This is a genomic window from Streptomyces sp. NPDC002446, assembly GCF_053595675.1.
In genome coordinates this window covers 114,890-156,484 of the sequence record NZ_JBSFYC010000009.1, presented here as the reverse complement: position 1 = coordinate 156,484, position 41,595 = coordinate 114,890, and the positions used below count along the sequence as shown (strand labels likewise).

Below are 41,595 nucleotides of genomic sequence, written 5' to 3'. Positions count from 1 at the left end.
ACTGCAGGGGGGACCCTGTGGGAGAGTAGGACGCCGCCGAACAAATTTTGAAAAAGCCCCGTGGGAGCCTGAGCTCCCACGGGGCTTTTGTGCGTTCCCGGGGATCTTGGGACCCGGGGCACGGCGTGGCCGGAGGGACAGGTAAGGTCAAGGGGCATCGTTGGAACATTTCCCCACAGGAGGCCCCCGCGGTGGAGGTCCAGGAGACGCGGGTCCAGACGGATCGCATCCTCACCATCCCGAATATCCTGAGCATGGCTCGCCTCGTCGGCGTACCGGTGTTCCTGTGGTTGATCCTCTGGCCGAAATTCGGTGGCCCGAATGCCGACGGCTGGGCGCTGCTGGTCCTCGCGCTGAGCGGCGTCAGCGACTATCTGGACGGCAAGCTCGCCCGGCGCTGGAACCAGATCAGCAGCCTGGGCCGGATCCTGGACCCGGCGGCCGACCGCCTGTACATCCTGTCCACCCTCGTCGGTCTGACCTGGCGCGAGATCCTTCCGCTCTGGCTCACCGCGGCCCTGCTGGCACGCGAAGTGATGCTGCTGATCGCGGTGGCATTCCTCGCCCGTCACGGATATGGCCCTCCCCAGGTGAACTTCCTGGGCAAGGCGGCTACGTTCAACTTGATGTACGCCTTCCCGTTGCTCCTGCTGAGCGACGGAGATGGCTGGCTTCACGCGCTCGCTGCTATTTTCGGATGGGCGTTCGCAGGATGGGGTACGGCACTGTACTGGTGGGCAGGGATCCTCTACGTGGTCCAGGTCCGCCGACTCATCAGGGCGGACACCACAGCCGACTGAGCTCTCCTCACCGGCAGATTGTGCAAGCGCCGGCGCCCGTACGCGAGCACAGAACAGTGGGCGATCTGGACAGGTGAAGTCGGCAAGACCGTCGTCTCTTAGAGGAGGACGCTTCCGACATGAAGGCCGTGGTGATGGCCGGTGGCGAAGGAACACGCCTTCGCCCCATGACGTCCAGTATGCCCAAGCCGCTGCTTCCGGTCGCCAACAGGCCGATCATGGAGCATGTGCTGAGGCTGCTGAAACGGCATGGCCTCAACGAGACCGTCGTGACCGTGCAATTCCTTGCCTCGCTCGTCAAGAACTATTTCGGGGACGGGGAAGAGCTCGGAATGGAGCTCACCTACGCCAATGAGGAAAAGCCACTCGGCACCGCCGGCAGTGTGAAGAACGCCGAGGAAGCCCTCAAGGACGATGCCTTCCTCGTCATCTCCGGTGACGCCCTCACCGACTTCGACCTCACCGATCTGATCCGGTTCCACAAGGAAAAGGGCGCCCTCGTCACCGTCTGTCTGACGAGGGTTCCCAATCCGCTCGAGTTCGGCATCACGATCGTCGACGAAGCCGGCAAGGTCGAGCGTTTCCTGGAAAAGCCCACCTGGGGCCAGGTCTTCTCGGACACCGTCAACACCGGTATCTACGTCATGGAGCCGGAGGTCTTCGACTACTTCGAGCCCGATGTGCCGGTCGACTGGTCCGGCGATGTCTTTCCGCAGCTCATGAAGGAAGGCAAGCCGATCTACGGCTATGTCGCCGAGGGCTACTGGGAGGATGTCGGCACCCACGAAAGCTATGTGAAGGCCCAGGCCGATGTCCTCGAAGGCAAGGTCGATGTCGAGATCGACGGCTTCGAGATCTCACCGGGCGTCTGGGTGGCCGAGGGTGCCGAGGTCCATACCGACGCCGTGCTGCGCGGGCCGCTGTACATCGGCGACTACGCCAAGGTCGAGGCGGGTGTGGAGATTCGCGAGCACACCGTCGTCGGCTCCAATGTCGTGGTGAAGAGCGGCGCGTTCCTGCACCGGGCCGTCGTACACGACAACGTCTATCTCGGTCAGCACAGCAATCTGCGCGGCTGTGTGATCGGCAAGAACACCGATGTCATGCGGGCCGCCCGGATCGAGGACGGTGCCGTGATCGGCGACGAATGCCTCATCGGCGAGGAGTCGATCGTCCAGGGAAATGTGCGGGTCTATCCGTTCAAGACCATCGAGGCCGGCGCATTCGTCAACACCTCGGTGATCTGGGAGTCCCGCGGCCAGGCGCATCTGTTCGGCGCCCGGGGCGTGTCCGGGATCCTCAATGTCGAGATCACCCCGGAACTCGCCGTACGGCTCGCGGGCGCATACGCCACCACGCTGAAGAAGGGCTCGACGGTCACCACCGCGCGCGACCACTCCCGTGGTGCCCGCGCCCTCAAACGTGCGGTGATCTCCGCACTGCAGGCCAGCGCCATCGACGTGCGCGACCTGGAGAACGTTCCGCTGCCGGTCGCCCGTCAGCAGACCGCCCGTGGCAGTGCCGGCGGCATCATGGTCCGCACGACGCCAGGCGTACCGGACTCCGTCGACATCATGTTCTTCGACGAGCGGGGCGCCGACCTCTCGCAGGCCGGGCAGCGCAAGCTCGACCGCGTCTACGCCCGTCAGGAGTACCGCCGCGCCTTCCCGGGCGAGATCGGTGACCTGATCTTCCCGGCGAGCGTCTTCGACTCCTACACCGGGTCGCTGCTGAGAGCCGTGGACACGACGGGCATCGCCGAGTCGGGCCTGAAGGTCGTCGTGGACGCGTCCAACGGCAGCGCGGGCCTGGTCCTGCCCAGCCTCCTGGGGCGGCTCGGCGTCGACTCCCTGACCATCAACCCCGGGCTCGACGAATCCCGGCCGACCGAGACCGCCGACGCCCGGCGCTCCGGGCTCGTCCGGCTCGGCGAGATGGTGTCCTCGGCGCGGGCCGCCTTCGGCGTGCGCTTCGACCCCGTGGGCGAACGGCTCTCTCTCGTGGACGAACGCGGCCGGATCATCGAGGACGACCGTGCGCTGCTGGTCATGCTGGATCTGGTCGCCGCCGAACGGCGCACCGGCCGGGTGGCGCTGCCGGTGACCACCACCAGGATCGCCGAGCAGGTGGCGGCGTACCACGGCACACAGGTGGAGTGGACGACGACCTCGCCGGACGACCTGACCCGGGTGGGGAGGGCGGACGGCACGGTCTTCGGCGGGGACGGCCTGGGAGGCTTCATCATCCCGGAGTTCAGCAGCGTCTTCGACGGCGCGGCGGCGTTCGTCCGGCTGATCGGCCTGGTGGCCCGCACCCAGCTCACGCTCAGCCAGATCGACGCCCGGATCCCGCGAGCCCATGTGCTGCGCCGGGATCTGGCCACCCCCTGGGCGGTCAAGGGCCTGGTGATGCGGCATGTCGTCGAGGCGGCCGGCGACCGGGACGTGGACACCACGGACGGCGTACGGGTCGTGGAGGCCGACGGCCGCTGGGTCCTTGTACTCCCGGACCCGGCCGAGGCCGTCACCCATCTGTGGGCGGAAGGGCCGGACGACGCCTCCGCCCAGCAGCTCCTAGACGAGTGGTCGGCCGTGGTGGACAGCGCCGGACGCTGACGGCGACCCCGCCGGCGGGCCGTTGACCGGCACGCCGGTGGGGCCGTTGGGAGAGTGCGCGGCCGACGTGGGACGATGTGCGGCATGTCGCAGCAGCGCCCCGATCGGAGCACCCCGAACACGCCGGCCGCGCGCCCCGACGCGTCCATGTCGCTGCTGACCAACGTGATGGATCACAGCCTCGACGACGGGTACGCCGAGGCCGCCGCGCGCAAGGCCGAGGCCGGTGTGCGCGGTCTGCCGCGTACTCTGCGGGCGAAGTTGGGCCTGGCGGCGGGTCTGGTGCTGGCCGCGCTCGTGGTGACCGTGGGGGCGGCGCAGGCGCGGATATCCGCACCGACGCTGGCCAAGGAGCGCGAAGAGCTGATCAACCGCATCCAGAAGGGCACCGGCGAGGCGGACAAACAGCAGCAGCGGGTCGACGCGCTGCGGGGCGACGTCAGCAGGATGCAGCGCGAGGCGCTGAAGCAGTACGGCGCCGGCAAGGCGGAACTGCTGGCCCTTTTGTCGGGTTCGACGCAGGTCAGCGGGCCCGGCGTACGACTCGTCGTGGACGATGCCAAGGGTGCGGCGTCCGGTAGCGGCGGGCCGCGCGAGAGCAGTGGTTTCTCGGACACCGGGCGGGTACGCGACAGGGACATGCAGCGCGTCGTCAACGGCCTGTGGGAGTCCGGTGCGGAGGCCATCTCCGTCAATGGGCAGCGGCTTACGTCACTCTCGGCGATCAGAGCCGCGGGAGACGCCATACTGGTCGACAACAAGCCACTGGTGCCGCCCTATACGGTGCTGGCGGTGGGGGACGGGCAGCGGCTGAGCACCGCGTTCCAGGACAGCGCCGATGGCCAGTACTTGCATGTGCTGCAGGAGAACTACGGCATCCGCACCAGGATTTCCGCGGAGAGTGAGGTCACGCTGCCGCCCGCGCCCAGTTTGATCGTACGTACCGCAAAGCCGCAGGCCGGTGCCGCCAGGTCGGGCGGTGCCGACACAGGGAAGGGCACATCGTGATCGCCGTACTGGGCCTCATCGTGGGAGTCGTGGTCGGACTTGTCGTCCGACCCGTGGTGCCGACGGTGGTCGAGCCCTACTTGCCGATCGCTGTCGTCGCGGCGCTGGATGCCGTCTTCGGCGGCCTGCGCGCCATGTTGGACGGCATCTTCGACGACAAGGTCTTTGTGGTCTCGTTCCTGTCGAACGTCGTCGTCGCCGCGCTGATCGTCTTCCTCGGCGACAAGTTGGGCGTCGGCGCCCAACTCTCCACCGGTGTCGTGGTGGTGCTGGGCATCCGGATCTTCTCCAACGCCGCCGCGATCCGCCGGCACGTCTTCAGGGCGTGAGGCGGATGGCGATGGACGAGACCCCTGAGCCGGACAAGAGGCCGGAACAGCCGGAGCACCGGCAGGAGGGCGGCCCGGCGGGCCGGCGGCCGATGCCGCCCGAGAACCGGAGCACCCCTGAGCGGGGCGGGTCCGCGGACGGGGCCGCAGCCCGAGAATCGGACAGTGCTGGACAGAAGTCGGGTAACGGGGCAGACTCCTCGGCCCCGGAAACGGTCGCCGGGGACGGGCAGGAAGAGCGCCCCAAGACCGGCCGGGAGCGGCTCGCCGCCAGTCTGTGGCCGCCGCGGCTGACCCGGGCTCAACTGATCGTTGCGTTGCTCCTGTTCATTCTCGGCCTCGGCCTGGCGATTCAGGTACGTTCCACAAGTGACAGCAGTGCGCTGCGAGGTGCGCGCCAGGAGGACTTGGTGCGCATTCTGGACGAGCTGGACAATCGCTCCCAGCGGTTGACGGACGAACAGCGGCGCCTGGAAGGGCAGAAGACAGAGCTGGAGAACAGTTCGGACCAGGCCGAGGAGGCCCGTAAGCAGACCGTGGAGAAGGAACAGCAGCTGGGTGTGCTGGCCGGGACCGTCGCGGCGCAGGGGCCCGGCATCAACCTGACCATCGACGACCCGACGCACTCCGTGGAGGCGGACAAGTTGCTGGACACCATCCAGGAGCTGCGGGCGGCCGGTGCCGAGGCCATCCAGGTCAACCAGGTCCGGGTGGTCGCGAACACCTATCTCTCGGACATCCGGGGCGGGGTGCAGATCGACGGCAAGCGTGTCACGCAGCCGTTCCGCTTCAAGGTCATCGGCAAGCCGGAGGACCTGGAACCGGCGCTGAACATCCCCGGCGGCGTGGTCCAGACACTGGAAAAGGAGCAGGCCAAGGTGTCTGTGACCCGTGAGGAGAAGATCATTGTGGATGCCTTGCGGGCGGCGAAGCGGCCTGACTACGCTCGGTCGTCATCGCAGTGAGGCGTGCAGGTATGTCGAGTGCCCGACAAGGGCATGAGGTAGCGGGGGGTCGACGCACCGTGCGTGTGGTGTGTGGTGGAAACTGTTTGGAGGCCACGGACGTTCAGTGGATGTCCGGATCGGCCGGTGTGTGCATCGAGGGTTCGTCCTGCCCCACGGGCGGGTCTATGTCGTTCAAGGGGAATCGCCCGTGAAGTTGTTTGGAAAGCTGTTCGGCAAGAGCGCACGCCAGGAGGGCGGCAGCGGCTCCGCGCGGCACCGCGCTCCGCGCCAGCCCGAGAGTGGTGAGGCGGAGCGTCCGCTCTTCCGTGACGAGGTCAGCGGTCCGTCCGGGGGGCACGGCGCGGGTTCTGTTGACCCTTCCGGCGCCGGCCGCATAGGTTCCCAGGAACCATCAGCCCCACGCACGGGTGGAGGGTCGGCCTTGCCGGTTTGTACGAGGTGTGGGCACCGGAACGCCGAGGCGAGCCGGTTCTGCTCCAACTGCGGCGCGCCGCTGCGCGCGGGCGGTCAGCCCGAGCGGGCGTCCGAGACGACCTCGACGATCTCCATTTCGGGGCTGGAGGCCTACGACTCGGAGGCGACGGGCCAGAACCTCTCCCCGTCGCTGTCCCCGGAGGCCCAGGCGGCCGTCGACGCCCTTCCGTTGGGCTCGGCGCTGCTGGTCGTCCGCCGGGGGCCGAATTCGGGCAGCCGCTTCCTTCTGGACGGTGAGCTGACGACGGCGGGCCGGCATCCGCAGGGCGACATCTTCCTCGACGATGTGACGGTCTCGCGCCGGCATGTGGAGTTCCGCCGGGGCTCGGACGGTCTCTTCACGGTCGCCGACGTGGGCAGCCTGAACGGCACCTACGTCAACCGGGAGCGGATCGACTCCGTCGTTCTCGCCAACGGTGACGAGGTCCAGATCGGCAAGTACCGCCTGGTCTTCTACGCGAGCCAGCGAGGCGCCGGGATCTGACCGTCAGGGAAGGCATATGCGCGATACACCGAAAGGCGGTGCCGATGGCCTCGGCACCGCCTCCTCGGGCGGCAAGCCGGTGAGCATCGGTACGGTGCTCAATGCGCTGCGCGAGGAGTTTCCCGAGGTCAGCATCTCCAAGATCCGTTTCCTGGAGGCCGAGGGGCTGGTCGAGCCGCAGCGCACGCCTTCCGGATACCGGAAATTCACGCCGGACGACGTCGAGCGGCTGGCGAGCGTCCTGCGGATGCAGCGGGACCACTATCTGCCGCTCAAGGTCATCCGGGAGCATCTGGACGCCCTGGAGCGCGGTGAGCAGGTGTCGCTGCCGGCTCCGGCCGCGCCCGCCCGGGACCTGGTCGAGGACGTGCCCGACCCCGGTGAGGACCGCCCGACGGCTGCCCGGATCGGCCGGGCCGAGCTGCTGGCCGCCGTCGAGGTGGACGAGGCGGCGCTCGCCGACTGGGAGTCGTACGGACTCATCGTCCCTCACGCGGACGGCGGATACGACATCGAGGCCGTCACCGTGGCCAAACTCGTCGCGGACCTGGGCCGTTTCGGTCTGGAGCCGCGGCATCTGCGCGCCGTGAAGGCGGCCGCCGAGCGCGAGGCGGGCCTGGTCGAACAGGTCGTCGCACCCCTTCGGCGGCACCGTAACCCGCAGACCAGGGCGCATGCCGAGGCCACTGCCAGGGAGCTGGCAGGGCTGTCCGTACGGCTGCATGCCGCGCTGGTGCAGAGCGCTCTGCGGGTCCGGTTGCCGTGAGCAAAAGAGTGCCCGACTACCCAAACCTGCCGGGCACGTCCTAGGGTTGCTGTGTGAACGAGCTCGACGTCGTGGGTGTCCGGGTGGAAATGCCTTCCAGCCAACCGATCGTGCTCCTGCGGGAGGTGGGAGGCGACCGATACCTGCCCATTTGGATCGGGCCAGGGGAGGCCACCGCCATCGCCTTCGCCCAGCAGGGCATGGTCCCTGCCAGGCCGCTGACGCACGACCTCTTCAAGGACGTGCTCGAAGCGGTGGGCCAGGAGCTGACCCAGGTCCGCATCACGGACCTGCGCGAGGGGGTTTTCTATGCCGAACTGGTCTTCGCCAGCGGGGTAGAGGTCAGTGCGCGTCCGTCCGACGCCATAGCGCTGGCGCTGCGCACCGGAACGCCGATCTTCGGTACGGACGGTGTGCTGGACGACGCGGGGATCGCCATCCCGGACGAGCAGGAGGACGAGGTGGAGAAGTTCCGCGAGTTCCTCGACCAGATCTCGCCCGAGGACTTCGGCACCAACAGCCAGTGACGCCGGCCGGATGAAGGGATTGATTCCGGCCAAACTATTTAGCCATTCCCCGCGCGAGGTCACGAGAAACCACTCGTAGGGTGATTATCACTCGGCGTGGCGAGCGCGGCGATCGTTGACGCACCCCGAGTGACTGCATACCGTCGATATGGCAGGTCCCGTCCGGGACGTGGAGGACGGAGGGCGGCGTGGCAATCACCGGCGACGGTATGGCGGCGGAAGGGGCGTTGCCGCTCCACTCGGGCTCGGCCGCGAACCATGCCCCGGCACCGGCCGCGGCGGTGTCGGGGGACTGCGAGGCGCGGAACATCGGCTATCGCGGCCCGACCGCATGTGCGGCGGCGGGTATCACCTACCGGCAGCTCGACTACTGGGCACGCACGGGCCTGGTGGAGCCGAGCATCCGGCCCGCGTACGGCTCCGGCACACAGCGGCTCTACAGCTTCCGGGACGTCGTCGTCCTGAAGATCGTCAAGCGGCTGCTGGACACCGGGGTGTCGCTGCAGAACATCCGCACCGCGGTGCAGCACCTGCGCTCGCGCGGGCTGGCGGATCTGACGCGGATGACGCTGATGAGCGACGGCGCGACCGTTTACGAGTGCACCTCGCCCGATCAGGTCGTCGATCTGCTCCAGGGCGGCCAGGGCGTCTTCGGTATCGCGGTCGGCGTGGTGTGGCGGGACGTGGAGGGTGCGCTGTCACAGCTCCACGGAGAGCGTGTGGACACCGGCGAGACGCTGATCGGGAAGAACCCGCACGACGAGCTGGCGCGGCGGCGCAACAGGGCCGGCTGAGGCCTCGCCACAGGCCCCGGCCCGGCGGCGGGTCGATTGTCAGTGCCATGCGGCAGCATCGGACATGTGAGACCCGCCCCGACGATTCTGCATCTGGACATGGATGCGTTCTACGCGGCCGCTGAGCAGGCGGCCAAGCCAAGCCTGCGCGGCAAGCCCGTGGTGGTCGGCGGGATCGGGCCGCGCGGGGTGGTCGCCACGGCGTCGTACGAAGCCCGGGTCTTCGGGGTCCGGTCCGCGATGCCCACGGCCCAGGCGCGGCGGCTGTGCCCCAATGCCGCCTATCTCAGCCCGCGTTTCACGCTGTACCGCCAAGTGAGTGAAACGGTGATGGGGCTGCTGCACGGGCTGTCCCCGCTGGTGGAGCCGCTGAGTCTGGACGAGGCGTTCGTGGATCTGGAAGCGGGCGGGGTGCCGACCGAGACGGCCGCCCTGCGGGCCGTGGGGGAGCAGCTGCGGCGCGACATCCGGGCGGCGACGGGGCTGACGGGTTCGGTGGGGCTCGCCGGCGCCAAGATGCTGGCGAAGATCGCGTCCGAGGCGGCGAAGCCGGACGGTCTGGTGGTGATCGAGCCCGGCACGGAGCGGGAGCTGCTGGGCCCCATGACGGTGCGGACCCTGCCCGGGGTGGGGCCCGCGACGGCCGAGACGCTGCGCCGGGCCGGGATCCACACCGTCGCGGAGACCGCGGAGGCCGGCGAGGCGGAGCTGGTGCGGCTCCTGGGCAAGGCGCACGGCACGGGGCTGTACGCGATGGCGCTGGGCCAGGACGACCGCCCCGTGGTGGCCGAGCGGGATGCCAAATCGATCTCGGTCGAGGACACCTTCGAGGTCGATCTGACCGACCGGACGCGGGTGCGGAACGAGGTGGTGCGGCTGGCGGACCGCTGTGTCCAGCGGCTGCGGGCGGCCGGCCGCTCCGGACGCACGGTGGTGATCAAGGTGCGGAACTACGACTTCTCGACGCTGACCCGCTCGGAGACGCTCCGCGGGCCCACGGACGACCCCTCGGTCGTACGGGAGGCGGCGGTGCGGCTGCTGGAGACGGTGGACACCACGGGCGGGGTGCGGCTGCTGGGCGTGGGGGTCAGCGGGCTGGCCGACTTCACCCAGGAGGATCTGTTCGCCCAGCTGGCGACGGAGCGGGAGGCCGAGGAGCTGGCCAAGGCGGGGCCCGAGCCGGTGGGGGAGGAGACCGGCGAGCGGGAGCCGGAGGAGGAGCGGCCGCGGCGCTGGCATCCGGGGCTGGATGTGGTGCACGACGAGTTCGGCGCCGGGTGGGTGCAGGGGAGTGGCGTGGGCAGGGTGACCGTACGCTTCGAGACGCCGTGGTCCGCACCGGGGAGGGTGCGGACCTTTGCCGTCGAGGACCCGGCGCTGCGGCCGGGTGAGCCCTTGCCGCTGGTGGGCGGCGGGTCGGGAGGGGGTCAGTCCTCCGAGCCCGCGATCTTGCCGAAGTCCTTGTCGCCGGAGCCGCCAGAGCCGCCCGCGCCGCCCGAGCCGCCGGATCCGCCGGTGGCGCCCGAGTCGCCGGGGGAGAGCGCGTCGGAGTCCGGGAGGGAGATATCCAGCCGGTAGTGGTGGTAGAGCTGGAGCTCCTGTTCAGGGGAGAGGTGGCGGCCCACGCCGAAGTCCGGGGCGTCCTTGATCAGCTTGCGGTCGTAGGGGATGTGCAGGCCGTCACCGATCATTTTGCTGGGCTCCAGGGGGACGAACGCGTCCCGGCTGAAGAGACCGGTGCGGACGGCCGCCCACTCCGGTTCCCCCGTCGCGTCGTCGAGGTAGACCTCGTCGATCGTGCCTATTTTCGCGCCGTTACGGTCGAACGCTTTGCGGCCGATCAGGCTCCGGGGATCGATATCGGTTTGCACGGCCCCTCCAATTGGTCGCAACTGCCCTGTGACAACTACCAAACGGCACATTTCATGCTGCGGCCACTCGAAGGATCCTTCGAGTGGTGCGCTGGTAGGCTGGCGAATGGCCGCAGACCCCATGCGGGAGAGTCCTTTGTCGTTCGCGACCAGGGCGCCGAAGGAGCAAATCCTCCCCGGAATCTCTCAGGCACACGTACCGCATGGACGAGGTCACTCTGGAAAGCAGGGCGGGCCACGGACAGGCACACTGCCGGAACCCCTCCTCACCGACGGTGAAAGCCGGGCCGCTCGCGCGGGCCGGTGAAGCTCTCAGGTTGAGATGACAGAGGGGGAGGCCGTCCGGGCACCCGCGCCGTGGTGCCCCTCGTAGGTCGCGCTGACCAGGAGGCCCCCGCAGATGACCACCAATCGCATCTCCTTGACCGAGCTCGAACAGGGCATTCCGTTCGAGCGCCGGCACATCGGTCCCGACCACGAGGCGCAGGCAAAGATGCTCGCGCACGTCGGCTTCGGGTCGCTGGACGAGCTCACCGCCGCCGCCGTCCCCGACGTGATCAAGAGCGCCGAGGCGCTCGGCCTGCCGCAGGGCCGTACGGAGGCCGAGGTCCTCCAGGAGCTGCGCGGCCTGGCGGAGCGCAACCAGGTGCTGTCCCCCATGATCGGCCTGGGGTACTACGGCACGTTCACCCCGCCGGTGATCCTCCGCAACGTCATGGAGAACCCTGCCTGGTACACGGCCTACACGCCCTACCAGCCGGAGATCTCGCAGGGCCGCCTTGAGGCGCTGCTGAACTTCCAGACGATGGTCGCCGAGCTGACCGGACTGCCCACCTCCGGCGCCTCGCTGCTGGACGAGGGCACCGCCGCCGCCGAGGCGATGGCGCTCTCCCGCCGTGTCGGCAAGGTCAAGCAGGGCGTCTTCCTGGTGGACGCCGACTGTCTGCCGCAGACCGTCGCCGTGATCCAGACCCGCGCAGAGCCGACCGGTGTCGAGGTCGTCGTCGCGGACCTGTCCGACGGCATCCCCGCCGAGATCGCCGAGCGCGGCGTCTTCGGTGTGCTGCTGCAGTACCCGGGCGCCTCCGGCGCGGTGCGCGACCCGCGTGCCGTCATCGAGCAGGCCCATGAGCTGGGCGCGGTCGTCACGGTGGCGGCCGATCTGCTCGCCCTGACGCTGCTGACCTCGCCCGGCGAGCTCGGCGCCGACATCGCGGTCGGCACCACCCAGCGCTTCGGCGTCCCGATGGGCTTCGGCGGACCGCACGCCGGCTTCATGGCCGTACGCGATCAGTTCGCCCGCAGCCTGCCCGGCCGCCTGGTGGGCGTCTCCGTCGACGCCGACGGCAACAAGGCCTACCGCCTCGCGCTGCAGACCCGTGAGCAGCACATCCGCCGTGAGAAGGCCACCAGCAACATCTGCACCGCGCAGGTGCTGCTCGCCGTCATGGCCGGGATGTACGCCGTCTACCACGGCCCCGAGGGCCTGCGGACCATCGCCCGGCGTACCCACCGCTACGCCGCCGTGCTCGCCGAGGGCCTGCGGGCGGGCGGTGTGGAGATCGTGCACGGCGCGTACTTCGACACCCTGACCGCGCGGGTGCCCGGCCGGGCCGCCGAGGTCGTCGCCGCCGCCCGCGAGGCCGGTATCAACCTCCGCCAGGTCGACGCGGACCTCGTCGGCATCGCCTGCGACGAGACCACCGGACGCGCGCAGCTGACCGGCGTCTGGGGCGCCTTCGGCGTGCAGGGCGACATCGAGCAGCTGGACCCGGTCGCTGCCGAAACGTTGCCGCAGTCGCTGCTGCGCACCGACGACTACCTCACCCACCCGGTCTTCCACCAGCACCGCTCCGAGACCGCGATGCTGCGCTACCTGCGCACCCTCGCCGACAAGGACTACGCGCTGGACCGCGGCATGATCCCGCTCGGCTCCTGCACGATGAAGCTGAACGCCACCACCGAGATGGAGCCGGTCACCTGGCCCGCGTTCGGCCAGCTGCACCCCTTCGCGCCGGCCGCCCAGGCCCAGGGCTACCTCACGCTGATCCAGGAGCTGGAGGAGCGGCTGGCCACGGTCACCGGCTATGACAAGGTCTCCATCCAGCCGAACGCCGGATCGCAGGGCGAGCTGGCCGGCCTGCTGGCGGTACGCGCCTACCACCGCGCCAACGGCGACGAGCAGCGCACCGTCTGCCTGATCCCGTCCTCGGCGCACGGCACCAACGCCGCCAGCGCCGTCATGGCCGGGATGAAGGTCGTCGTCGTCAAGACCGGTGCGGACGGCGAGGTCGACGCCGACGATCTGCACGCCAAGATCGAAAAGCACCGTGACGAGCTCGCGGTCCTGATGGTCACCTACCCCTCCACGCACGGCGTGTTCGAGGAGCACATCACCCAGATCTGCGCCGCGGTGCACGACGCCGGCGGCCAGGTCTACGTCGACGGCGCCAACCTCAACGCGCTGGTCGGGCTCGCCGAGCCCGGCAAGTTCGGCGGCGATGTCTCGCACCTCAACCTGCACAAGACGTTCTGCATCCCGCACGGCGGTGGCGGCCCCGGTGTCGGCCCCGTCGCCGTACGCGCCCACCTGGCGCCGTACCTGCCCAACCACCCGCTGCAGCCCACCGCGGGCCCCGAGACGGGCGTCGGGCCGATCTCCGCGGCCCCCTGGGGCTCGGCCGGCATCCTGCCGATCTCCTGGGCGTACGTCCGCCTCATGGGCGGCGAGGGCCTCAAGCGCGCCACCCAGGTCGCCGTCCTCAGCGCGAACTACATCGCCAAGCGCCTGGAGCCGCACTACCCGGTGCTCTACACGGGCCCCGGCAATCTGGTGGCGCACGAGTGCATCATCGACGTCCGGCCGCTGACCAAGGCGACCGGTGTGAGCATCGACGATGTCGCCAAGCGGCTGATCGACTACGGCTTCCACGCGCCGACGATGTCCTTCCCGGTGGCCGGCACGCTGATGATCGAGCCGACGGAGAGCGAGGACCTCGGCGAGCTGGACCGGTTCTGCGACGCGATGATCGCCATCCGCGCGGAGATCGAGAAGGTCGGCTCGGGGGAGTGGGACGAGGACGACAACCCGCTGCGCAACGCTCCGCACACCGCGGCCGCGCTCAGCGGCGACTGGACCCACGCGTACACCCGCGAGGAGGCCGTCTTCCCGGCGGGCGTCGCGGCGGCGGAGAAGTACTGGCCGCCGGTGCGCCGGATCGACGGTGCCTTCGGCGACCGTAACCTCGTCTGCTCCTGCCCCCCGCTGGACGAGTACGACAACTGATCAGCACTGGTCCACCCGGGCAACATCAAGGGCCCTCGGCAGATCTGCCGGGGGCCCTGTTGTACGTGCCGGGTGCTCGCGGGTCAGGCCGCTGCGGTGACCCGGGCCCGGTGCGGGGCGATGACCTGCCCGTCCGGCAGCAGCTCACCGGTGTCCTCGAAGAGCAGGACGCCGTTGCAGAGCAGGCTCCAGCCCTGCTCGGGGTGGTGCGCCACAAGGTGTGCGGCCTCCCGGTCGCTGGAGTCTGCTGACGGGCATGGCGGTTGGTGCTGACACATGGAAGTTGTCTTTCGCTGCGGTGTGGTGAACGTCGTGCGGCTCGATGCGGTGGTCATGGCCGCTCCCCCGTTTCCTCTGTCGGTTCCAGTGTTGCCCTACGGACGGGATTCCGCAGGGATTTCGCAGCAGCGGTACTCACTCGGTATCGACGCGTCACCCGTGCGGGCGGTTGCGTCCAATTGCACTCCTCGCCAAGGGGGTTGGGAGTGGTATGCACGGACTAGCCCGCGCGGGTGAGCGCGGCGGAGCGCCCCGCGGCCGGAGGGGGTCGCGGGGCGCGCTGTCGTGGGACGGCGTGGCGCCGGCCGCGGATGCGCGGCCGGAGCGCCGGGTCAGGCGGGTTCGCGCAGCAGCGGGGCGGGCGCGAGGCGCAGGGTGAGCCGGGGCAGCAGATCGGCGACGCGGTGCGGGCGGTGGGCGGCGATCCCCGGCGGGGCGGGCGCCAGCGGAATCAGCAGGTCACCCGGTGCGGGCAGGCCCTCGGAGCCGTCGGCGGCGAGATCGTGGTGCAGCCAGAGCGTGAGCATGTACAGCTCAGGGACGGACAGCAGCCGCGGCTGATAGGGCGCGCTCAGCGTATCCGCCTGGGCGAGCGCCTGCTCGGTGGAGGCGACATAGGGGCCGCCGCAGAAGCGCCCGAACGTCCAGCCGTCCGCGGTGAGCATCGCCTCGGCCGTCGCCACGGCCCGCTCCCCGCCCCGGACCAGGAAGCTCCAGCCGGCCAGACGGGTGCACGGTGTGCCGCCGGCCCGGCTGACGTCGTCCCACACGTGGAAGGGCAGCGGGTGATCGGGGCTGAGCGGGCCCTGATGGGCGCGCAGTGCGGGGACGGGGGCCTCGCGGACGGCGGTGGGCGAGCCGAGGGCGGTGAGGACGCTGCGCAGGGCGGGCGCGGGGGCGGGGGAAACATGCAGCGGCATGGTGGGTCGCCTCTCACTTCGGAGACACGGTGGAGCGTGGCAGGTGCAAACGGCGCTGTCTGCAGTGCGGGGACAGAGCATGGCCGGCGTCGGGGGCTGCGGCCGGACGTGGGGTAGGGCCTGCCCGGCGGGTCCGCGCGGGCTTGATCCGCAAAGAACCGCCGGGCAGGCCCTGGCCGCTGAGCCCCAGCACCGGCGAAATCACGGCGACACTGGTGCGCCAACTCTCTGCCTCGTAAGCGGAGTTTATACGACGTATGTTCTGAAAGTGTTTCGGCTACCCGTCTTGCGGATTTCTGGCAAGGCGTAATCCAGACCCTTGCGCGAGGTGATTTCTTCCGCTTTGTACGGCGGTTTTCCATGGCACCTCGTAATGTATCGCCGACGCGGTAGGCCGGATCTCGTCGGTGATTCTCACGAGCGAATTGCGGACGGCGATGGCCGCTGAGATATGCCGGAGGAAGATGCCGGGCGCTACACCACTTCGAGCCTATCGGTACCGGCACACCCCTGAGGCGTTATCGATCAGATTGCCGGGGCATCATCGACCGTAGCGCGAGCCCCGGCGTGTCGGGGACGGCCCCAAGCGGTCCGTGGCCGCGGGCCGTTCACTCGAGGAGGGACCCTTCGATGGGGGAGAAGGTCGCCGCGGACGGGATCGACCTGGCGGACCGGGAGCGTTATCGAAGAAAGCTTCACGAGTGTCTTGAGGGATTGCAGCGGCTGCTGACGGAGAAGCGGTTCGAACGGCCCAGGAATCTCATGGGCCTGGAGATCGAGCTCAATCTGGCCGGGCCGGACGGGCTGCCCCGCATGATGAACTCCCAGGTGCTGGAGCGCATCGCCAGCCGTGATTTCCAGACCGAACTCGCCCAGTGCAACCTGGAAGTCAACATCCTGCCGCACCGATTGTCCGGCCGCGTCCTGGACCAGCTCGCCGAGGAACTCCGTACGGGGCTGGCCTACGCCGAGCGGAAGGCCCGCGAGGTCGCCGCCAGGATCGTGATGATCGGCATTCTGCCGACCCTGGACGCCGACGACCTCACGGTCGCCAGCCTTTCCGAGAACGACCGGTATGTGCTGCTCAACGAGCAGATGCGGGCGGCCCGCGGCGAGGACTTCGCGCTCGACATCAGGGGCGTCGAGCACCTGGTCGCCCGCTCGCCCTCGATCGCACCGGAGGCCGCCTGTACGTCCGTGCAGCTGCATCTGCAGGTGACGCCCAACCGCTTCGCCGGCATCTGGAACGCGGCCCAGGCCATCGCCGCTGTACAGGTGGCGGTCGGCGCCAACTCGCCGTTCCTCTTCGGCCGTGAGCTGTGGCGCGAGTCGCGGCCGCCGGTCTTCCAGCAGGCCACCGACACCCGCGCGCCGGAGCTGACGGCCCAGGGCGTACGCCCCCGCACCTGGTTCGGCGAGCGCTGGATCGACTCCGCCTACGAGCTCTTCGAGGAGAATCTGCGCTACTTCCCGCCGCTGCTGCCGCTGTGCGGGCCGCAGGATCCACTGCGCGTCCTCGATGAGGGCGGGGTTCCGGACCTCGCCGAACTGGTGCTGCACAACGGCACGATCTACCGCTGGAACCGGCCCGTCTACGCGGTCACCGACGGCGTGGCCCACCTCAGGGTCGAGAACCGGGTGCTGCCGGCCGGTCCCACCGTCGCCGACGTCATCGCCAACACCGCCTTCTACTACGGCCTGGTGCGGGCGCTGGCCGAGGAGCCGCGCCCGATCTGGTCGCGCCTCCCGTTCGCCGCCGCGGCCCGCAACTTCGACACCGCCTGCCGGTACGGCATCGACGCCACCCTGCACTGGCCGCGTCCCGGGCGGACCGGCGCGCTCGCCGAGATCCCCGCCGTACGGCTCGTACGCAAGGAACTGCTGCCGCTGGCCGCCCGCGGGCTGGACGCGTGGGGGGTGGAACCCGCCGACCGCGACCACTATCTGGCGATCATCGAGGAGCGCTGCCGGCGCCGGGTGAACGGCGCCTCCTGGCAGGCCGCGGCCTTCCACCACGCCCGGCGGATGGGCCTGGACCGGGACGCCGCGCTCGCCGCGATGACCCGGCGCTACAGCGAGCTGATGCACACCGGCCAGCCGGTGCACACCTGGCCCGTGGCCTGGTCGGTCGGCGAGCGGCCGACCGTACCGGGACCGCGGCAGGCGGCGACCGACGGAGCGTAGGGGAGGCGCACCGCCAGCGGACGGGCCCGCTCAGCGCGGGCCCTTGCTGCCCGCCGCCATGATGGCCTTGAGGATCACCTCGTGGACCTGCGACGGGTTGCTGACGCGGTGCGCCGAGCCGCCGGTTGGTGCTGCGATGCGGTCCAGGGAGGAGGTGTCGGCCTCCGGGCCGATCGCGAGGGCGATCAGCGGTACCGGGCGGTCAGGGGTGGCGAGCTTCTCCAGCTCGGCGACCAAGGCGTCCAGGCCGATGCCGCCGGTGTCGTCGTCGGCGCCGTCGGTGACCACGACCAGCGCGTTGAACTTCCCGTTCGCATACGTCGCGCGGGCCTTGAGGTACGCGGCGAGCGTGGTGTCGTACAGGCCGGTGGCGCCGTGCGGCATCGGGGTCAGCGAGCCGAACGCGGTGGCGAGCGCATCGCGGTGGGTACCGCCGTCCGCGTCCCGGTCGCCGAGGCGGGTGGTGGGCGAGAGCTCGACATGGTCCTTGTCGCCGTCCAGGTAGGCGGCGAACTTCCACAGCCCGATCTCGTCCTCCGGCGTGAACGTGGCCAGCGCCTGGAGGAGGGAATCCCTGGCGAGGTCCATACGGGAGCGGCCGCCCCGGCCCGGCAGCGGCCTGCCCATCGACGCCGAGGCGTCCACGACGGTGGAGATCCGGGCGCTCTGCACCGTGAGCGTCCATCTGCCCAGCAGCGCCCGGAGCTCCTTGGCCGAGGGCAGATCGGCGGGACTTGCGGAGTACGGCTGGGGAGCGCGCCCGCCCGCCGCGTCCACCACCTTCGCGGCCGCCGCGCCGTTGCCGGGCCGGAAGCCGTGCTCGCGCAGCGTGCGCTGCCCGCCGGGCTCGCCCAGCAGCGTCAGGAAGCGGTTGGCGGCCCGGGTCTGCTCCGGGCTCAGCTCGCCCGCGTCGACCAGGGTGTACGGATAGGTGAGCTGGGCGGTGCCGTCCTTGGGGTAGAACAGCTCCAGCCCCGGGCCGCCGTCCGCACCGGTGTTGTGGGCGTGGGCGGCCTGCTCGGACAGCAGCAGCGCCTGGTTGCGGCGTGGATTGCCCTGCTCGGCACTGGAGTCGTCGCGCGGCAGCGTGGCCAGAACCTGACCGTCGCCGTCCGAGACCCGCTGGTGGAGGAGCTTTGCCGCGGTGGCGGTGCGGGAGGCGGTCTCGTCGTCGTCCCGGGCTTCCCTGGCGTTGGCGGCGTTGATACGGGCCAGGGCGAGCAGCCCGGTGGCGCTGCGCGCCGGGTCGGCCATCCCCAGGCGCAGCGCGTCGCCGGATGCCGCGGTCCGGCTCAGATCGGTCCAGGTGTAGGTCTTCTTCGGCCAGCCCATGGCCTTGGCGGTCCGGGGGACGGCACCCAGCGTGATCGGGGACGAGGCGATGGCGTCGGCGGCGGTGAGCGGGGTGCCGCTCTCCGCGCCGACCCGGTCCACCCACAGCTTCGAATCCGGTATCCATACCTGGAATTCGGGGTCCACCGGCCGCTGCCCGAAGGAGTCGGCGATCTCATGGGACGGGCGAGCGGTGATCTTGACGTCGAGGCATCTGCCGTCGGTGCGGGTCGCGTCCTCGCGGGCCGTTCTGGCCACCGACTTCAGCGCCGGGGCGATATCGGGGGAGGCGACCACGTCGAGCCGCACCGACGTGCCGTCGCACGGGTCGCCGAAGGGGAGCAGACCGCTGCGCAGCGCCACGAGCGAGCCGGCGGCGACGGCCAGGACCAGGCCGGTGGCGATGACGAGGGTGCGCCGACGTGCACCGGGGCGGGCCCCCGTGCGCCGCGGTGCGGAGCCGTCGGGCAAGCTGTGTCGTCCCATTGCGGTAGCGCCTCTCCTTCTCGGAGCTCGATCGGGATTCGATGAGAAGAGGGAAAACGCGCCACGTGGATGGCGCCCGTCCCCGGCCTGTCGCGCGCGATCTTCGTACCTGCTGTCGAGACCCTAGCGGGGCGATGGTGGCGAAGAGGCGGTAATACGGAAGTGGAGGAAGTGTGCAGTCGGATACAAGTCCCGTGGCCGATGGGGACGTTCCGGGGCGCGGGCCCGGTGCGGTGACCGGCGCGGGGACGGCCGAGGAGCCGTCCCGGAGCATCCTGCGGAGCGAGACGCTGATCGTCCTGGCGCTCTCGCTGGGCGCCAGCGCGCTGTCGGCGGTCATCAGCTTCATCGGGTCGGTGACCAAGCCCGGCGGCCTCAAGGACCAGGCGGCGACGCTCAACGCCTCCCATGCGCCCGGCCGGCCGTGGCTGGATCTCGCCTGGCAGCTGTTCGGGATCGCGACCGCACTGGTGCCGGTGGCGCTGGTGGCGCATCTGCTGGTGCGCGAACGGGCCGGCGGGCTGCGGGCGATCGGCTTCGACCGGCGGCGGCCCGGCTTCGACCTGAGCCGGGGTCTCGCGCTGGCGGCCGCCATCGGGGGCAGTGGTCTGCTGCTCTATCTGGGCGCGCGGGCGGCCGGATTCAATCTGACGGTGATCCCCGAGGCGCTGCCCGAGGTGTGGTGGAAGATCCCGGTGCTGATCGCCTCCGCGGTGCAGAACGCCGTCCTGGAGGAGGTCATCGTCGTCGGGTATCTGCTGCGCAGACTGGGGCAGTTGGGGTGGGCGCCGATGGCGGCGCTCGCGGCCAGTGCGGTGCTGCGCGGTTCGTACCACCTCTACCAGGGCATCGGCGGATTCTTCGGCAACATGGTGATGGGCGTGATCTTCGTCCTGCTGTACCGGCGGTGGGGCCGGGTCGGACCGCTGGTCGCCGCGCACGCCCTGATAGACATCGTGGCGTTCGTCGGGTACGCGCTGCTGGCGGGCAGGGTGGGGTGGCTGCCAACGGGGTGAGGTGAGGGCGAGGGCCGGGGCGAGAGCCGTGGTGGGGGCGAGGGCCGACGCCCCCCCACCACGGCTCTCGCCCCTTTTCCCTTCCCTCAGTCCTTGGCCGGCAGCTCTTCCCTCAGTCCTCGGTCAGAAGCTCTTCTCTCAGTCCTTGGCCAGCAGTTCGCCGTCGATCACCGTGACCGCCGAGCCGGTGAGCAGCGTACGGTCGCCGCGCAGCTCGGTGCGTACATAGCCGCTACGGGCCGCGCCCTGCAGCCCGATCAGCGAGTCGCGGCCGATACGGGCCGACCAGAAGGGGGCGAGCGCGGTGTGCGCGCTGCCCGTTACCGGGTCCTCGTCGATGCCCACCGCCGGGAAGAAGCAGCGCGAGACGAAGTCGTAGCCGCCGAGGGGGTCTTCGGCGCGCGCGGTGGCGATCACCCCTCGGCCGCCGTGCCCGGCCAGCGCCCTGAGGTCCGGCGACAGTGCCCGTACGGACTTCTCGTCGGCCAGCTCGACCAGGAGGTCGCCGACATCGGGCCCGGTGTCGTGGGCCGAGAGGATCTCGGTGCCCAGCGCGTCCGCGACGACCGGCGGCACCGCCACCGGCGTCAGCGGCGCGGTCGGGAAGTCCATGGCGATCGTGCCGTCGTCGCCGGCCGTCGTGGTCAGCACCCCGCTACGGGTGCGGAAGCGGACCGTGCCGGTGGCCGCCCCGGTGGTGTGCAGAACGTGCGCGGTGGCCAAAGTGGCGTGCCCGCACATGTTCACCTCGGCGGCCGGGGTGAGCCAGCGCAGCGCCCAGTCGGCGTCCCCGCCCTCGGGCAGCGGATGCGCGAAGGCGGTCTCGGAGAGGTTGACCTCGGTGGCGACCTGCTGGAGCCAGGCCGTATCGGGGAATGCGTCGGAGTCGAGGAGTACGACTCCCGCGGGGTTGCCGGCGAACGGACGCGCACTGAAGGCGTCGACGATACGAATCCTCATGGCCGCGAGCGTAGAGGTGCCACAGACCCGCAGGCCAAGGCCAATTCCAGGAAATTGGCTACGGATGGTGGATTGCCGGTCACCTGTGGAGATGGCTCGGAGCCTTGCTTCGACGAACAGTCCCGATATATCGTTGAGGCATCGCGATAGATTCGCGACAGCTCAACGATGGAGAGGGAGAACGACATGCGTCCCCAAGGGCACGAACACGGACATGAGCATCGCCATGACTACTGCGGACCCGGCCGCTCCGGCGGTCGCGGGGACTTCGGGGGCGGCTGGGAGCGGCGGCGCTCCGCCTTCGGCCCCTTCGGCCCGCCTTTCGGGGGGCCGCCCTTCGGCGGTGGCCGGGGGCGCGGCGGACCGCGCGGCCGGGCGCGCCGCGGCGATGTGCGCGCCTCGATACTGGCGCTGCTCAAGGACCGCCCGATGCACGGCTACGAAATGATCCAGGAGATCGCCGAGCGCAGCGGCGGGGCGTGGAAGCCGAGCCCCGGCTCGGTCTATCCGACCCTGCAGCTCCTGGAGGACGAGGGGCTGATCGTCAGCGCCAGTGAGGGCGGCAAGAAGCTGTTCTCGCTGACCGACGCCGGCCGCGCCGAGGCCGACAGCGGCTCGGACGCCCCCTGGGAGGAGGCCGGCCGCGGCGTCGACTGGGAGGCGATGAACGAAATACGCAAGGCGGGCGGCGGCCTGGTCGAGGCGTTCCGTCAGGTGTGGGCCACCGGCAGCCCCGAACAGCGGGAGAAGGCCATGGCGGTGGTCAACAAGGCCCGCAAGGAGCTGTATCTGATCCTCGCCGAAGAGGACTGAGCGAGGGTGAGCGAGCGGTGAAAGAGGTGGTCGGCGAAGGTGGTCGGCGCCCTCCGGGAGCCAGGGGGCGGGAGTGGCTCCCGGAGGGTCAGGAGACCAGGCCGGCGAGCTTGCGCAGCGACTCGTTCAGTGCGGCGCCCGCCGAGTCCTTGAGCTTGCCGGCCATCAAGGAGACCGCCGCGCCGGTGAACGTGCCGTCGATCCGTACGGCCGTCGCCTCGCCGTCCGGTGCGAGGGCGTAGCGCATCCCCAGGCTGACGCCCATCGGGCCCTTGCCCTTGATGTCGAGCAGCCGTCCCGGCTCCAGCTCCTGGACGGTCCAGGAGACCTCCGCGGGGAAGCCCATCAGCTTCATGTTCTCCTCGTGCGCCGCGCCCACCTCCAGCGCCTCCGGGCCGCCCTTGGGGAAGGCGGTGTGGGTGACGTTCCACTCCCCGTACGCATCGAAGTCGGTGAGCCGGTCCCAGATCTTCTCGGCCGGTGCCTCGATGCGGGCCTGGGCGGTGACTTCGGCCATGCGATCACCCCTTCGGTGACGGTCCGGTCCTGGCTGGTGCCGCGGAACGTAGCCGCACGGGGGTGAAGGTTCAAGAGCGATGGCGGCCCTTGCTGATGGATCGTCAGATATCCGTCCGGAACCCGGGGCGGCCTGCCTCGCGCGCCTCGCTGTCGGGCGAGCGCCCCGCATTGTCTCCGCCCGGCATCTCCTCCCCAGGGATGAGATCTTGTACGGGTATGTCCAACCAGCGCGGGATGTGCAAATGCTTCCCGGCGGGGATGTTCCGCGGCCAGGGGGCTGGTGGGGTGGAGGCTGTGCAAAACCGTACTGCGTACAGCGGCGGCGACGGACCCGCTCAGGAGGACCTCGACAGCCGGCTCACCGTGGAGCTCGCGTCGGTGGTCTCCGCCGCCCGCAGGCGGGCCACCCGCGACGGCGACCGGCAGGTCGACACCGCGCATCTGCTCCACGGCCTCCTGGAATCCGACCCCGCCGTACGCGCCGCCTTCGACGGCGGGCCCCAGGTGGCGCGGCTGCTCGGCTACCTCGTCCAGCGCAGCATCGGCTACGGCCTCCAATGGCACGGCACCGTCGAGGATTCCGGCGCGGTCCCCGTGGTCACCGACGGCGCCGTCCCCGGTTGGTCACCGGCCGCGGCCGCTGCCATGGACGGTGCCCTCGACCGCGCCCACGCGCGCTACGCCCTGCGCGCCGGCTGCCTCGACCTGCTCGCCGCGCTGGTGGACGACCCCGAATCCCGGGCTGTGGAAGTCCTGCGCCGGGCCTCCGTCGACACCATCGCGCTCGCGGCTCGTCTGGACGGCGAGCGGTCGGGCCAGGACTGACAGCCGTATCGGGGGCGACGCTGCTGGTGGCGGCTGTCATGATGACCCGATGCACGCGTCATCGGGGAGCCCGGCGGGTCCAGCGACCGGCCCGGGCCAGGTAGCTCCAGGGGCCCGAGCGGCCCGGCAGGTCTCGTCCGTCCCAGGGGCGGGCCGTAAAGGCGGCGCGCCCCGGGGGCGGGGTGCGGGCCTGGGCATCGCCCTGCTGTCCGCCCTCGCCTTCGGCGGCTCCGGCGTGGCCGCCAAGCCCCTGATCGAGGCCGGTCTCGAACCGCTCCATGTGACCTGGCTGCGGGTGGCCGGTGCCGCGCTGGTCATGCTGCCGATCGCCTGGCGCCATCGTGACCTGCCGCGCCGTCGGCCCGCCCTGCTCGCCGGCTTCGGGCTGCTGGCCGTCGCCGGGGTGCAGGCCTGCTACTTCGCCGCGCTCTCCCGCATCCCCGTCGGCGTCGCGCTGCTCATCGAGTACCTCGCCCCCGCCCTCCTGCTGGGCTGGGTCCGCTTCGTTCAGAAACGACCGGTCACCCGCGCCGCCGCGGTCGGTGTCGTGCTCGCTGTCGGCGGTCTGGCCTGCGTCGTCGAGGTCTGGTCCGGGCTGAGTTTCGACGCCTTCGGTCTGGCCCTCGCGCTCGGCGCGGCTTGCTGCCAGGTCGGCTACTTCGTGCTCTCCGACCACGGCACCGACGACGAGGAGACCGCCGCCGACCCGCTCGGCGTGATCGCCTACGGGCTGCTGATCGGTGCCGTCGTCCTCACGCTGGTCGCCCGCCCCTGGGGCATGGACTGGTCGGTGCTCGGCGGCAGTGCGGAGATGAACGGCGCCTCGCTGCCCGCCGTCGTGCTGCTCGCCTGGATCGTGCTGATCGCGACGGTGGCCGCCTACCTCACCGGAGTGGTGTCGATACGCCGGCTCTCGCCGCAGGTGGCCGGGGTGGTCGCCTGTCTGGAGGCGGTCATCGCGACGGTCCTGGCCTGGGTGCTGCTCGGTGAGCGCCTCTCCGGGCCGCAGATCGCGGGCGGGGTCGTCGTGCTGTGCGGTGCCTTCATCGCCCAGTCGGCCAAGCCGAAGGCCACGGACACGGTGGTGGTGACGGGAGCCGGGGCGAAGACCGGGGAGAGCACGGGAGCGGACGCGCCCGGCGGCACCGCGGCCCCGGCAGCCGCTGTGCCTGCGGCCGGCTCCGAGAACGACTTGTCGGCCGGATCGCGCGCCACGTAAAGTGGCGATCATGCTTTCGACTGTGCTGCCCCCGCCCGCCGCGTAAGGCGGGCGGCGGCCTCCGAGGAAACCCCGGCTCGGGCAGGTACCCGAGCCATCCGTCGCTGCCTGCACACGGGACCACGCGACCATTCCACGGCGCAGCGCGCCGTCCTGGATTTCCCGGAGCACACCTCCCATGCACGCCACTTCTCCCTCCGCCCTGCCCGTGGGCCGGGGGCTGCTGTACGTCATGTTCGCCGCGACCGCCTGGGGCACCGCAGGTGCGGCCGCCGCCCTCCTCTACCGGGGCAGCGGACTGGGCCCGATCGCCCTCACCTTCTGGCGCACCTTCGGCGGACTCCTCCTCCTGGTCGCCGTGCGGGCGCTGCTGCGCCGCCGGTCCGGCGGGCCCGTTACCCCCGCCCCGTACGAGCCGATCCGCCGCCGGGCGACCCGCATCGCCGTGACGGGCATCGCCCTCGCCGTCTTCCAGGCCGCCTACTTCGCCGCCGTCGAGACCACGGGCCTGGCCGTGGGCACCGTCGTCACCATGGGGGCGGGCCCCGTCCTCATCGCCATCGGGGCGCGCGTGACGATGGGCGAACGGCTCGGCGCGGGCGGAGCGCTGGCCGTCGCCGGGGCGCTGGCAGGGCTGATGGTCCTGGTCCTCGGCGGGGACGGCGCCGCGACCGTCCGTCCCGCGGGCATCGGCTACGCACTGCTGTCCGCGGCCGGCTGCGCCGCGATGACGCTGGCCACCCGGCGGCTGGGCAAGGGCGGCGGCAGCGATCCGTACGCCTCGACGATCAGCGCGTTCGCGGTCGCTGCGCTGTGCCTGCTGCCGCTCGCGGCGGTGGAGGGGCTGTGGCCCCATGCGCATGAGCTGGGGCGCAGCCTCTGGCTGATGGGCTATATCGCGGCGGTGCCGACGGCGCTGGCCTATGGGCTGTACTTCGCGGGGCTGGCCGCCGTGCGCGCCGCGACCGCCTCCGTGATCTCGCTGATCGAGCCGGTGTCGGCCGCGGCCATCGCGGTGCTGTTCCTGGGGGAGCGGCTGACGATGGCCACGGCCGCCGGAACCGGTGTGCTGCTGACGGCCGTTGCCGTACTGGCGGTGACGGAGGCGCGCGGGGCGGTGGCGGCCGCCCGGTCCACGGTCCCGGCGGCGAGCTGAGGGCGGGTGCCCGGCCGGTCGCCCCGTGGGCGGGGAGGCGGCCGGCCGGGCACCTGGGCAAAGCGGGCCGGGGCCTTCAGGGGGCGGGTGTCCTCGTGGGGGTTGCGGCCGCGGCCAGCCGGCGCTGCTGATGGCTGCGGGCCGCCGCGTCCCCGGGGCCGTCCCGTTCGGCGAGGCGTTCCGATATGCGGTGCTGGACGGCCTCGCTCCGCTTGCCGCCGTACTTGAACTTGGCGCGTATCTCCCGCACTTCGAGGCGCAGACCGCGGATGCCGGACAGCAGCCGCCCGTACGGTTCCTCGCCCACGGCGACCGGAGCCGAGCCGCCGTCCGGCTGGAAGTGGCCCGTCTGGCGTTGCAGCAGTGCCGCCTTGGCCTCCGGGTCGTCCACGACATGGGCCGTGCAGGTCAGCTGGACCGCGGCGTAGAAGCTGGTGGGGACGCCGTGTTCGGGCGGCTGGTCCTCGGTGGCCTGCCAGGGGCCGGGGATGAAGGTGTAGTCGTCCACCACGCTCAGCAGGACCGTCGGCCGGTCCGTCAGTGCGCGCCAGAGGGGGTTGGGCCGGGCCAGGTGGGTGAGGGCCTCGTGGCGCTCCGGGTCGTACGCGAAGTGCAGCGGCTGCACCATCGGCGGTTCACCGGGCGGGCCGTTGACGGCCAGCTGGCCGAAGTCGTGTGCCGCGAGCCACTGTTGCCATTCGGTGTCGTCGCCCGGCGCGTCCCAGGGGTGGATCAGCACGAAGGCTCCTCAGCGGGCGGGGAAGTACGCCGGCTCGGGGGTGCCGGGCGCGAGGTCGTCGGACGGTATGGGGGCGCCGTAGACCGGTGCCACGGGCAGGACGCCGCTCCAGTACGGCAGCGCGAGGTCCTCGGGCTCGTCATTGGGGCCGCCGGTGCGGATCTTGGCGGAGACCTCGCGCAGGTCGAGCCGGATCACGGAGGTGGCGGCCAGCTCCTTGGTGTTGCCGGGGCGGGAGTCCGCCGCGCGGCCGGGCAGTACGTGATCGACGAGGGCGTCGAGCGCGGCCGTCTTCTCCGCCGCCTCGGTCACCTGATACGCGGTGCCGTGGACCACGACGCTGCGGTAGTTGATGGAGTGGTGGAAGGCGGAGCGGGCCAGGACCAGGCCGTCGACATGGGTGACCGTGACGCATACCTCGAGGCCGGGGTCGGGCGCCGCACCGGCCGTCCGCAGCGGGCGGGACCCGGTCGATCCGTGGATGTAGAGGCGGTCGCCGACCCGCCCGTAGAGCGTCGGCAGGACGACCGGGGAACCGTCGCGGACGAAGCCCAGGTGGCAGACGTAGGCCGCGTCGAGGATGCCGTGCACCGTCTCGCGGTCGTACGCGGCGCGCTCGCGGGCGCGGGTGGGCGTCGTGCGGGCGGTCGGTTCGTACGACTCTGCGCTGGGCATTGCGATCTCCATTGCACTAGTGCATAATTAGTTTTGTGCTAGGAGAGTATCGGATCGAAGGGCGGCGCGCATCGGAGATTGCCGCCAGTGTCGAGCGAGCCATCGGTGCGGGCGAGCTCCAACCAGGCGAAGTCCTGCCCCCGCTCAGGGAGTTGGCGGTCTATCTCGAGGTCAATCCGAATACGGTCGCGGCCGCGTACCGCACGCTTCGCGACCGGGGAGTGATCGAGACAGGCGGCCGCCGTGGCAGCCGTGTGCGCCCCCGCCCCGCGAGCACCTCCCGAGAGGAGCTGCGGGTGGAGGTGCCGCCGGGCGTCCGGGACGCCTCCGACGGCAACCCCGACACCTCCCTGCTGCCTCCGCTCGAAAGGGCCCTGGCCGAGGCCGCGGCGCGCAGCGCACGGAGACCCGTGCTCTATGGCGAGCCGGCCATCGACGGCGAGCTGGCGGCCCTGGCTCGCTCGGCGTTCGCCGCCGACGGTGTGGCGGACGGGCCCATCGCCGTCACCAGCGGTTCGCTGGACGCCATCGAGCGGGTGCTCGCCGCTCATCTGCGGCCCGGTGACACGGTGGCGGTGGAAGACCCGGGGTGGGGCAGTCTGCTGGATCTCATCCCGGCGCTCGGACTGCGCCCCGCTCCGGTCGGGGTGGACGACGACGGCCCGCTGCCCGAGCAGTTGGCCCGCGCCCTCCAGGACGGCGCCCGTGCGGTCGTGATCACGGACCGGGCGCAGAACCCGACGGGAGCCGCCGTCAGCTCCGCCCGCGCCACCGAGCTCCGCACCCTCCTGGCCGGCCACTCCGGCGTCCTGCTCATCGAGGACGACCACGGCCATGGCATCGTCGACCTCCCGCTGCACCCGCTCTCCGGCGTCACCGATCACTGGGCCCTGGTCCGCTCGACGGCCAAGGCCTACGGCCCGGACCTGCGGCTGGCGGTGCTCACCGGTGACGCCGTGACGGTGGACCGGGTGCGGGGCCGGCAGAGCCTGGGGCCGGGCTGGGTCAGCCATCTGCTCCAGGACGCGGTCCTGCATCTGTGGCGGACGTCCGCGATCGATCCGAAAGCGGTGGCCGAGGCGTACGGCCGGCGACGGGACGCACTGATACGCGCCCTCGCGGAGCGCGGGGTGCGCGCCCGGGGCCGCAGCGGTATGAACGTCTGGGTGCCGGTCCCGGACGAGACCGGCGCGGTGGCCCGGCTCCTGCACTCCGGCTGGGCGGTGGCCCCCGGCGCACGCTTCCGCCTGCACTCCCCACCCGGCATCCGCATCACCGTCTCCGGTCTCGGCGACCACGACATCGCCGCCGTGGCCGACGCCGTCGCCGCGGCCACGGGGGTGGGGGAGGCGCGTCGGTACGAGTGAGCGCCGTGCGGCCGCTCGGCTCGCCCGGCCCGCCCGGCGTGGGCCATGCCGTGTGTGTCGCGGGCCGTCAGTGGACGGATGTGGGTGTGGTCGGAGGTAACCAATGCCTGCGGGTGGATGTGGCTGGTTCCTGCGGACGGAAGTGGAGGTGACCAATGCCTGCGGGCGGATGTGGCCGATGAGCACTCACTGGCTCCGGCTCGGCCGCTGGAAGGGGCCGGGCGCTGGGAGAGGCCGGGGACTGGATCCGCGACCGGCTCGGCGATGGGCGCTGGCCGGACTGGGTGGTGGAGAGCGGGGGTGATATCTGCGGCCATGTCTTTCTCTGGCCGGTGGAGGGGATGCCGGAGCCGTACGACGACAAGGGTCCGGTCGGCTATGCGACGAAGGTCTTCGTCACGCCGTCACGCCGTCACGTCGCCGCGCCGCCGCACCGTCACGCCGTCACGCCGGAACGAGGGAGCCGTCCTCGGCGCTGCTCAAAGCGCTGAAGCAGCACTCGCGCAGCGCCGAATTCGACACCCTGACCGTCTGGCCGTCCGGGCGCAGCCGGCCCCGGCCCCGGCCCCTGTACCGGTGTACCGGCTCCGATCACCAGCCTCCGGAGGAGGTGTGGGAATTGGGAGGAGCTGTGGGAGTTACCGCTCGACGGCTGCTGACTTCCGCTGTCGGGGCTGCACACCCCGGTCGCCGGTGGTTCCAGGCGGCGGGGTCGACGGGCGGGCGGAGCGGCGGGGCCTGCTCTGGGTGAGGGCGGCGCCGGCGAGGATGATCAGGGCGCCGATGGGGGTGTTCCAGCTTAGCTGCTCGTCCAGCAGGGCGACTCCCGCGGCGGCGGCGATCACGGGGACGAAGTAGGTGACCATCTGCGCTGTGGTGGGGCCGACCTCGGCGACCAGGCCGTACTGGAGGAGGAAGGCGAAGCCGGTGCCGAGTGCGCCGAGCGCGAAGACGGCGAGCAGCGGGACGATCGGGTAGCCGGTCGGCGCGGTCGTGAACAGGGGGGTCACCACCGCGAGTTGGGCGGTTGCCAGCAGCATCTGGGTGCTGGACATGGACAGGTGGGAGTGTCCGGAGCCGGCCAGGGTGCGGCGGACGTAGATCCAGCCGACGGGGTAGCTGAGCGCGGCGCCGAGCGCCATCGCGGTGCCCGCCAGATCCGTGCCGGCGAAGCCCTGCCAGGCGCCGAGCACGGTCAGCACGCCGAGGAAGCCGATGCCCAGGCCCGCGACCCGCCGGCGGGTGGGCCGGTCCTCGGAGAGCGCGACGACCGACAGTGCCATGCCCCACAGCGGGGAGGTGGCGTTGCAGATGCCGGCCAGTGTGGACGGGATGGTCAGCTCGGCGTAGGCGAAGAGGGAGAACGGCAGGGCGTTGAGGAAGAACGCCGCGACGGTGAGGTGGCCCCAGGTCCGGGCCGAGCGGGGGAGTCGCTCGCGCTTGATCGTGAGGATGGCCAGCAGTACCAGCGCACCGAACGCCAACCGGCCCAGCGTGACCTGGAGCGGCGCGAAGCCCTGAGTGCCCACCTTGATGAAGAGGAAACTGAAGCCCCAGATCAGGGTCAGGACGGCGAAGCGGGTCCGCCAGCCGAGGGCGTGCAGGCGACGTGCGGACCGATTGCCGGAGCCGGGGGAACGCCGGGAGGCCGCGGCGGGCGGTGCTGCCGGGGAGGTCGGCGAGCCGGCGGCCGCCGGGGCGGCGTGCGGCGAGGGGGAGTTGGTGGTGCTGGCGGAGGCGGTGGGTGCGCCTGTGGCGGTGCTCATGCCGTCAACGATGCGGCGTACAACTTCGTAGCACAAGCGAGTTTTCGTGGGGGGTATCGCTTAGTATTGCTTATATGTTGAACCTTGATCGCCTTCGGACGCTGAGTGCGGTCGCCCGCCATGGTTCGGTGAGCGCGGCGGCCGACGGACTGCATGTGACGACCTCGGCCGTCTCGCAGCAGATCGCCAAGCTGGAACGGGAGACCGGACAGCAGCTGCTGGCGAAGAACGGGCGCGGAGTACGGCTGACTGACGCGGGGCGGCTGCTCGCCGATCACGCGGTGCGCATCCTGTCCCAGGTCGAGCTGGCGCAGGCCGAGTTGGAGGCGCATCGCGGCCAGGCGGTGGGCGAGCTGCGGCTGGCCGCATTTCCCACCGCGGCCCGGGGACTCTTCCCGTCCGCGCTCGCCGCTCTCCGTGCCGAGCACCCCCAGCTGCGCGCGGGGCTGACGGAGCTGGAGCCGGACGCGTCGGTGCGCGGCGTGGTGCGCGGCGATTTCGATCTCGCGGTGGTCCTCGACTGGTACAACCGGCCGCTGTCCCTGCCCGAGGGGCTGGCGAAGGCCCCGCTCCTGGACGATCCGGCCGATGTCGCGATGCCCTCGGCGCATCCGCTGGCCCGGCGGGATTCGGTGGAGCTGGAGCAGTTCGCGGACGACGAGTGGATCTCCTGGCCGCAGGGGGAGTTCTGCAACGAATGGCTGATGTTCACGCTGCGCAGCAAGGGCGTTGAGCCGCGCATCGCGCATATGGCGGAGGAGCACGGCACCCAACTCGCCCTGATCGCGGCGGGGCTGGGCGTCGCGGTGGCCCCGCGCCTGGGGCGCGGACCGGTGCCGGACGGGGTGAGCGTGGTGCCCGTACGCCATACGATGCGCCGCCATGTGTACGCCATCTGGCGCGCCGACGCGGACCGCAGGCCCTCCATCCGGGCCGCGGTGGCGGCGCTCCGCACGGCGGGAAAGAAGCTGGAGAGCTGCTGACACACACGCGCTGCCGGCAGCCGTGGGCCTGCGCCCCCCGCTCAGCTCCGGTCCGCTTCAGTCCCCGTCCCCGCCCCCGTCCCCGGCGTCGGAGCCGGAGCCGGGGGGACGATAGCGCGGATGACGTCCAGCTCCAGCAAGTCCTGCGGGCGGATGCGGAGTTGGTCGGCCGTCTCGTGTACCTGCCCTTCGTCGCGCTTGAGGATGGCGGCGGCCAGTTCCGGAGCGATCACGGAGAAGTAGCTGTCCGGTGTCGCCCAGAGCCGTCCCGGCGCGGCCAGCGCCAGTGCGCCGCCCGAACCGCCCTCGCCGATGAGCAGGGATGTCACCGGGACGCGGGCGGTGGCGAGCGCCGCGAAGGTGCCGGCGATCGCGGCGCCGGCGCCGGCCCGCTCGGCCGCCGCGTCGTTCGCGGCGCCCGGGGTGTCCACGAGGGTGAGGACCGGAATGCCGAGCCGGTCCGCCAGCTGGACGAGGCGGGTGGCGGTACGGAAGCCGGCCGGGCGGATGGCCGTACCGCACTGGGCGGCGAAGGCGATGGTGCGGCCGCCGCGATGGCCGAATCCGCAGCGTATGCCGGGGTCGACGCCGCCGCAGCGGTCGCCGCTGATCTCCTCCCGGTCGTCGAAGTACGCCTCCAGATAGGCCTCGGCGCGCGGCCGCCGGGCGTCGCGGGCACGGACCACCGCACCCCAGCCGGTCTCCGGCAGCTCCGGCGCGCCCAGTGCCTGGGGCGGGGGAGCCGCTTCGGCGGACTGGCCGCCGGCCTCCTCCGGGGCGCACAGCAGCCGCAGCCACCGCTGGAGCGTGGCACGCAGCCGGTCGGGCGGAACGACGGCGTCGATCTGGCCGGACGCCAGCTGTCCCTCGGCGCAGTAGGCGGAGGGATCGGCGTCCGGGGGGCGTACCCGCGAGCCGGCGAAGCCGATCTGGGCCCCGGGGAGCGCAAGGATCACGTCGGCGGACGCCCCGAGGGTCGCCCAGCCGCCACCGGTCGTGGGGTCGCGGAGGACGGCGATCTGCACCAGCCCCGCGGCGCGGTTCAGCGCCGACTGCCGGGCCACCCGCTGGAGCTGGGACAGCGCGCGCATGCCCTCCTGCATCCGGCTGCCGCCCGTGGCGATCAGCGACACGACCGGCAGGCCCCGTTCCCGGGCCTCGGTGTAGGCGGCCTCCAGGCGGTCGCCGGTGCGCTCGCCCAGGGAGCCGCCCAGATAGCGGAACTCGAAGGAGAGCACGACCGCTTCCGTGCCGCCGATCGTGGCCAGGGCCGTGACGACCGACTCGTCCTCGCCGGTCCGCGCCCGGGCGCACGCTCGCGCATCGTCATAGCCGCGCCAGCCGAGCGGCCCGTCCGGCACCAGGGGCGCCGGGGACGGCGCTGCGGCCCGTGATCCGTACGCCGCCCGCGACGGTGCCCGGGGGCCGTCCGGCCCGGTGAGCTCGGTGTACGTGTCCGCGACCGCGGCGAGGGCCTGACGGGCGGTCAGCCGCGTGCAGGGAAGGCCTCCGTCACGCACGGAGCTCTCGCTTCATGATCTTGCCCATGTCGTTGCGCGGCAGCGCGTCCAGGAAGTGCACGGTGCGGGGGCGCTTGTGGGGCGCGAGCTGGCGGGCGACATGGTCGGCGAGCTCCTCGCCGGACGGTGGCGGACCGGCGTCCGGGCCGGTCTCCGCCACGATCCAGGCGACGATCCGCTCGCCGAGATCCTCGTCGGGCGCACCCGTGACGGCCGCCTCGGCCACTCCCGGGTGCGCCAGCAGCGCGTTCTCGATCTCGCCCGCGCCGATCTTGTAGCCGCCGCTCTTGATCAGGTCGGTGGCCTTGCGGCCGACGATGCGGTAGTTCCCGGCGGCGTCGCGGACGGCCATATCGCCCGTACGAAACCATCCGCCGTCGAAGGCGGCGGCGGTGGCGTCGGGGCGGTTGAGGTACTCGACGAAGAGGTTCGGGCCGCGGACCTGGATCTCGCCGACCGTCTCGCCGTCGCCGCCCTCGATGGCCCGGCCCGCATCGTCGACCAGCCGGACGTACACACCCGGCAGCGGCACCCCGACCGTGCCCGCGGCGTCCGGGCCGTCCGCCCGCACGCTGGTGTTCATGAGCGTCTCCGTCATGCCGTAGCGCTCGATCACCCGCCGGCCGGCGGCCGCCGCGATCCGCTCATGATCGGTCAGCGGCAGCGCGGCCGAACCGGAGACCAGCAGCCGGGCCCGGGACAGCGCCTTGGCCAGCGCGGGATCACGCCCGGCCTCGGCGGCCAGGCGGTGGTACATCGTCGGCACACCGAACAGCATCGTGCCCTCCGCCAGCAGCTCCCGGGCGACCGCGTCGGTGCTGAAACGCCCCAGGTGATGGACGCTGCCGCCGCGCCGCAGCGGTCCGAGGACGCCGAGGATCAGACCGTGGACATGGAACAGCGGCAGGGCATGGACGAGCACATCGTCGGCGGTCCACTGCCAGGCGTCCTGGAGGGCGTCGAGGGTGTGCGCGATGGCGCGGCGGGGGAGGACCACGCCCTTGGGCGGCCCTGTCGTGCCGGAGGTGTAGACGATCAGGGCCGGGGCCTCGTCGCCCGGTTCGTGCGGCAGCGGGACCGGCCCGCTTCCCTCGGGGGGCTCGGTGGCGTCGATGTCGATACGGGGCAGCGCGGCGAGCGGACCCGGGAGGCCGGCGTCCGGCTCGGCCAGGACGAGCGACGGCGCGCTGTCCGCCACGATGTGCGCCAGCTCGCTCTCACCGATCTTCGGATTCACCGGTACGGCGGCCACTCCGGCGAGCAGCGCGGCCACCACGCCGACCGAGGTCTCCAGCGTCGGCGTCGCCCAGATCGCGATCCGGGTCTCGCCGGTGATCCGCTCGGCGAGCGCACCCGCCACCGACGCCAGTTGGCGGTGGCTGAGGGCGCGGTCGCCGAAGCGCAGCGCGGGCGCGGGCGAACCGTCGCGCAGTGCGGGGAAGAGCACGTTCACCGGGTCTCCTTCGTCCTCGTCGGCGCCCGGCCCGGGCGGCCGGGCCACCCCGGCTCCGGCACCGGCACGGTGCGCAGCGGGCTGACCTACACCACTCTCGCAGAGACCACTGACAACGCGATCACCGCACGGCGGACACCGGCCGCGCCGGCGCGTGCTCACCCCGGGATTTTGCGGAAGTCCCAGGACGCGACGGACTCCGGCGCCAGCCGCAGCCAGGCGTGCCGGCCGTCGTGCGGCATCTCGGCCGTCCCGAAGTACTTCTGCGCGAACCGCCGCTCAGGAACGTCCAGTTCAGGGCAGATCTCACCGGTGCGCGGCGCCTCGCCGACGAACTGCGCGCGGCCCGCCAGCTCGGCGCCGCGCAGCTCGCCGTACTCCTGCCCGTCGTCGACGACCACCGCGATCCGCGGATCCTTGCGCAGCTGGGCCCACCGCTTGCTGCGCGTGATCGAGTACAGCCACAGCGCCGTCCCGTCCCAGACGAACCACAGCGCCCCGGCATGCGGTGCCCCGTCGCCGCCGACCGTCGCGACCCGGCAGGTGCGCTGCTCGGTGAGGAACGCGTCCAGCTCGCCCCGCGTCATCATGATCCGGCGCCCGCGCCGCTGTGTGTCGGTCATCGCCATCGCCTCCGTTTGCGTACCGCTCGCCTGCCTGCCCCGACGACTTGCTGCTTCCCCGCAGCGCCGAACCTGCCCACTTCCCGGCCGTCCTGACGCTGCGTCAGAAATCATGGAGGCTCTTCCTGACGGACGCAATGCCCGATACCCTCGCCCGCCTCGAACCGTCCCGCCAGGGGCTGGCCCCCGCCAGGGACCACCAGAGAGGAACGCGATGCCTCCGGACGCCGCACGGCTCGCCGAACAACTGGACCCGGCCTCGACGGTGCTGCTCACCGTCGAGTGCCAGCGCGGAGTGGTCGGCCCGGACAGCGCACTGCCCGAACTGGCCGATACCGCCCGCACATCAGGCGCGCTGGCGAACATCGCCCGCCTGGTGGCGGCCGCGCACGACGCCCGGGTCCAGGTGCTGCACGCCGTCGCCGAACGCCGCCCCGACGGGCGCGGTGCCAGCCACAACGCCCGCCTGTTCAAGGCGGCCGGGAAACTGCCCGTCCAGCAGATCATCGGGTCCACGGCGGTCCGCATCGCCGATCCGATACCGGTCTCGCAGGACGACCTGGTGGTGCGCAGACTGCACGGCCTCTCACCGATCGCCGGCACCGATGTGGACGCGCTGCTGCGCAACTTCGGGTGCCGGACGCTGGTCGTCACCGGCGTATCGGCGAATGTGGCGATCCCCAATGCGGTGTTCGACGCGGTCAACCTCGGCTACACCGCCGTGGTACCGGCGGACGCCATCGCCGGAGTACCGGCCGACTACACCCCCGCCATGGTCCGCCACACCCTCGCCCTGGTCGCCACCGTCACCACCACCAAGGACGTCCTGACCACCTGGCGGCGACCACGCCGCGGCCGCTGACCCGGGGCGGCGGCCAGGGAAGAGACCGCCGCCAGGACCGTGAGTGCCGCACACCCAGGGGTGTACCCAGATACACCCCTGCCCGGCATCCAGGTCCAATGGCGAGGGCCCCGCACAGCGGCATCGTCGGTGCCATGCGAATGACACCTGTGGACATCAGGGTGATGGTCTCGTTCCTCGCCGTCACCTTCCTCGCGGCCGGTGTGCTGGGCGCGGTCCAGCCCCTGACACGGATGCCCGTCGAGGTCGTCCAGCTGACCCAGTTCGGGCCTGCCCTCGGGGTGGGCGTCGCCGCGGTGCTGTGGCCGCGGCGCGTACGGGCGCTGCTCACCGGCGGCCGCCCGGGGCGCGGCCGCCGCGGGGCGCTCCTGATAGTGACGGCGCCGCTGATCATCGCGGTGAGTGCCGCCGGGTACGCGGCGCTCGGCGGGGACGCGCGGTGCACACGCCCGGACGCCCCGTTCGCGCTGATCGCCACGGCGCAGCTGATCGGCGCGTGCGGCGAGGAGATCGGCTGGCGCTGCCTCCTGCAGCCGCTGCTGCGCACCCGCTTCGGTCCCCTCGCGGCCTCGACGGCGGTCGGCACGGCGTGGGGCGTCTGGCACGTCCAGGTCTTCGCCCAACACCCGGTGTATGCCGGGGCGTTCCTGGTGGCAGCGGTGTCCATGTCGGTCGTGATGGGCTGGGCCCTTGACGGGGCGCGGGCTTCCCGGCTGCTGCTCGCGGGGGGCTTCCACGCGCTGATCAACCTCGGCATGCTGCTGTTCATGGACGAGGAGTCCGGCACGGTCCTGCCCATGGTGCTGTTCGGCGCGTCGTGCCTGACGGCGGCGGCCCTGTGGACCTGGTTGAGCCCGCACCGGGGGTGGGCGACGGTGTCGTCACCGGCTAAGCTCCCCCCGATCATGGAAGATGTTCGATAAGCCGCGGAAGGTGTTCGACAGGCCCCGCGCGGTCCTCTCGCGCGCCTGTGCCGCCGTCGGGCGGTGCCAGCTGGCGAGTCTGCACGCGCTCGCGGTGTCGGCGGCCGGCTCACTGGTGGTGCTCGCCGTGCTGCTGCTGCCGGTGGGCGTCGGCTTCCGGCTGCTGCCGCCCGCCGCGCGGGCCCTGCGCGCGCTGTCCGACCGCGCCCGCTCGCGCGCCGCGACATGGACGGGTGTCCAGATCAGCCCGCCCGAGCCGCTGCCCGCGGACCGTGACCTCACCGCCCGCAAGAGGTCGGGCGCGATCCTGGCCGATGAGGGGTTCTGGCGCGATCTGGCGTGGGCGTGGCTGGAACCGGTGACGGGAGGCCTCCTGGTCGCCGTCCCCCTCGCCCTGGTCGAGTACGGGGCGTTCGGCGCACTGGTGCAGCCGTTCATCTGGCGGTACGTCAACGACGGCAACTGGTACGCGTTCGTCCCGGTGCACACCACCGCGACCATGCTCGCCGCGCTGGTCCTGGGGCTCGCCTTCATGGCCGCCGGCCTGCTTGCCGCCCCCGCCGTGCTCCGGTGGCATGCCCGGATGGGCCGGACGCTGCTCGCCGCTCCGCGCAGCACCCGGCTCACCCGTCGGATCGAGCGGCTCACCGACACCCGGAGCCGGGCCCTGGACACCCTGGCCGCCGAGCTGCGGCGCGTCGAACGGGACCTGCACGACGGCGCGCAGGCCCGGCTGGTCGCCCTGGGGATGACGCTGGACCGGGCCACCCGTCTGCTGGAGACGGACCCGCCGGCCGGACGCGCGCTCCTGCTGGACGTCCGCAGCACGGCCGAGCGGGCCCTGCAGGACCTGCGCGACCTGGTCCACGGCATCCACCCGCCGGTCCTCGCCGACCGGGGCCTCGGTGACGCGGTGCGGTCGCTGGCGCTCGACAGCTTCCTCGACGTGCACGTCGAGGCACGGCTGCCGGGCCGGCTCCCCGCCCCCGTCGAGTCCGCGGCCTACTTCGCGGTGAGCGAGGCGCTGACGAACGCCGCGAAGCACTCCGGAGCCCGCGAGGTCCGCATCGTCCTGGCGCACGAGGACGGCCTGCTGCGCATGGACGTCACCGACGACGGCCACGGCGGCGCCGACCCCTCCCGGGGTACCGGGCTGGCCGGCGTGCGGCAGCGGTTGGATACCTTCGACGGCACCCTCGCCCTGCACAGCCCGCAGGGCGGACCCACCACCGTGACGATGGAGATTCCGTGCGCGTTGTCCTCGCCGAAGACCTCTTCCTGCTGAGGGACGGTCTGACCCGCACACTCCAGGAGCACGGCTGCGAGGTCGTGGCGGTGGACAACGGCCCGTCCCTCCTGCGCGCGCTGCTCGACGAGGGGGACGCGGCACCGGATGTCGCGGTGGTGGACGTGCGGCTGCCGCCGACCTTCACCGACGAGGGACTGCAGGCGGCCCTGGAAGCCCGTCGCCGGCGGCCCGGTCTGCCCGTCCTCGTCCTGTCCCAGTACGTCGAGCAGCTCTACGCCAACGAGTTGCTGGCCGGGGGAGAGGGCGGCGTCGGGTATCTGCTCAAGGACCGGGTCACCCACACCGAGCAGTTCCACGACGCGGTCCGCCGGGTCGCCGCCGGCGGCACGGTGATGGACCCCCAGGTCATCTCCCGTCTGCTGTCGCGCGGCGATGCCCGCGGGACGATCGACAGCCTGACGCCACGCGAACGCGACGTCCTGGAACTGATGGCGGAGGGCAGATCGAACGCCGCCATCGCCAACGGTCTGCACATCAGCGAGAGCGCCGTCGCCAAGCACACCGCCGGCATCTTCACCAAGCTCCGGATCAGCCCGTCGGCCGACGACAACCGCCGAGTGCTGGCCGTTCTGGCCTATCTCAAGGGCTGAGCCCGACGGTGCGCCGGCGCTTCCCGGCCCGGCGGGGCGCTGCCGGGCCGCGGCGGTCCCGGCGCGGACGCTTCGGTATGGTCGGGCGGTCAAGGGGGAGACAGACACGATGACTTCACAGGCACCGAAGGCACCGGACACGACGAGCACATTCTCCGTCGGAGGCGAATTCCCGGTCACCCGGCTCGGGTTCGGGGCCATGCGCCTGGCGACCGAGCCGGCCGCCGACCGGGACGCCGCCATCGCCGTGGCCCGGCGGGCCGTCGAACTGGGTGTCACACTGATCGACACCGCGCATCTGTACGGCTGGGGCGCCAACGAGGAACTCCTCGCGGAGGCCCTGCACCCCTACCCGGACGACCTGCTGATCACCACCAAGGTCGGCGTCACGCGTGGCGGTCCCGAAGGGTGGGCGTACGACGCACGGCCGGAGAGCCTGCGCAGGCAGGTCGAACAGGGCCTGCGCCGGCTCCGGACCGAGCGCGTCGGCCTGCTCCAACTGCATCGGATCGACCCGGAAGTTCCCGTGGCCGAACAGATCGGCGCGCTCCGCGAACTCCAGCAGGAGGGGAAGATCGGCCACATCGGGCTGTCCGAGGTCACCACCGCGCAACTCGCCGAGGCCCGGCGGACCGCCGAGATCGCCAGCGTGCAGAACCGCTACAACCTCCTCGACCGCGAGCACGAGCCCGTCGTGCAGGCCTGTGAGGAGGCCGGGATCGCCGTGCTTCCCTGGCGCCCGGTCGCCGCGGCGGACACCGGCCCGACACCGGCGCTCGACGCCGTCACCGCCGAACTCGGCGCCACCGTCCCGCAGGTACTGCTGGCCTGGCTGCTCGCCCGTTCCCCCGTCATGCTGCCGATCCCCGGAACCGGCTCGCTCGCCCACCTGGAGGAGAACCTCGCCGCGGCGGACCTCCGGCTGACCGACTCCCAACGGCAACGGCTGGACCGGATGGCCCCGCCCGCCTGAAACGGGCCGCCCACCCGCCTCTCGGAGGCGGCCCCGCGCGGTTTTCGCGCGTTCTGGAGGGGCTCATTGGCGGCTGACCGTACGGGTCACGCCCGCGACGATGGTCGTCGCCAGGATCCAGCCGGTGATGATCAGGGCGTACGACAGCCACTGGTGCCAGCCGTGCGGGGCGAACGCTGACTCCTGGCCGAAGTTGATGACCGGCAGGAGCAGGTCGAGGGTGTAGAAGACGGGGTTGAAGTCAGGGGCCTCGTCCGCCTTGACGGGGCGCGGGTGGTCCAGGCCGTACGCGATCGAGCCGACGGCCATGAGGGACAGCAGCCAGACGGCCGCGCGCAACGGGCGGAAGCCGTAGCCGACGGTGGCGTCCTGGACGAACCCCCACAGCCGTCCGTACCAGGGGAGCGTGGTGCGTCGGCGGCGCTGCTTGGCGAGGTGGACGAGTCGGGCCGCGTCGTCGTCGCCGACGCGGCGGTAGGCCGCCATCAACTGCTCGTAGCCGTGCGGCTCGTACCGGTCGCCGTCCCGCTCCAGCATCGGCAGCCGGCGCTCGGCCGGCTCGTGCGGGGCGAGCACGGTGTAGGTGAGATTGCTGAGGTACACCTGGTCCGGCAGCATCTCCGGTTCAAGGGTCAGGATCTCTATCTGAGAACGCCGTAGATTCAGGGCGCCCTCGATGCGCTCGCCCCTGCGCAGCCAGAGTTCACCGATGACACAACTGCTCGCCCGCAGTGCCGTGTCGCCCGGATGCGACAGACGGGCGTGGAGCAGGTCGAGACGGCCCGATATGCGCGAGCCCCGGAGCTCGACCCGGCCCCGCGCACGGACACACCGCGCCCGTACATGGGCTCCCACGCTGAGGTTCTGTGCGTCCAGCGCGGTGCCGTCGGGCTTGTCGAACTCGGCGTCCTGAACGTTGATCCGCCCGGCGACGGAGGCGCCGGTGAGCCGGACCTGTCCGTGCGCGCGCATCTCCGGCGCCCACAAGTCGTCCCCGATCGAGGCCTGGTTGAGCTGCAGCACCGGTTCGGAGTCGTCCGGCGCCGTGAACTGCGCCCGTTCCATGAACAGCGCCCCGGACACCTGCGCCCCGCCCAGCCGCACCGGCCCGCACATACGGCAGTCCGTCAACCGCAGCACCCCCTCGACCCGCAAGGTCCCCGAGGTCAGGCCCGGCAGCACGGACTTGCTCAGATTGAGCTGGCGCAGCTGGGCGCCGTACAGGTCGGGAACGCCGTCGAAGTGGCAGTGGCTGAGCCGGATGGCGGCGTCGATCGTGGCGTACTTCAGGTCCAGTACGCCGGTGATCCGCGCCCCCGCGATCTTGAGCGCGGCGATCTCCCCCTCCTCCTGCGGAGCCCTGAGCAGCAGCGCCCGCAGCACACCGGCCCGTACGGTCCGCTCGGCGCCCCAGGTGCTGCCGAGCGCCGGATCCTCGTCCTCGGCGGTGCGGAAGTCCACGGATTCGCCCCGCGGAAAGGCCCGCCATATCCGCACCTCGGCCGGCGTCAGATCGATGGTCTCGCTCACGCCGGGACTCTGACGTGCGGCGTTCGGGCTGTCAACTGCCGTACGGAGCAGACCGGGCCGGGTGCGCCATCCATGGCTCCCCGGCCCTCGCACGGGCGGTGCCGCCGCGGGACAGCGGCGGCACGGAGCCGTCGGCGGAGGCCTGGCGACACCGGCGTGTACGTGCGATCACGCGCGGCATCGCCGACCTGGCCCCAGGGCTCAGGTCGCGGGGACCGCACCCGGCGTTGCGAGTTCACCCAGGACCCGGGCCGCCGGTGCCGGGTCGACCAGCCACTTCAGGTGGCTGCCCGCAAGGGTGCGGACGTCGTACGGGTTGTCCGGCGTCAGCGCGTTGCCCTCGCGGATCAGCCGGTCCTGCAGGGCGAGCGGCAGGCTCGTGTCGTCGGCCAGGCGGACATAGGTCTTGGGGATCCGGCCCCAGGTCGCGGCCTGCGCCCGGTCGGCGGCGGTGCCGACGTCCAGGTTCTCGTCGGGCTGGAAGGTGTTCAGGAAGGTCAGGAACTCCTCGTCGGTGCCGTCGGCGAGGAAGGCCGCCTTGAACGCCGCGAGGGCGCCCGGGTCCGCGGTGCGGAAGTTGACGCGGAGCAGACCGAGTTCGGCCGGGTTGCCGGCCATCGCCTGGCCCAGGGCAGCGGCGTCGACCGTGGC

Annotated in this window: 37 protein-coding genes, 1 pseudogene and 1 riboswitch (1 of these 39 running past the window's edge); of the genes and pseudogenes, 24 read left to right on the top strand and 14 right to left on the bottom strand. The window is 71.6% G+C overall.

Translation table 11 applies throughout. The features are described from left to right. Window positions 1-191: 191 nt before the first annotated feature. The 10 genes from ACWD6P_RS08185 to ACWD6P_RS08140 all read left to right on the top strand — a co-directional run bounded on the left by ACWD6P_RS08185 (window position 192) and on the right by ACWD6P_RS08140 (window position 10,343). Window positions 192-800: a CDP-alcohol phosphatidyltransferase family protein gene (locus tag ACWD6P_RS08185; protein ID WP_451443212.1), complete on the top strand. Its 609-nt coding sequence runs from the start codon at window positions 192-194 to the stop codon at window positions 798-800. A gap of 119 nt (window positions 801-919) precedes the next feature. Further along, complete coding sequence (locus ACWD6P_RS08180; RefSeq protein WP_451443211.1) at window positions 920-3,415, top strand: sugar phosphate nucleotidyltransferase; 2,496 nt, start codon at window positions 920-922, stop codon at window positions 3,413-3,415. 75 nt (window positions 3,416-3,490) lie between these two features. Further along, the gene (locus ACWD6P_RS08175) at window positions 3,491-4,423 is read left to right on the top strand and encodes a DUF881 domain-containing protein (protein ID WP_451443210.1); all 933 of its coding nucleotides are present in this window, start codon (window positions 3,491-3,493) and stop codon (window positions 4,421-4,423) included. Beyond that, complete coding sequence (locus ACWD6P_RS08170; protein ID WP_003984969.1) at window positions 4,420-4,752, top strand: small basic family protein; 333 nt, start codon at window positions 4,420-4,422, stop codon at window positions 4,750-4,752. The genes ACWD6P_RS08175 and ACWD6P_RS08170 overlap by 4 nt, the downstream gene beginning before the upstream one ends. A gap of 5 nt (window positions 4,753-4,757) precedes the next feature. Further along, complete coding sequence (locus ACWD6P_RS08165; RefSeq protein WP_451443209.1) at window positions 4,758-5,717, top strand: DUF881 domain-containing protein; 960 nt, start codon at window positions 4,758-4,760, stop codon at window positions 5,715-5,717. A gap of 130 nt (window positions 5,718-5,847) precedes the next feature. Next, on the top strand, window positions 5,848-6,678 hold the full coding sequence (locus tag ACWD6P_RS08160; protein WP_451443217.1) for an FHA domain-containing protein: 831 nt from the start codon (window positions 5,848-5,850) through the stop codon (window positions 6,676-6,678). A gap of 16 nt (window positions 6,679-6,694) precedes the next feature. Further along, on the top strand, window positions 6,695-7,444 hold the full coding sequence (gene ftsR, locus ACWD6P_RS08155) for a transcriptional regulator FtsR (RefSeq protein WP_451443208.1): 750 nt from the start codon (window positions 6,695-6,697) through the stop codon (window positions 7,442-7,444). 53 nt (window positions 7,445-7,497) lie between these two features. Next, window positions 7,498-7,971, top strand: a complete 474-nt coding sequence (locus ACWD6P_RS08150) for a bifunctional nuclease family protein (RefSeq protein WP_006606439.1) — start codon at window positions 7,498-7,500, stop codon at window positions 7,969-7,971. 188 nt (window positions 7,972-8,159) lie between these two features. Further along, a complete protein-coding gene (locus ACWD6P_RS08145; protein WP_451443207.1) occupies window positions 8,160-8,765 on the top strand; it encodes a MerR family transcriptional regulator in 606 nt (201 codons plus the stop codon). Between the two features lie 66 nt (window positions 8,766-8,831). Beyond that, entirely contained in the window at window positions 8,832-10,343 is a 1,512-nt protein-coding gene (locus ACWD6P_RS08140) for a DNA polymerase IV (RefSeq protein WP_451443206.1), read from the top strand. Between the two features lie 134 nt (window positions 10,344-10,477). Here the strand turns inward: ACWD6P_RS08140 and ACWD6P_RS08135 are convergent. Then, a pseudogene (locus tag ACWD6P_RS08135) lies at window positions 10,478-10,687 on the bottom strand (PRC-barrel domain-containing protein); the annotation flags it as partial. Window positions 10,688-10,750: 63 nt separating this feature from the next. Continuing rightward, a riboswitch (glycine riboswitch) is annotated at window positions 10,751-10,848 on the top strand. Between the two features lie 188 nt (window positions 10,849-11,036). Here ACWD6P_RS08135 and gcvP point away from each other — a divergent pair. Further along, a complete protein-coding gene (gene gcvP, locus ACWD6P_RS08130) occupies window positions 11,037-13,922 on the top strand; it encodes an aminomethyl-transferring glycine dehydrogenase (protein WP_451443205.1) in 2,886 nt (961 codons plus the stop codon). A gap of 83 nt (window positions 13,923-14,005) precedes the next feature. On the opposite strand, the gene ACWD6P_RS08125 is transcribed toward gcvP, so the two are convergent. Beyond that, a complete protein-coding gene (locus tag ACWD6P_RS08125) occupies window positions 14,006-14,200 on the bottom strand; it encodes a DUF5999 family protein (protein WP_451443204.1) in 195 nt (64 codons plus the stop codon). 333 nt (window positions 14,201-14,533) lie between these two features. Next, window positions 14,534-15,121 carry a hypothetical protein gene (locus ACWD6P_RS08120; protein ID WP_451443203.1) on the bottom strand — a complete coding sequence of 196 codons (588 nt, stop codon included), beginning with the start codon at window positions 15,119-15,121 and terminating at the stop codon, window positions 14,534-14,536. Between the two features lie 630 nt (window positions 15,122-15,751). On the opposite strand from ACWD6P_RS08120, the gene ACWD6P_RS08115 reads away from it, so the two are divergent. Then, window positions 15,752-17,305: a glutamate-cysteine ligase family protein gene (locus ACWD6P_RS08115; protein WP_451443202.1), complete on the top strand. Its 1,554-nt coding sequence runs from the start codon at window positions 15,752-15,754 to the stop codon at window positions 17,303-17,305. Window positions 17,306-17,335: 30 nt separating this feature from the next. On the opposite strand, the gene ACWD6P_RS08110 is transcribed toward ACWD6P_RS08115, so the two are convergent. Further along, window positions 17,336-19,123: a substrate-binding domain-containing protein gene (locus tag ACWD6P_RS08110; protein WP_451443201.1), complete on the bottom strand. Its 1,788-nt coding sequence runs from the start codon at window positions 19,121-19,123 to the stop codon at window positions 17,336-17,338. Between the two features lie 194 nt (window positions 19,124-19,317). On the opposite strand from ACWD6P_RS08110, the gene ACWD6P_RS08105 reads away from it, so the two are divergent. Further along, window positions 19,318-20,139, top strand: coding sequence for a CPBP family intramembrane glutamic endopeptidase (locus ACWD6P_RS08105; RefSeq protein WP_451443200.1), 822 nt, complete (start codon window positions 19,318-19,320; stop codon window positions 20,137-20,139). Window positions 20,140-20,277: 138 nt separating this feature from the next. Here the strand turns inward: ACWD6P_RS08105 and ACWD6P_RS08100 are convergent, their stop codons facing one another. Then, window positions 20,278-21,099, bottom strand: coding sequence for a PhzF family phenazine biosynthesis protein (locus ACWD6P_RS08100; protein ID WP_451443199.1), 822 nt, complete (start codon window positions 21,097-21,099; stop codon window positions 20,278-20,280). 186 nt (window positions 21,100-21,285) lie between these two features. Here ACWD6P_RS08100 and ACWD6P_RS08095 point away from each other — a divergent pair, with 186 nt between their 5' ends. Beyond that, window positions 21,286-21,912: a PadR family transcriptional regulator gene (locus ACWD6P_RS08095; RefSeq protein ID WP_451443198.1), complete on the top strand. Its 627-nt coding sequence runs from the start codon at window positions 21,286-21,288 to the stop codon at window positions 21,910-21,912. 88 nt (window positions 21,913-22,000) lie between these two features. Here ACWD6P_RS08095 and ACWD6P_RS08090 read toward each other — a convergent pair whose 3' ends face one another. Further along, window positions 22,001-22,429 (bottom strand): type II toxin-antitoxin system Rv0910 family toxin, encoded by a 429-nt coding sequence (locus ACWD6P_RS08090; RefSeq protein WP_451443197.1) that lies wholly within the window; start codon window positions 22,427-22,429, stop codon window positions 22,001-22,003. A gap of 296 nt (window positions 22,430-22,725) precedes the next feature. Between ACWD6P_RS08090 and ACWD6P_RS08085 the strand changes: the two genes are divergently transcribed. The 3 genes from ACWD6P_RS08085 to ACWD6P_RS08075 all read left to right on the top strand — a co-directional run bounded on the left by ACWD6P_RS08085 (window position 22,726) and on the right by ACWD6P_RS08075 (window position 25,631). Next, on the top strand, window positions 22,726-23,256 hold the full coding sequence (locus ACWD6P_RS08085) for a Clp protease N-terminal domain-containing protein (protein WP_451443196.1): 531 nt from the start codon (window positions 22,726-22,728) through the stop codon (window positions 23,254-23,256). A 49-nt stretch (window positions 23,257-23,305) separates the two neighbouring features. Next, the gene (locus tag ACWD6P_RS08080; protein WP_451443195.1) at window positions 23,306-24,475 is read left to right on the top strand and encodes an EamA family transporter; all 1,170 of its coding nucleotides are present in this window, start codon (window positions 23,306-23,308) and stop codon (window positions 24,473-24,475) included. A 178-nt stretch (window positions 24,476-24,653) separates the two neighbouring features. Next, complete coding sequence (locus tag ACWD6P_RS08075; protein WP_451443194.1) at window positions 24,654-25,631, top strand: DMT family transporter; 978 nt, start codon at window positions 24,654-24,656, stop codon at window positions 25,629-25,631. Between the two features lie 76 nt (window positions 25,632-25,707). On the opposite strand, the gene ACWD6P_RS08070 is transcribed toward ACWD6P_RS08075, so the two are convergent. After that, on the bottom strand, window positions 25,708-26,370 hold the full coding sequence (locus tag ACWD6P_RS08070) for an FMN-binding negative transcriptional regulator (protein ID WP_451443193.1): 663 nt from the start codon (window positions 26,368-26,370) through the stop codon (window positions 25,708-25,710). 9 nt (window positions 26,371-26,379) lie between these two features. After that, the gene (locus ACWD6P_RS08065) at window positions 26,380-27,045 is read right to left on the bottom strand and encodes a pyridoxamine 5'-phosphate oxidase family protein (protein WP_451443192.1); all 666 of its coding nucleotides are present in this window, start codon (window positions 27,043-27,045) and stop codon (window positions 26,380-26,382) included. Window positions 27,046-27,080: 35 nt separating this feature from the next. On the opposite strand from ACWD6P_RS08065, the gene ACWD6P_RS08060 reads away from it, so the two are divergent. Then, window positions 27,081-28,412 (top strand): aminotransferase class I/II-fold pyridoxal phosphate-dependent enzyme, encoded by a 1,332-nt coding sequence (locus tag ACWD6P_RS08060; RefSeq protein WP_451443191.1) that lies wholly within the window; start codon window positions 27,081-27,083, stop codon window positions 28,410-28,412. 638 nt (window positions 28,413-29,050) lie between these two features. Here the strand turns inward: ACWD6P_RS08060 and ACWD6P_RS08055 are convergent. After that, window positions 29,051-30,178 (bottom strand): DMT family transporter, encoded by a 1,128-nt coding sequence (locus tag ACWD6P_RS08055; RefSeq protein ID WP_451443190.1) that lies wholly within the window; start codon window positions 30,176-30,178, stop codon window positions 29,051-29,053. 74 nt (window positions 30,179-30,252) lie between these two features. On the opposite strand from ACWD6P_RS08055, the gene ACWD6P_RS08050 reads away from it, so the two are divergent. Next, the gene (locus tag ACWD6P_RS08050; protein ID WP_451443189.1) at window positions 30,253-31,161 is read left to right on the top strand and encodes a LysR family transcriptional regulator; all 909 of its coding nucleotides are present in this window, start codon (window positions 30,253-30,255) and stop codon (window positions 31,159-31,161) included. Between the two features lie 41 nt (window positions 31,162-31,202). Here the strand turns inward: ACWD6P_RS08050 and ACWD6P_RS08045 are convergent, their stop codons facing one another. The 3 genes from ACWD6P_RS08045 to ACWD6P_RS08035 all read right to left on the bottom strand — a co-directional run bounded on the left by ACWD6P_RS08045 (window position 31,203) and on the right by ACWD6P_RS08035 (window position 34,757). Next, window positions 31,203-32,681, bottom strand: coding sequence for a carboxyl transferase domain-containing protein (locus ACWD6P_RS08045; RefSeq protein ID WP_451443188.1), 1,479 nt, complete (start codon window positions 32,679-32,681; stop codon window positions 31,203-31,205). Then, window positions 32,674-34,134, bottom strand: a complete 1,461-nt coding sequence (locus ACWD6P_RS08040; protein ID WP_451443187.1) for an acyl-CoA synthetase — start codon at window positions 34,132-34,134, stop codon at window positions 32,674-32,676. The genes ACWD6P_RS08045 and ACWD6P_RS08040 overlap by 8 nt, the downstream gene beginning before the upstream one ends. Before the next feature lie 158 nt (window positions 34,135-34,292). Continuing rightward, window positions 34,293-34,757: a pyridoxamine 5'-phosphate oxidase family protein gene (locus ACWD6P_RS08035; RefSeq protein WP_451443186.1), complete on the bottom strand. Its 465-nt coding sequence runs from the start codon at window positions 34,755-34,757 to the stop codon at window positions 34,293-34,295. A 214-nt stretch (window positions 34,758-34,971) separates the two neighbouring features. Here ACWD6P_RS08035 and ACWD6P_RS08030 point away from each other — a divergent pair, with 214 nt between their 5' ends. From ACWD6P_RS08030 to ACWD6P_RS08010, 5 genes are all read left to right on the top strand, one after another. After that, complete coding sequence (locus ACWD6P_RS08030; protein ID WP_451443185.1) at window positions 34,972-35,619, top strand: cysteine hydrolase; 648 nt, start codon at window positions 34,972-34,974, stop codon at window positions 35,617-35,619. A gap of 134 nt (window positions 35,620-35,753) precedes the next feature. After that, entirely contained in the window at window positions 35,754-36,542 is a 789-nt protein-coding gene (locus ACWD6P_RS08025; RefSeq protein ID WP_451443184.1) for a CPBP family intramembrane glutamic endopeptidase, read from the top strand. A 10-nt stretch (window positions 36,543-36,552) separates the two neighbouring features. Continuing rightward, a complete protein-coding gene (locus ACWD6P_RS08020; protein ID WP_451443183.1) occupies window positions 36,553-37,827 on the top strand; it encodes a sensor histidine kinase in 1,275 nt (424 codons plus the stop codon). Next, window positions 37,791-38,441, top strand: a complete 651-nt coding sequence (locus tag ACWD6P_RS08015; RefSeq protein WP_451443182.1) for a response regulator transcription factor — start codon at window positions 37,791-37,793, stop codon at window positions 38,439-38,441. Before ACWD6P_RS08020 ends, ACWD6P_RS08015 begins: the two co-directional genes overlap by 37 nt. A gap of 109 nt (window positions 38,442-38,550) precedes the next feature. Then, complete coding sequence (locus ACWD6P_RS08010) at window positions 38,551-39,414, top strand: aldo/keto reductase (RefSeq protein ID WP_451443181.1); 864 nt, start codon at window positions 38,551-38,553, stop codon at window positions 39,412-39,414. 63 nt (window positions 39,415-39,477) lie between these two features. On the opposite strand, the gene ACWD6P_RS08005 is transcribed toward ACWD6P_RS08010, so the two are convergent. Further along, complete coding sequence (locus ACWD6P_RS08005; protein WP_451443180.1) at window positions 39,478-40,944, bottom strand: membrane-associated oxidoreductase; 1,467 nt, start codon at window positions 40,942-40,944, stop codon at window positions 39,478-39,480. A gap of 201 nt (window positions 40,945-41,145) precedes the next feature. Next, a protein-coding gene (locus tag ACWD6P_RS08000; protein WP_451443216.1) for an alpha/beta fold hydrolase crosses the window boundary here: on the bottom strand, window positions 41,146-41,595 show its 3' portion. It continues 417 nt past the right edge of the window; only the last 450 of its 867 coding nucleotides appear in the window; its start codon lies beyond the right edge, outside the window; it ends in the stop codon at window positions 41,146-41,148.

What these genes read in the sequence shown, in the direction of transcription:
- ACWD6P_RS08180 (WP_451443211.1), top strand. Translation starts at nt 920, where the DNA reads ATGAAGGCCGTGGTGATGGCCGGTGGCGAAGGAACACGCCTTCGCCCC.
- ACWD6P_RS08175 (WP_451443210.1), top strand. Translation starts at nt 3,491, where the DNA reads ATGTGCGGCATGTCGCAGCAGCGCCCCGATCGGAGCACCCCGAACACG.
- ACWD6P_RS08165 (WP_451443209.1), top strand. Translation starts at nt 4,758, where the DNA reads ATGGCGATGGACGAGACCCCTGAGCCGGACAAGAGGCCGGAACAGCCG.
- ftsR (WP_451443208.1), top strand. Translation starts at nt 6,695, where the DNA reads ATGCGCGATACACCGAAAGGCGGTGCCGATGGCCTCGGCACCGCCTCC.
- gcvP (WP_451443205.1), top strand. Translation starts at nt 11,037, where the DNA reads ATGACCACCAATCGCATCTCCTTGACCGAGCTCGAACAGGGCATTCCG.
- ACWD6P_RS08125 (WP_451443204.1), bottom strand. Translation starts at nt 14,200, where the DNA reads ATGTGTCAGCACCAACCGCCATGCCCGTCAGCAGACTCCAGCGACCGG.
- ACWD6P_RS08120 (WP_451443203.1), bottom strand. Translation starts at nt 15,121, where the DNA reads ATGCCGCTGCATGTTTCCCCCGCCCCCGCGCCCGCCCTGCGCAGCGTC.
- ACWD6P_RS08115 (WP_451443202.1), top strand. Translation starts at nt 15,752, where the DNA reads ATGGGGGAGAAGGTCGCCGCGGACGGGATCGACCTGGCGGACCGGGAG.
- ACWD6P_RS08110 (WP_451443201.1), bottom strand. Translation starts at nt 19,123, where the DNA reads ATGGGACGACACAGCTTGCCCGACGGCTCCGCACCGCGGCGCACGGGG.
- ACWD6P_RS08100 (WP_451443199.1), bottom strand. Translation starts at nt 21,099, where the DNA reads ATGAGGATTCGTATCGTCGACGCCTTCAGTGCGCGTCCGTTCGCCGGC.
- ACWD6P_RS08095 (WP_451443198.1), top strand. Translation starts at nt 21,286, where the DNA reads ATGCGTCCCCAAGGGCACGAACACGGACATGAGCATCGCCATGACTAC.
- ACWD6P_RS08090 (WP_451443197.1), bottom strand. Translation starts at nt 22,429, where the DNA reads ATGGCCGAAGTCACCGCCCAGGCCCGCATCGAGGCACCGGCCGAGAAG.
- ACWD6P_RS08080 (WP_451443195.1), top strand. Translation starts at nt 23,306, where the DNA reads ATGCACGCGTCATCGGGGAGCCCGGCGGGTCCAGCGACCGGCCCGGGC.
- ACWD6P_RS08075 (WP_451443194.1), top strand. Translation starts at nt 24,654, where the DNA reads ATGCACGCCACTTCTCCCTCCGCCCTGCCCGTGGGCCGGGGGCTGCTG.
- ACWD6P_RS08065 (WP_451443192.1), bottom strand. Translation starts at nt 27,045, where the DNA reads ATGCCCAGCGCAGAGTCGTACGAACCGACCGCCCGCACGACGCCCACC.
- ACWD6P_RS08055 (WP_451443190.1), bottom strand. Translation starts at nt 30,178, where the DNA reads ATGAGCACCGCCACAGGCGCACCCACCGCCTCCGCCAGCACCACCAAC.
- ACWD6P_RS08050 (WP_451443189.1), top strand. Translation starts at nt 30,253, where the DNA reads ATGTTGAACCTTGATCGCCTTCGGACGCTGAGTGCGGTCGCCCGCCAT.
- ACWD6P_RS08035 (WP_451443186.1), bottom strand. Translation starts at nt 34,757, where the DNA reads ATGACCGACACACAGCGGCGCGGGCGCCGGATCATGATGACGCGGGGC.
- ACWD6P_RS08030 (WP_451443185.1), top strand. Translation starts at nt 34,972, where the DNA reads ATGCCTCCGGACGCCGCACGGCTCGCCGAACAACTGGACCCGGCCTCG.
- ACWD6P_RS08025 (WP_451443184.1), top strand. Translation starts at nt 35,754, where the DNA reads ATGCGAATGACACCTGTGGACATCAGGGTGATGGTCTCGTTCCTCGCC.
- ACWD6P_RS08010 (WP_451443181.1), top strand. Translation starts at nt 38,551, where the DNA reads ATGACTTCACAGGCACCGAAGGCACCGGACACGACGAGCACATTCTCC.